A 57,671-nucleotide genomic window follows, 5' to 3' on the forward strand; every position below is an offset into this window, starting at 1 on the left:
CGCGTTCGCCATCCCCACCGCCTGGCTGAGCGTGGCCGAGGTCCAGCGGCAGCTGAAGGACCTGCCGTCGAGCAACTGGGTCCGCAAGCACCTGCTGGGCTCGCTCGGCGGCGTCAAGCCGGGCCCGCAGACCGTCGAGTCGCGGACCCACGTACTGGCCTGGGTGCGCGAGGACGTCGCCCGCCAGCTCGGGCTGATCACCGACGACAACTTCCCCGAGTCCCTCGCCACGGCGTGGACCAAGGTCAAGGACGCCGCCAATGCGTGGGCCGACGAGGACGCGAAGTACTGGGAGCTGCGCCGGGACCTCCCCGATCTGCGGGAGGCCGCCACCGCCGCCATGGTGGCCCGTTCGGTGGCCCGGCGGCAGCGCCGGGCGGCCGAGGACGCCGCGGGAGCGGAGCTCGCGGCCGCGCGGCGGGACTTCGCGGCGGCGACGGCGGCGGCCGACGCGGCGCTCGAGCAGGCCCCCGGAGACTTCCCGGCGCCGGTGGCCGACGCGCTGCGGTCCGCCACGGAACTGGCCGCACAGGCGCTGCTGACGTATCAGACCGCCCTGCTGCACACCTTGACGGACACCGACACGCCCGCGCGGCGCGCCGCCGCCGAAGCCCGGCTCGCGAGCGCGGGGAAGGCGCTGGCCGAGGCGGACGCCTTGGTCGCCGGCATCCGCCGCCGGGAACGCGACCGGATGGCGGCGGCGGCGCGGCAGGACTTCGACCGCCGTACGGCCGCGGCGGAGGAGAGCCTGGCCGGCGCGCGGGACGCGGCCCACGCGGCGGCCCAGGCGTTCCGGGCGGCCGAGCGCGCCGTGGAGGCGCGCGTCGCGGAGGCGCGGAGCCAGGAGCGCAAGGCCGAGGACGCGGCGGACGCCCTCCACCACCTGCGCGCCCAGACCGATCGGCTCACCCGCTGGCACCAGCTGCCCGAGGACCCGCCCAGCGGCGAGGAGGGCGCGATCCCGACCCGCGCCGGACTGCCCGAGCCGCAGGTGACGGACTGGACGCCGGGGAAGACCGGGCGGACGGAGAACCCGCTCAGGCACTCCGCCCGGCCGAAGGCGGCGAAGGCGCCCGGGCTGGGTTCCCTCGCCGAGGAGCCGACGACGGATCCGGCCGGGAGGCCGCGGACCCCCCGCAGCCCGAGGGCGCCGCGGACGCCGGTGCTGGAGTCCATCGCCGAGGAGACGCCCGAGGGACTGTCCGAGGGCGAGACCCCGGAGCCGGACACCTCCGGCACGGAGAGCACCGGGGGCGACACCGGCACGGACACCGACGGCACGGGCACGGAGCGCCGGGGGGACACCCGGGACGAGACGTTCCGGGAGGAGCCCGCGACGTCCGGCACACCGCCCCGGTACACCGAGGTGACCGCGCTCGGCGACGGCGCGCCCGCGCTGAAGTCCCCCGAGGGGACCGCCCACCGGCTGCTGGACGTCCCCGCGGACAACTCGTTCTACCGCGCGTTCCAGCGCGCGCTGCCCGCGGCCCGCACCGGGTCCGACGGCACCGCACTGGACGCCGCCGGCCTGCGCGACGCCTTCGCGGACGCGGTGGAGGGGCTGCCGGAGGACTCGCCGCTGCTGACGTACTTCTCCCCGGACGAGACGGACACCTTCACCTCCGCCGAACTGGACGCCGCCGCCCTGGACCTGGGCACCGACACCCCACAGCGCCGCGAGTTCGACGCCCTCGGCGTCATCCCGCACTCGGCGGGCGACCGGCCCGCCCCCGACCGCCGCTACCGGCCGCTGACCCCCGCGCAGCGCCGCGCGCTCGCCGCTGCCCAGCTCCGGCGTGCCGCCGACGCCACGCACGACACCGGCTGGAACCACGGTGTCGCCGACGTGCTCCCCGTACTCGCGGCCCGGATGTACGGGGTGGGCGTGCGCGTCGTCCGCGACGACGGCACGTACCAGGACTACTCGCCCAACCCCGACCGCCCGCTGCGCGCCGACGCCGAGCGCGTCGTGCTGTACCTGGCGGACCGGCACTTCCGGGCCGTGGAGGCGGCCGCCGTGGCCGAGGGCCCGCCCCCGCCGCCGAAGCCCGAGCCCCCGGTGGACGACTCCCTGCTGACCGCCCACGCCACCCGCCCGTGGACCTGGGAGGGCCTGGCGGACGCGATCTACGCGGACCAGCCGAAGTACGACGCGGCCACCGACGTCCGTACGCTGACCGACCCCGACGGCTACGCGTACGACCTGGTCCAGCCGCAGGTCGGCGACGGAAACCAGTTCTATACCGCCGTCGCCGTCGCCTTGGGCGCGGAGCCCGGGGGCGGCCGCGGGTACGAGGTGGTCGACGAGCTGACCGCGCTCATGGACACCGTGCCGCTGCCGCGGAACGTCCGGCTCGACCCCCGGGCCACGTTCACCGAGGACGAGCTGTACGGGGCCGGGTTCCGCCCGCTCACCCCCGAGCTGCGCCGGGAGTTCGAGCGCGGTGGCGGCCGGCTGTCCGAGTCCCTCCCGCCGCTGCCCGACTGGGTGCGGCAGGGCCTGGTCCGCGCGCATCTGCGGACCTCCCGCCGCTGGAACCGGGAGACGGCCCTGCTCGCGGCCCGGCTGGTGGCCGAGCACCTGGACCTGCACGTGACCTACGTGCACGAGAACGGCACGATCGACACCTTCGGCACCGCGTCCGCCGACGAGGACAACACCATCGTCCTGTACGAGCGCGGCGGCAGCTTCCTCGCGGCGACGCCCCGCGGCCCCCGCAACCCGCGTCGCCCCTGGAACTTCCGCACGACCCGGCCGACCCGCACGACCCGGCCGACCCGCACGACCCGGCCGACCCCGCCGGCCCCGCCGGCCCCGGTCCCGCCGGTGGCCGGTCTGCCCCCGGCCGGGCCGCCCGGCGGCAAGGGCGCGCCGAAGCCCCCGCCCGCCGGCCGGGAACGGCCGCGGCCCGTCAACGACGGCCTGCCGTTCGGCCTGGACACCCCGTCGGCCGGCACCGGCAGCCGGAGCGACGTCCGGGAGCGGTCGCTGGTCCGCCCCGGCGACCTGCGGGATGCCCTGGACCGGCTGGACACGCTGCGGGCGGGCGTCCCCGAACTCGCCGACGGTCCGCTGGACATGGACGCGCTCGCCCGCCATGTGCTGCTGCTGGACGACGACACGCCCGTGACCGGAGCGCACCGGGACGAGCTGTTGCGCATCGCCCTGGCCCCGGAGACGGCCGCCGCGCCCAGCCTCGCGGTGCTGGCCGGGTTCGGCCTGGCGGAGCGCGGGGCGACCGCCGTCCGGGACTTCGGTTACGACGTGGACGCCTTCGCCGCCCGCGTCCTGCACCTGGCCGCTCCCGACCCGGCCCGGCGCCGGGAACTGGTGCGGCTGCTGGAGCGCGCGGCGCGCGTCGACATCGACCTGGGCCAGAGCGCCGAGCTGGGCGCGTTCCGCCTGGCGACCGGGGGCGTGCTGGCCCCGGAGCGGGTCATCCGGCGTCCCGACGGCTCGGCGGTGGGCCGCGACGGGGACCAGCGCCTCGACGCCCTCGGCGTCGACCTGAGCGAGGTCACCCTGGTCGGGGTCGGGCCCGACGGGAGCCTCACCTTCGACACCACCGGAGCGGCGCTCTGGGACCGGCCGGAGGGCCCGCAGCCCTGGGTGGTCCGGGCCCACGGCCCGCTGGGCGAGGGGCTGCTGTCCGGCCGCGTCCCGGCGGAGGACTTCGCACGCCTGCTCTCCATCGACGTCGAGCGTCCCGCGGGCAGCGAGGTCGTCATCCTGCTCCCGCGCACCGCCCCCGCCACGGCGGGCCCGGCCGTGGAGCGGCTGCTGGACGCGGTCACGCGGAGCACGGGCACGAAGGTGTACACCGCGTACGGCACGGTGGACTTCTTCACCGACGCCGACGACCGGACCACGATCGCCCTGGGCCCCGGCCCGGACGGCCGGCCGCGTACCGCCGCCGACTTCGTCTCGGCCGGCCGGAGCGACGGTGGCGGGACCACGCGCCCTGCGACCGGCGGCAGGTGGCCCAGGTCGCGGGCCGGGGCCAAGCGGCGGCCCCGGTCGTTCGACGTGGTGCCGCCCGCCAAGCGGCAGCACACGGGGGACCCGTCCACGATGCCCGCGGCTCCGGCTCCGGCGCCGTTGCCGGGCGGGACGGCCCCCGGGACACCGTCCGAGGGCCGGACGGCCGAGCCACCGCCCCGGACGCCGATCACGATGTCCCCGGTGGGCGGAACCACGGGCTGGGCCCGGGGGCGGCGGCTGCCGGTGGCCATGGACGGCTCCTGCCTGCTGCACGCGTTCCTGGCGAGCGATCCGCTGCTCGTCCGCGGCAGCCTGCCCGGTCTGACCGCGGCCGCCCGGTCCGCCGCCGACCGGGACGCCTACGCCTGGCTGTCGGACCCCGCGCGGGTCCGCGCCGACCTGGCGCGCGGCGGCGTGCCCGGCCGCTCGGACCGCCATGTCCTCGCCGCCATGCGGCGGTTCGTCGCGGATTACCTGACCGTCTACCACAGGCGACTGCCCGTCGAGATCGTCCTGCAGTACCGCCACTCGGTGACCGGCGGATGGGCCGCGTCCGTGGACCGGATGGACGAGGCCGAGCTGGTGACCCGGCTGACCGAGCTGGGCGTCCCCGTACCGGACCAGCGCCAGTTCCCCATCGCCGCGCAGCTGCTCGGTGAGCTGCGCGACCTGGTCGTCCGGCACACCCCCCTGAGTGGCCGGGAACTGGCCGGGCTGCGAGACGCGGTCCTGGACTGGGACAACCGCTGGAACTCCGACATCGGCGACGCCTTCCCCCACCTGCTGGCCCACGCCTTCGACACCCGCATCGACATCGCCTGGTTCAACCGGCGGGCTGACGGACGGACGACCCTGCGCGGCATGCGGCGCGGGATCGGGCCCGCGAGCGCCGCCTGGGAGATCGAGCTCTTCTACAGCAACGAGGTCGGCGCGACCGGACGCCCCGTGGGGGGCACCGAGCACTACGAGGGCAGCGACGCCGCCCCCCGGTTCGTTCCCCCCGCGATCCCCGTCGGTCCGTCCACGGACCCCGGCTCCTCCACGGACCCCGGCCCCTCCACCGGCCGTCCGGCCACCGGCCCCGGCGCCACCTACAGCGGGCGCCCCTCCGCACCCGGCGGCACGCGCAGGCCCGGCCGGGACCGGACGGACCGGAACCGGCCCGAGACCCACGGACCCAGGTCACGTCGGAGCTCCCGGGGGCGGTCCGGCCGTCCCCAACCGCCCATGCCCACCGTCCAGTTCACGCCCGAAGAACTGGCCGCCCGGACCAAGCTCAACAGCCTGCGGTCGGCCGACCCCGAGCTGCGGCACGGCCCGCTGGACATGAACCGGCTCGCCCACCGCGTCCTGCTGCTTCCCCCCGAGGCACGGGTGACCGGCCACCGGCGCGCCGAGCTGATCCGGCTGGCGTCGTCGCCCGAGGCGAGGGACGTCCGGAGCCTGGAGGGCCTGAGCGCTCTGTATCTGGTGGAGCGGGGCGTGCTCGACAACCCCTTCCGCGTCACCGACATCTACGGCCGTCCGCGGGGGATCAACTGGACCGACACCCGGGTCCCGGCCGACCTCGACTTGAGCCTCAGCGCTGTGGAGTTCCGCCGGCCGGAAGGTACCACCGTCGGCGAGGTCGGCCCGGCGCTATGGGCCACCGCGCCGGGCCGACCCGGCGCCTATCTCCTGGTGGCCTCCGGCGGACACCAGGTCCGGGTGCGGGGGCGCGCGGGGTTCACGCGGGAGGTACCGGACGAGGTGCTGGGCGAGCTGATGGCCCTCGACCCGGTCCTGACCGACCTCCCGTGGGACGTCGGTGTGGCGATGATGCCCCCCGGCTTCGGCCGCAACCCGGCCCGGCCAAGGGCGCTCGCCACCCGGCTCGACCGCAATGTGGTGTCCACCAGCGGCCACCCGGACGTGGTGGAACTGCCGGACCGCCCGGGGCACCGGGTGTTCGGTCTGGTGGACGACGCGGAACGGCCGCGAAGGGACTTCTTCATGTCCGTTCCCGGACCGGTGCCCTCGGATGTCGGGGCGGAGGATTGGGAGCGGGAGGCGGAGACCTTCCCCATCCCCGACGCCGACGGCTGGGTGACGGGCTTCGTCTCGCTCGACCTCGGGGCCCGCGACGGTCACAGCCATCAGCTGGTGTCGGAAGCCGCGAAGCTACCGACGGTGACCTGGTTCACGACCTACAACCATCAGCTCCGCACGTTCGGAGAGCAGAAGCAGCATGTGCCGTGGCCGGTCGGCTGGACGGTCTTCGACGCCCAGCATGGCCTCCCGGGCTGGGTCTTGTGGGTCACGAGGTCCGGGCTCCAGCGCAAGAGCGGCCGTGACCACGCCCGCGCCCTGGCCCGCTGGCTCACCCTGGCCCAGGCGCCATCGGACCGCGCCCGGGCGCTGCTGATCTGCTTCGCCGCGGCGCGGCCGGGTGTCGGCGGCGTATTGGACGGAAACGTGGTCGGCCCGCTGCCATTCGTCCCCGACCCGCTCTCGGTGGTCGCCGTCGGACAGGAAGTGGCCACCGATTCCGAGGCGACGACGTACGGCGCCCTCAACCGCATCACCACGCACACGATGCCGGACGGCACCGTGGTCGTCCTCGTGATGAGCGATGTTCGAGGCCAGGGAGCCGTCCTGGTCAAGTTCCGCCCCGAGCCGAAGGGCACCGCGCTCGACGAACATGCCCGGATGGCCGGGCATCACGACGGCCCCGGCCTCGCGTCCGATCCGGTGCGCCACGAGACACGGCGATTGCTGCGCGCGCTGAAGGAGGCTTTCCACGACCCCGACGTGCAGGACTGGCCGAACTACCCGGCCCTGCTCAGGGGCATCGGCGCGCTGGACCGCATGCGCATGCGCGACGCGGCTTTCGACCGGGACGGCGGCCGCGAGTTCACCCTGGACCTGCTCCACCGGGTGGTGGGCGGGCTCCTGCCGAGTCGGCCGGACATCCGGCCCGGTAGCGCCGAGCACATCACGGAGGTGCTGGCGTGGGCAGATGCCGCGTGGCAGGCCAGGCGCGGGCGCCCCCTCAGCAGTTTCGTCGCGCTGCCGCTGGTGTACACCGCCCTGAGCCGGCTGCCCGCGCTCGGCACCCAGAGCGCCGAGGCCATGGCCCGGGAGGTCCTGGGAACCGACGCCGGGGAGCCGGTGGGCGAGGCGGAGATGTCCAGGCTGTTGTGGGCCGAGGTCAAGCTGCTGGAACTGCTGGAAGGCGTCCACGACCCCGGGCGGTTCGCCGCCGACATGCTGCACCTCGGCCACCCCGACCCGGCGCGGTTCGACGAGGCGGTGGCGCTCGTACGGAAGGCACTGGCCGTGGGTCGCGTCTCCTTCCCCGAGCTGGCCGCCTACCATCTGGAGAGCCAGGGCGCCCTGTCGGACCGTACGCTCGGCAAGAACACCGCGGGCGCGATCATCGGCCGGGACCTGCGGCACGGTTCGGCCGGGATGGACGGCGACTTCGACTCCACCGTCATCACCCTGATGGACTACGCGCCCGACGGATCGCTCATCGAGATCGGCACGGTCCCGGCCCCGTGGTACGCACCGGACCTCCCCTTCCCGTTCCTGTACGTCTTCGACGGCAGCTTCCTGGGCGCGCCGGTGCTGCTGCCGGAGTTCGGCGAACTGGTCTACCGTGACGGCGATCTGCATGGCGCGCCCAGAGACGCCGAAATCATCATGGTGGCGGACGGCGCCAGGCCCCCCGCCGGGGTGCCCCTCGCCGAGACGCTGCCCGGAGTGGGCGCCTGGAACTCGGGCCGCGAGGTGTGGACCACATACGGCCGGACCGGGTTCCACCGCCGCCCGGGCTCCCGGACGTTCACCGTCTACATGGCCCCGGACGCGTCGGGGCGCCGTCCCGCGTTGTCCGACTGGGGCCGCATCGGGCCGCACGACATCACGCCGCCCGCCTCGGGGCCCGGCACGGCGCTGCCCGTGGGTGGCCTCGGGGCCACCTACGGGGGCGGCCGGGCGCCGGACGCCACGGAACCCGCCGACACCCCGGCCGCGCTGCCCCGGGGCGACGGCCGGACCGACGACGGCAGCCAGGTCGCCGAGATCGTCGCGCTCGCCTGGGACGAGCACACCCAGGCGCTGGAACTCCTCTCAGAGGCCACCCAGGCCGCCGCGGCCACCGGCCCGGACGCCGCCGAACGCGCCGCCGCTGCGGAGCGGCTGGAGGATGCCCTGGTCCGGCTGGAGGACGCCGGCACGCGGCTCTACGACCTCGGCGTCCCGCCGGACGAGCTGGCCGCCGCCACCGCGCCCGGGAACACCGCCGCACTCCCGTCCCCGGCCCTGGGCGAGGACGTGCGGGGGTGGCTCGCCGGCCAGGTGGCGGAGGACGATCTGCGCCGGGGCGCGCCGCGGCTGGACCCGGCCGAGTTCGTCACCGCGACCGAACTGCGCGCCGCCGGTGGCGAACTGACCGCGACCCAGCAGTTCGAGGCCAAGGTGAACGCCGACCGGCTCCAGGCGGGCGGCGTGTCCCCGCTGGACCAGGTGCGGCTGCTGCTGCACCGGCCCGGCCCGGGGCCGGACGGGCTCGATACGGTCGCGGCCGAGGTGTCGCGGCGGCTGTGGCGGTCGGCGTACGAGGCGTTCGCGGCGGCCACCGCGGCGCGCGAGAGCACGGCCGCGCAGGACGCCGCGCAACCGCGGGACGCCACGGCCCCGGCGGACACCACGGCCCCGCAGGACGGCGCCGAGCCCCGGGACGACGGCGCGGCGCTCGACCCCGCCCGGGCCTGGGAGCTGGCCGCCTTCCTGGTGCTGCCCGCTCCGCCGCACGCGGCGCAGGCCGACGCCCGCTACGCCGGGGACGCGTTCCACACCGCGGTACGGGACGTCGCCGAGCACCTGCTCGACCACGGGCCGGACGCCCGGTCGGCCGTCGAACTGGCCGACACGCTGCGGCGGGAGCTGGGCCTGCGGCCCCGCTGGAGCGCGGCCGCCCCGCCCGCCCGCCCCCGACCGGTCACGGCGGCGGCCACCCAGCCGTCGAACGCGGACTTCTTGTCGCTGGGCTCGTCGGACGAAGAGCCGCCCGATGTGAACATGCGGGACTTCATCGAGCTGTCGGACTCGTCGTCCGATGAGAGCGTGTTCTCGGAGTTCTCCGATGCCGACTCCGAGACGTCCGTGTACAGCGACTCCTCGGACGAGGACGCCCCCGGCTCCGGCACCTCCGCGCCGACCCCGAAGCCCGTCTCCCGTACCGAGCTGCCGTCGCGGGCCGAAGTGCCCTTCACCCCGGGATCCCACACGCTGTCCGATGCCGACGTGGGGCGTATCCGCGACCTGGCCCGCAGCCTGGCCCTGGCCGGGCTGCGCAACCAGCGGGCCGGGGTGGACCTGCCGCCCGTCGCCATCACCGGCCACGGCAACGACGTACGGTCCAACGCGGAGCTTTCGGGCCGGCAGGAGGAGGCCCGGGTGCGCGGTTCGCGGCGCGCCCAGGCCGTGTCCGCCGTGCTGATGTACGAGCTGGGCCGCGCGCTGAGCGCGCTCCAGAGGAACCGGCCGGCCGGTCAGCCGCGCCTGACGCCCAGCCACTTCACGGTGGAGAGCCGCGGTCTCCCGCTCGTCCCCGCCGACAAGAGGATCGCGCAGCGCCCCCGGCCGACGCTGATCGAGATCCCGCTCGCCCCGCGTGCGAAGGCGGCGGAGACCCTGGACCGGCTGCGCCGCCAGGAGAAGCGGCTGCGGTACGGGGCGATGGATGTGGACGGTCTGGCCCGGAGGGTTCTCCATCTGCCCGAGGGCGCGACCGTGGACCAGGGCGTCCGGAACGAGTTGTTCGACTTGGTGGCGGAGGCGGACCGGGCGGGCCGGGCGACGAGCCTGGCGGCGCTGGGCGCGTTCCACGCCCAGCGGCAGGGCGTGCTGGACGCCCGGTACCGGTTCACGAACGCTCCGGGCGGCTCCGGGGGCCTGAACTGGACGGGCTCGGGCGCCGGTGAGGTGGACGCCGCCACGGTCGAGCTGGCCGAGAAGGACAAGCAGGGCTGGAACACGAGCCTGGGGGTGGACTACTCCCAGTCGTGGGAATGGGACGAGCCCGCCTTTGTCGTGGCCGCCAAGGGGGATCGGCACAAGGTCGTGGTGCCGTGGCCGGACGGCACCACCCGGGAGCTGGGCATCGAGGAGTTCGCCGAGCTGATGGCGCACGACCCGGTGCTGTCGGGGCTGCCGAGGGACGTGCCGATCGTGCTGGCTGTCCCGCGCGCGGGTTACGGCCTCCTCTACCTGCCGCGGCTTCTGGCGCACCTCACCGGTCGCACGGTGCACGTGCACAGTGGTGACGTGGAGGTCGTGGTCCGGTCTGGGAGGCCGGCGAGGATCCGGGTGGTCCACCACGAGGGGCGGCCCCAGGGCGACTGGGTGCCCAATCCCCCCGGCCGGCACCCCGGTTCCGTCGACGATGTGCCCGACTGGTACCACCAGGTGGAGAACTCGGCCATCGTCAGCAAGGCGACCAAGAAGGCGATCGGACACGCCGCGTTCCATCCCGCCGACATGGTCCTCAACGACCGTGAGGAACACCTTCGCCGTATCGACCAGCTGAAGCGGTTCGCCCACTTCAACCCCGCCACGGTCGCCCGTTCCGGGCTCTTCATCCCGTCGGATCCGGACGAGGCGGCCCCGGCGGTCTACCAGAGCGCCCATGGGCATCCGGGCGGCATCAGTGTGACGATGGAGAATGGCAGTCCGCGGGATCTGGACGGTCCCGAGACGCAAGCGTGGGCCCGCGCGCAGCGCGTACTGCTGTCCGCCCACCCCAAGGGGTACTGGGGCGACCTGGAGATCTGCTGGGCGGGCTCGTACCGGGACGGCCGGTTGCCCCACTCCGGCCACGTCGGTCCGGGCTTCCCGGGGTCGTTCGTCGCCGACCCGCTGGAGGACGTGCCGGTCGGGCAGCTCTACGCCAACGGCCAGCGGCGCAAGATACGCAGCACCGTCCGGCCCGCCGCGATCGTAGAAGAGAACGGCGTCTACTTCCGCCTGCTGTACACCGACCCCCAGGGGCGGTGGTCCGTGCGTGCGAAGTTCTTCCCCGAGCCCCGGGCCGCCGAGCTGAACCGCCGCGCCCGGGCGATCGGCCTGAGCGGACCGAACGGCAGGGTCTCCGGACGGCAGCGGTTCCGGACGCTGCGGTTGGTGCGGGCGCTGAAGCTGGCGCTGGGCAACGAGGTGGACGACGCCGTACGCATCGAGCGGAACCCCGGCTACACCGAGCTGCTGCGCGGGGCCGCCGCCCTGGAGCGGATGTGGCAGGCCGACGGGCGCTCCCGTGCCGCGGGCCCGTTCACGATGGACCTCTTCCACCGGATCGTCGCGGCGAAGCTTCCCGCGGGCCGCACGGAGGCGCGCCGGGCGGACTACCGCGCGGTGCTCCTGGAGGCGGCGAACGCGGCCCACGACATGCGGCTGAGCGACTTCGTGACGCTGCCGTCGGCCGTCGACGCGGCAAGCCGCTGGAAGGACGGCTACGCCCGCCCCGCGGACTGGGACGCCGCCGTGGCGTCGACGCTGGGGCTCTCGGACTCCGCGGGATACCAAAACCGTTCGCGGGTGTTCTGGGCCCGGGTCAAGACCCATGAGCTGCTGGACCGGCCCGGTCTGGACATCGACGGGCTCGCCCGGAAGGTCATGCACCTGGCGCCGGGCGCCCCGGTGGACGACGCGGTGCGGGAGCGGCTGTGGACGCTGGCAGGCCAGGCGTTCGCGCGTGGCCGCGACGCCACGAACCCCGACGCGCTGGCCGCGTTCCACCTGGAGCAGTCCGTACAGTCCGACCCGTTGACGCATCCGCTTCAGCCCAAGGTGCACCTCGGAGAGGACTGGTCCACGGGGGCGAAGATCAAGACGCTGGACACCTCGCAGATCCAGACGCCCGACGGCATCCTCACGGCGCCGTGGATGGGCAAGGACTGGTACGGCGACGCCCGGGGGGTGCCCTTCGTGGTGCGGGCGTCCTACGACCCGGCCGACCCGGACGCCCTGTATCTGCGCCTCAGCGACAATGGACCGGCCTTCCGGGTGCCGTTCGGGGAGCTCGTGGAGCTGCTGGCCAATCACCCGCAGCTCACGTCCCGCAAGATCAGCAGCGTCCTGGTACTGGACATCCCCGGCTACGACGGCTCCGCCCTGGCAGGCATGCTGAGCAGGCGGCTGGGCCGCGCCGTGACGTTCACCAGCGCGACCACGGGGATCGGCGGGCCGAGCGGGGAGCCGCACGCGGTGCTGGCCCTGTACCCCTCGGCAGCGGTGCCGCAGCCGACAGCGGACGACTGGCGCCTCCAGCTCCCGGTCGACCCGGTACTGCCCACGAACGCCCCGCCCGCGGTCCGGCCCGTGGCGTCGGCCGTGTCCGCCCCGGTCACTTCGTCGAGCAGCGCGCCCACTGACGTGCACATGGACGACGTCGAGTCTTCGGAGTCGGACTCGGACGAGGAGATGCTGGACGCTCCGGGCGAGTCGGAGTCCGAGTCCGGGGCGTCCTCGGAGTCGGCCGAGAGCGTGTTCTCGGAGTTCTCCGGCTCCTCGGACCCCGAGACGTCGGAGTACAGCGAGTCCTCGGACGACGACTCCGATTCCGATTCCGATTCCGGTTCCAGCTTCGTCGGCCCCATGCCCGCCCTGAAGCCCGTCTCCCGGAGCGCGCTGCCGCCGCAGGTCGATGTGCGCTTCGCGAAGGGGGCGCTCGGGCTGTCCGAGATCGAGGCGGGGAAGGTGCGCGACCTGGCCCGCCGTCTGGCCCTGGCCGGGCTGCGGAGCCGGCGGGCCGGGGTGGACCTGCCGCCCATCGACATCACCGGTTACGGCAACGACCTGCGGTCCAATGCCGACCTTTCGGACCGGCAGAGGGACGCCGGGGATCGCGGTGCGCGGCGGGCCCGGGCCGTGGGTGCGGCGCTGATGTACGAGCTGGGCCGCGCGCTGAGCGCGCTCCAGCGGAACCGGCCGGCCGGTCAGCCGCGCCTGGAGGCGGGGCACTTCACCGTGCGGACCCGCGGCGTTCCCGAGGTCCCGGCCAACAGGCTGATCTCGCAGTGGCCGAAGCCGACGTCGATCGAGATCTCCAAGGCGCCTCGTGCGGAGGCGCTGGAGATCCTGGACGTACTGCGCCGCCAGAAGAAGCGGTTGCGTCACGGGCCGATGGATGTGGACGGTCTGGCCCGGAGCGTTCTCCATCTGCCCGAGGGCGCGACCGTGGACCAGGGCGTCCGGGACGAGTTGTTCGACCTGGTGATGCAGGCGGACGGGGAAGGCCGGGCGACGAGTCTCGCGGCGTTGGGCGCGTTCCACGCCCAGCGGCAGGGCCTGCTGGAGGATCGTTACCGGTTCACCGACACGCTGGGCAAGGGTGATCCCGCGGGGGTGAACTGGACGGGCTTGGGCGCCGGTGAGGTGGACACCGCCACGGTCGATCTGGCGGAGAAGGACGCGCAGGGCAAGATCACCGGCCTGGGGCTGGACGATCAGCCGTGGGAGCGGGACGAGTCCGCGTATGTGGTGGCCGCCAAGGGGGATCGGCACAAGGTCGTGGTGCCATGGCCGGACGGTGCCACGCGGGAGCTGGGCATCGAGGAGTTCGCCGAGCTGATGGCGCACGACCCGGTGCTGTCGCGGCTGCCGAAGGACGTGCCGATCGTGCTCGCCGTCCCGTACGCGGGCTACGGCCTCCTCTACCTGGCGCGGCAGCTCGCGTTCCGTACCGGCCATCTGGTGTACGCGCACAGTGGCGACGTGGAGCTCACCGTCCGGCCGGGGAAGCCGACGAAAATCCGGGTCGTCCACCACAAGGGGCGCCCCCAGGGCGACTGGGTGCCCAACCCTCCGGACCTGGACCCCGGTTCCCCCGACGACGTGCCCGACTGGCACCACGAGGTGGAGACGTCGGCCATCGTCAGCAAGCGGACGAAGAAGCGGACCGGTCGGGCCGCCTTCGATCCCGACGACCTGGCCGGCAGCCGTGAGCGACAGCTCCGCCACATCGACCAGATGACGGAGTTCGCCCACTACAACCCCGCCACGGCCACCGAATCCGCGCGCTTCACCCCGGCGGACCCGGACGAGGCGGCCCCGGCGGTCTACCAGAGTGCCCACGGGTATGCGGGAGGCATCGAGCTGCCGATGCGAAACCGCAAACCGCGCATACTGGACGGTGACGAGACGCAGCGGTATGCCCGCGCGCGGCGCAACAGCCTTTCCGTCTACCCCAAGGAATACTGGGCCGACCTGGAAATCTGCTGGGCGGGATCGCCGCGGGACCGCAGGGCGCGCTACATTCACAGCGGTCAGGCTTTCCCCGGGCCGTTCGTCGCCGACCCGCTGGAGGACGTGCCCGTCGGACAGCGCTACGCGAACGGCCTGCGGCGCAAGGTGCGCTGCACCATCCGGACGACGGCGACGAACGACGACGGCAAGCCGGACCGGGTCTACTACCGCCTGATATACACCGACCCCGAGGGGCGGCGGTCCGCGCGTGCGAAGTTCTTCCCCGAGCCCAGGGCCGCCGAGCTGAACCGCCGGGCGCGGGCGATCGGTTTCAGCGGCCCGGACGACAGGGTGTCCGCGGCGCAGCGGCACCGGACGCTGCGGCTGGTGCGGGCGCTGAAGCTGGCGCTGGGCAACGAGGTGGACGACGCCGTACGTGTCGAGGACAACCCCGAGTACGCCAGGCTGCTGCGCGGGGCCGCCGCGCTGGACCGGATGTGGCACGCCGACGCGCGGTTCGGCACGGCGGGTCCGTTCACGATGGACCTCTTCCACCGGATCGTCGCGGCGAAGCTCCCCCAGGGCCGGCCGGAGGCGCGCCGGGCGGACTACCGGGCGGTGCTCCTGGAAGCGGCGGACACGGCTGCGGGCACGCCCCTGAGCGACTTCGTGACGCTGTCGTCCGCTGTGGACATGACGAGTCTCCGGAAGAACGGCCTCACGAGGGATCAGTGGGACCATGTCGTCGCGTCGACGATGGGGACCACCGTCTCCGGCATCAGGGGCACCCACCGTTCGCGGACGTTCTGGGCCTGGGTCAGGGCGCACGAACTGCTGGACCGGCCCGGTACGGACCTCGACGCGCTCGCCCGGAAGGCCCTCCACCTGGAGACGGCCGACCCGGTGGGCAGCGCCGTCCGGGCGGAACTGCGGCGGCTTGTCACCACGGCCTTCGCGTGGGGCCATGACGCCGCCGATCCCGACGCGCTGGCGGCGTTCCACCTGGAGACGGCCGGAGCCTTCACACGGGCCGACCGGATGACGGATCCGCTCCTGGACGGGGCACAGGCCGGGATCGACTGGTCCACCGGTGGTGCGAAGATCAACAGCCTGGACACCTCCAGGATCCTGACGTCCGACGGCCTCGTCGACGCCCCGTGGATCGATGAGGACGACAAGGACACCGATGTTGAGGACCGGTCGGTGCCCTTCGTGGTGCGGGCGTCCTACGACCCGTCGGACCCGGACGCCCTGCGCCTGCGCTTCGGCAGCCAGACACGGGTCTTCCGGGTGCCGTTCGCGGAGTTCGTGGCGCTGATGGCCTATCACCCCTTGCTGGTGGACCGGGATCCTGATGACGTCCTGGTGCTGGACGTCCCCGGCCTGGGCGGCCCCCGCCTGCCGGGCGCGTTGACCAAGCGGCTGGGCCGCTCCGTGACGACCACCTACGCCACGACGGGGATCGCCCACCCCAGCGGGGTGCAGTACCCGGTGCTGTCCCTGTCCCCCTCGCCGCAGGTGGCGAAGCCGACGGCGGACAACTGGCGCTTCAGGAACCCGGTCGATCCCAAGAGCCTCACGGACGCCCCGCCCCCGGTCCGGCCCGTGCCCAGCTCCGCGTCCGCCCTGAAGATCCCCGGGACGCTCCCGCAGACGCCTCCTCCCTACGAGGCGCCGCCCGTGGCCGACGGTCCGGACGAGCCGTCGTCCACGGGCGGCACGGGGGCCGACGACTCCGTCGAGCTGGATCCGCTGTCGCCCGTGACCGTCATCCCGGCGGGGATTCCAGCGGTCGCCCCGGCCGTCCTCACGGCCGCTGACCCGGACGCGGACACCGACGCGGACGCTGACCTGGGCCTGGAGCCGGACACCGCCCCCGAGCCGGACGCTTCGGATTCCGGCCCGGCGTCCGACGGCTCGGAGCCGGACACCGCCCCCGAGCCGTCCGGGGAACCGGCCGGCGGCGCCCCCGCTACCCCCGGGCTCTCCGCCCTCGTCACCGGCTTCGGCAGCGGCCACCGCGGCCTCCTGGGGTCGGTGTACGTCATGCCGTTCCCGGAGGAGACCGTCCACTGGCTGCACGGGCAGCTGAGCCGGACCGTCCGGGCCGAGGCCGCGGCCGGGCTCCGGCCGGGCGAGCTGGAGGCGCAGGACCCGGAGGGCATCGCCGCGCTGGAGGAGGACATCGCCGCCCAGTACAGCGCCGATGAGCTGCTGGACGCCCTGCCGTATCTGCTCGGTCCCAAGGGCATGTCCCGCACGGTGGCCTACCGGGGCCGGCGGTACCAGGTGTCGCCGAGGCTGGAGCTCTTCGGCCACCAGCCCGCCCCCGTGATGGCCGAGGACACGCCCGAGGGCCGCCGGGTGTACATCGAGGAGCGCAACCGGACCGCGGTCGACACCAGCGACACCAGCAGCACCGGGAACGTCCGGAGCCTGCCGCTGTCCTACGGCCGCACCTGGCTGGTCCACGACCCCAGGACCCCGGCGGTGGCCTCGCAGACGTTCACCCCGAAGCTGACGCTGACCCACAACCAGCAGACCGCCACCATGACGGTCCCCGAGAGCTACACCTCGATGTCCGCGCTGGCGTTCACCTCGGAGCCCTCACACGCCTACGACTACGGGATGAGCTGGCAGTTCACGGCCGTCACCGCCCCGGGCGCCACGGCGCCCACCCCGCACGCCGAGGACGACTGGAGCGACGCCGAGACCTCGCCCGCCCGGCTCACCGCGTGGTTCCCGCACTACCTCACCCAGGGCATGCCTCCGCGCCCGTTCGGCCCGGCGTCCTTGGACGACCTCCCCGCGGACCCGCGGACCGTCACCGACGAGCTGCCGCTGCACCGGATGGACACCATCCACGACCCGTCCGAACTGCTCGACGCGTTCCTCGCCGCCCCGCAGCTGCGCCCGCATCTGCGCCGGATGTCGGACGAGTCGGCCGCCGCGCTGCGGTCGTTCCTGGACGAGAACAGCCATCGCTCGGGCCTGACCCTGATGCTGGCCGGGGCGTATCCCTCGCCGATCCTCCTGGATCACAGCGGTGAGCCGCTGGGCTATCTGGAGGTCTCCGCACGGATCAACTCCTTCAGCCCCGACGCGCTGGCCAGGAGCAGCGACAAGGTGTTCCTGGAGAACGACCTGATGCACCTGGTCGGCGCCAGGACCGCGCTGACGGTCGCCAACGCCGAGAAGGCCGAGTTCACCCTCACCACCACCTTCCAGGGCGCTGCCGCCCCGGACGGCAACTTCGTCTTCGGCGGCGGCTACAAGCACCAGCGGTCTCGCACCTTCAACTCCGGCGGTACGGCGTACGACTGGTTCAGCGTGGTCAGCAACAACCCGCACCTGCTGACGGGCGCGGATATCACGTATTACGCCACGCTTGTGCTCCCCAAGGGCGGCCGGACCGAGCCCTTCGAACTGCCCAGCCCCCAGGGGCAGTCCATGCGGGTGCCGACGATGGCCGATGTGGCCGGCGTCCCCGTGGAGCCAGGCCAGGAGCGCTACCTCACGCCCGAGCTGGCGTCCCTGCGCGCCCTCCCGGTCGACGCCACCCCGCTGAAGGTCACCGGCACCGGGCCGCTCTTCGACAAGCTGGAGACGCTGCTGCGCACGATGGGCTTCCTGGCCCCCTCCACGCCGCGGCGCCTGGACTGGCTGCACGACAGCGCGATCCCCCTGGCGTGGCTCGCCAACGCCCGCAAGCTCCGCATCGCGCGCTCCCAGATCGGCCGGCGCGGCGGGCTCGGCGCGACCATGGACGGTGGCCACCCGCTCTACGTCGAGCTGCCCCTGGAGCACGGCGTCTGGCGGCTCGGCATCGACCTGTCCGTGGAGCCGGCGGACGGCACGTCCCCGCACCACCGCAAGAACCTGCCGGGCTGGAAGATGCTGAACGCCAAGGGCATGGGGGTCGCGGGCAGCGAGTCCAGCAGCTCCAGCCAGTCGCTGTTCGGCGACGTCTCCGCCGAGATCAGCGGCCCGGCCCCGCACGACTGGACGGTGGCGGGCGGCATCCCGTCCAGCGCCTCCGCCACCCGTCAGATCACCGGCGACACCTTCGGTTCGGCGTCCGGCTACGGCCTCGACATGCTCACCATCACCCAGTCCGGGCTCGGGGTCTTCGACATCCCCGGCACCTTCACCATGAAGGTGTTCTCGGAGAACGGCGACATCCCGCTGGCCACCTTCGACACGGAGGACGGCGTCATCTCCGTCGCCGTGCCGCTGAGCAGCACCCTCGACGCCCCGGCCGCCCCGCTGGGGCCGGTCACCATCCGCCGGGCGACGACCGAGGACTTCCGCAAGGCGCGGATGACACCGGACGCGGGCGGCGACCGCCCGGAGGACGTGGTGCTGCTTCCCGGCCAGGCCCATGTCGGCCTCGCGATGGGCAGCGGCGCGCTGGTCTCGACGTTCCGGCAGCTGCTCAAGGGCATCGACCCCGACGCCACCGAGGCCGCCGAGCCCGGCGCGCTCGCCCGGATCCTGCGGTGGGCCGCCGCGCAGGGCTCCGACCTCGTCGACAGGCTGCCCTCGGCCATCACCGCCCTCGCCGAACCCGCCCGCTGGCTGGGGTACATGACCCTCGGCACGCCCATGACGGACGCCGAGAGCCCGGCCCAGGAACTGCTGCGGGCCGCCATGTCGCCGACCAGCCTGGTCCCCCGCTCGCCGCAGATCTTCCGCGGCGTCTACGTCGTCGACGCCGACACCGCCGGCTCGCTGGTGGGCACCGATATCCAGGGCGAGACCCGCGGCTTCCTGCACAACGCGGTCTACGAGGGGACGGGCCACCCCGGCGACGACCCCGACGCCGCCACCTACGCGGAGAACGACCTCACCAGCACCGACTCCTCCTGGCGCGGCACCACCTCCGGTCACTCCGAGCAGATCGCCACCAGCGTCACCGGCTCGCACACCGGTGAGCGCCCCGGCGGCGTCTCGGGCGGCGGCGGCCGGAACAGCGCCGTGTCGCGGAGCGTGACGGACACCGATACCGCGTTCACCGACCGGATGACCTCCGAGGCGCACGCCAAGGACCGCTTCCACGGCTTCCGGGCGGACGCCACGTACCTCGTCCTGCTGCGCAAGGGCCACCGCAACGCGGTCGCCAACGCCGTCGGCGTCGGCCCGCACAGCTCGGCTGCGTACGCCGTGACCGTCCCCGGCGGTGTCGTGTTCTGGGTCACCGAAACCCTGGTCCGGCAGGATCCGCAGCTCGCCCGCCTGGCCGGTCTGGAACCGGCGCGGCTGCCCATGGACAGGCTGCTGCCGTGGTACCTCGTCCGCTCCGGCGGCCGCTCGCTGGGCTTCGCCACCGTGCCCGAGGCGCTGCCGGACGGCTCGCTGGACGCCTTCATCGAGGCCATCCGCGCCGCCGTCGAACGCGAGGCCCCCGACTCCCTCACCCCGGGGCTCGGCCGCCACGTCCGCGGGCTCGACGCCCGCATCGCGGAGGCCGGCGCCGTGACCGGCATGCGGTCGCTGGCGTCCTCCGGCGCCCGCAACTGGCGGCGCTTCCACTTCCCCTACCGCGGGCGCACCGGCCTGCACCTGGTGGAGGTCGCGCTCAACGCCCGCCCGGCCCCCGGCACCGACCTGGCGACGCTGCGCGGGGCGCTGCTCGCCTACTCGGGCATGCAGAACATCAACTCCGCGGCGGCCGGCGCCATCACCCGCACCGCGTCCCGCGCCACCGGGTTCACCCTCACCATCAGCGGCACGGGCGGCTTCACGCTCGCCCCGGGCACCGGCCGGACCGGAAGCGCCGGGGGCACGGGCTCCTTCACCTCCGCCGGCACCCGCGGCACCTCCCACGCCGTCACCAGGAACCACCAGGAGTGGCCGAGCACCTTCCGGCCCACCGCGCAGTTCGACCTGCCGTACGAGTACCGGGTGGAGGTCACCTCGACCCGGCTGAACGACTCGGCTCTGGGCTTCCTGGCCAACCGGATCGCCTCGCTGGGCCAGTTGGCGGAGCGGCTGCTGGACGGCACGGTGTCGGCGGCCGACACCGCCGGACTGACCCGCTGGATGGACCGGGCCCTCGGCCGCGACGGGGCCGCCCGTACGGCCCCTCCGGCGCCCGCCCCGGCCCCCGGCACGCCCGCCACCGTGACCCTGCGCTTCCCCGGCAGCGAGGCCCCGCTCCGGCGCGAGGACGGCACCCCGGAGCTGCCCGCCCCGCCGCCGGTCCTGATCACGCCGGACGTCCACCGGGCCGACCCCCGGCCCGCCACGGCCCCGACGGGCGATCCGGAACGGGACCGGCTGTTCGGCACCGACCGGTGGACGCCGAACCAGCCGATCACCGTCTACGACTTCGACGCGATGGACGAACTCGCCGACGCACTGCGCGCGGTCGACCCGGAGCTGCGCGGCGACGGCCTGCCCAAGACCTCCACCTCCGCCGAGAACACCATGCGCCGCATCGGCGACCTCATCCGCCGGGGCAGGATCACGCTGACGCCCGCCCAGGCGTCCCGATACACCGGAAGGCAGCCCACCGGCGGCTCCGCGCGGATCGAACTCGCCCTGTACCGGCCGCAGATGGAGACCTCCGGCCGGGAGGTGATGTCCCAGGCGCAGCGCACCACCGTCGCCACCCATGCGACCACCGCCGGCCGGACGCTCAGCCCGTCGGTGACCGCGCCGGTCAAGGGCGGGCTGACCGGCGACAACACCGACACCCTCGCCGGGACCATCCCGGTCGCGGGCGAGAACACCACCATCGGCCAGGCCACCGGAGGCACCGGCCTCCGCCGCGAAACCCTCAAGTACGGCACGCCGGTGTCGGAGAACACCGAGGGCGAGCCCGACGACAGCGGTGTGCTCGGCTACACCCTCACCGCCCACACCGTCCTGGAAGTCAGCGGCCCGGAGGGCACCCGCTGGGTCACCGGCAACGTGGTGCTGCGCCCCACCCTGGAGGACGTCCTCGGCCTCGGCATGACCCCGCCCCGCCCGGCCCCGTCGGTCTACGACGCCCCGGCCGTCCTCGCCGAGCGGGGCGTCGACGACTGGCGCACGCTGCGCCCCGAGGCACTCGGCTACCAGCTGGCCGAGGGCTTCGCCGGTCAGGACGCGCGGCCGCAGGTGTGGCTGGACGCGGGCGAGGTCACGGCCGGCACCCAGCGCTCCCTGAACGCCGTGCGCCAGGCACTGCTGGACGGCACCGCGCCCGACGAGGCGCTGAACACCCGGGGTACCGCCCTCCCCGCCGACATCCGGCTCGCCGTGGAAGCTGCGGCCCGCGCGGCCGACGCCGCGCAGCGGCACGTCGAACTCGCCCTGCGCGCTGTCGGCGGCCCGGTCCACCTGTCCTTCGCCCCCGGCCCGCTGCACGGCTGGGCCTCCGAGATGCCGGTGCCGCCGGTCGAGGTGATCGGGCCGGTGCCATCGGTCGAGGTGACGCCCCCGCAGGAGGATCCGGCGCCGGACCGTACGGCCGCCGCCAGGCTGACCACCCCGGTCGTGCCCCGCCCGGTGCTGACCCGCCGCCAGCTGGAAGGGGTGGCGAACCGTCTGGCGGACAACCTTCCGGCCGGGGAGACGCCGGTCCAGCGGTGTCTGCGGCTGGTGGCGGCTCTGCGGGACGCGGTGCACCCGGGCGGGGTGCGCATCGCGGGCACGGTGGACGACTCGGTGACCCTCGCGGGCCCGGACGCCCCGGCGGCGGGTCTGGTGGCCGGACCGGGCTGGCGTGGCGTGCGGTCGTGGGACGAGGTGGCGCGCGCGGTGGCGAACGCGGGACGGGGCGCGCTGGCGATCGTGCTGGCGCGGCGCCAGGGCGGCGAGCTGGGGCATGTGTGGGCCGCGTACAACCTGGGCGGGCGCGGCGGCGTGGTGGCGGTGGACCCGTCGGCCCGGGAGGGCCACCGGGTGTCGGCGACGCCGCCGGACATGGCGGCTGTCGAGGCGCAGGTTGTGGTGATCGACCGGGCGGGGCGGGTTTTGGAGGACGCGCTGCCCGGGTTCACGGAGTCGTCCTCCCTGGGCCACGCGCTGGTCGACCGTCCTGTCGAGCACGAGTACGGCGCCGTGGGCCTGGAGGTCGAGGACCGCCACATCGTCTTGATCGAGGGAGAGCAAGGGCCCAGGACCCTGGCCACCGGCCCCGGAGTCCGGTTCGTCATTGACCCCGACAAATTCTGGCGCGACCTCGACACCGGGCAATTCCACATGGAGCGGCCCCAGGTGCCACCGGGGACGCCGCCACCCGCCCTGGAGACCTACTTCTTCGGGCGCATCGTCGCCGATCCGACGGCCGGACCCACCGTAATGCCGGGGCTGTCGCCGGAGGAGGCGCTGGCGCGGCTCGAGTCCGCCCGGCGGAGCCTGGGAACACCGGAGTCCAACGCCCTCATACGGCTCACGGACCTGCTGGCGGGCCTCGTGGGCTGGGAGGTCGCCGAGTCCGGCTGGCCGATGAGGCTCGCCCCCGGCCTTCCTGACCATCCCGGGCGTCTCGTGCTGCGGGAAATGCCAGGTTCGCAACTCCTGGCCTCCGGCCCCGGCATCAACCTCGTCACCGACTACATGACGTTCTGGCGCGACCCCGCCACCGGGCGTCTCACGGAGTCGAAGCCCGAGGTGGCTCCGGGAGCGCCTGGGCCTGTCCCGGAGCAGTACCAGATCGTGGAGTTCGTCCTCGATCCGATGGCCGCGCTGGTGGGGGAAGAGGGCAGGCACTCGCCGGAGGAGGCGATGGCCGCGTTCGACCTGGTGCGGGACAGGCTGGACAGCACGGACGGGAGTGAGGCCGCCGTACCGCTTGCGGACCTGCTGGCGGGCCTCGCGGGCTGGGAGGTCACCGGGGTCGGCCGGCGGACCCGCGTCAGCCCTCACCTGTCGGATCACAATCACCGCTCGTACACGCAGCCCACCGTGGGTTTCCCGACGATCGGTCTCAGGGGGCTCCAGGACCTCGCGATACTGCGGCTGTCGATGGGTCCGGCCCACCCGGTGATCAATGGGGGAAGAGACTTCGGGCGGATGATCGCCGCGAGTTATCTGCGGTACGTCATGGACGGCGGTGTCCCGGCCGACTACCTCCCGCTCCTTCCGTTCCTCTCGGTCATCCCGGAGGTCGACGAGATCTGGGGGCACGGGGGAGAGGCGTTCGCCCATGTCGCCGCGAGGCCGGCGTCCCGGATGTGGCCACCGGGGTCGAAGCCGCTGATCAAGAACCTGCTGGCGGTGGCGGGCCGGCATCCGTTCGACCGCGTGCTGCGGGCCCTGCGGCCTGGTACGCGGGAATTCCTCGACGGACACCACGACCAGATCACCCAGGCCTTCAACCAGGCACTGACATCGCTCCTGGGCTTCTACCAGAAGGCCTTCGGACACCCGGTCGAGGACGGGGTCTTCGATGTCCCGGAGGACGACGCCCCCGCCCCCCGCGAGCACTTGACCGCCGCCTTGACCGGGCGCACCTCCGAGGGGAAGACCGTCGGCCAGCACCAGAGCGTCGGCATGAAGGACTACCGGGTCCTGGACACCGGCGAAGGCCGGCTCCCGGTCGCGCTGACCCTGAAGGAGCTGCGGCACTACGGGTTCGGCCACCAACACATGACCAAGGAGGAGACACGGCGCGCCGTCACCGAAGTGGTGGAGCTGAGCCGGGAGGCATATGAGCGGGCGCTGAGGCACGTGGCTCCGCTTTCGCCCGAGGTGCTGCGCCTCGCCGTGACGACCATCCGGGACAACCCCGCGGTGCAGGCGTTCCTTCCCTTCCTGCGAATGGCCCAGGCGGGTGTGCCGCAGGCAGGCGGCCCGGCGCGGAAGCTGCTGACGGCGTCCGAGGCCCAGGCGCCCGCTCAGGCGCTGGGCTTCTACGCCCTGGGGACCCCGATGGCGGCCGACGTACACCGCTCGCTGGGGGACGTGGTCCGCGCGGCGGCCGGACTCCTCGGCCAGGTGCCCCCGGGGCAACAGGCGCAGGTCCGGCAGATCGTCGAGGGGGCGTGGCGGGCGCTGGACGTCGTCGCCGATCCCTCCCGGACGCCCCCGGTGATGCCCATGGTTCCGGAGGTCACCGCGGTGGACGGCACTCGGGTACCACTGGATGAGGTGGAGCGGGTGAAGCACCGGGATCCGCGGGGGAAGCCGGTGGCCTTCTCCTCGCGTCCTGCCCGGGACCGGGACGGACGGGAGAACTTCTACGGGCTGCTGCCCCAGGTGCGTCAGTTCACGTATCAGCTCTCGTCCCAGGCGTATCAGGGCCCGAGCGGAATGGTGATTCCGGAGAGTGCCTCGACGGTGCTGCCCTTCGACCGGGCGTATCTCGTGGACATCGGCGGCGATGGCGCGTTGGCCGAGCTTGGGATGGAGGACGGTTCGGGCAGGGCGTTCGAGTACGGCCGGGTCGTGGACTTCCTCTACGCCGCCGATCCCGATCTGGTCGCCCTGGAGGCGGAGACGGCGGTCGTGGTGACGGGTGCGGATGTGGCGGGTCCGTCGTCGTACGATCCGTTGGAGCGGCCGATCGCGGGCCAGGTGCTGGCCAACTGGGCCGGCTGGGTGTGGACCACGGGCAGCGGCCGTCGGCCGGACATCGTTCCCGGCGACGGGCGTTCCGGGCCGCGGTTCCGGCTGGCCGAGGATGACTGGTGGGCCGGGTTCCGCCCGGAGCCGTCGTCGGCGGAACGGGCCCGGCTGGCGGAGCGGGTGACGGGTGACCGGGGGCGTGCCGGGGATGTGCTGCGGTGGGTGCGGGCGATCCGGCTGGTTTACGGGCCGATGCTGGAGGACGACACTCTGGCGTTCGAGGCGCTGCTGCGCGGTTTCCGGGCGCTGGATGAGGTGCGGGCGGCGCGTGGTGACCGTTCGCCGCTGACGTGGCGGGGTCTGCGGCACGAGGTCGCGGCGTACTTCGCCGCGACCGGTCAGCCCGCGCCGCCGCTCGCGCAGGCGCTGCCGTTGGTCCTGCTCTCGGCCGCGGGTTCGGCCGGGGTGGATCTGACGCTGTCCGGGCTCGATCTGACACAGCGGTATGTCAGTCTGCGTGCCTGGGAACCGGCCGTTCCCACGCACGTGCCGATCGTGCCCGCCCAGGGCTGGCCGCTGTCCGGCCAGGGCCCCGGCGGTCTGGCGGTGCAGGGGTGGGCCAGTTCCGCACCGGCCTCCTTCGCCCCGGCCGCCGCGCCCGCCACTCCGGCGCCGCAGGGCATCGTGACTGCTGCGCCCACGGCTCCGTACGACGCGGAGGCGCATTTCGACAAGATCCTGCGGGATGTCTTCGGGCAGCAGCCGGTGCCGGGGGCGCGGGAGGCGTTGCGGCGGTTGAACGGGCTGCGGGCGAAGGTTCCCGCGTTGTGCGGTGGGCCGCTGGATCTGGACGCGCTCGCGCGGCATGTGCTCATGCTGGATGCGAACGCGCCGGTGACCTGGGTCGAGCGCGGTGATCTGTGGCGGGTGGTGATGGACCCGGCCATGGAGGAGGACCCGAGCCTGGCGCGGCTCTCCGCTTTCTACCTGAAGCTGAAGGGCGCGCTTGGCCAGGGGTTCCGTTTCACCACGTTCAATGGTGTGCGGGGTCTGAACTGGACCGGCGCACCCCTGGACCCCCAGCTCGACCTGACCCGAGTCACCGAGTTCGTCCGGGGGCCGAACGGCCGGCTCCAGCCGGTGAGGCAGCCGGGTCCCGCTCCGTGGGGCACGCCCTATGCGGTGTTGGCCAACGGGACGGCGTTGGTCGTCCAGGTGCGCGGCGCGGGGGGCTTCCATCGCAACGCCCCGAAGGAGGTCGTGGCTGAACTGCTCGGCCTCGACGAGGAGTTGAGCGCGCTGCCGAGCGACGTTCCCGTGCTGATGGGCATTCCCCTGGGGACCATCGGCAGCTTCGCACTGACGCAGGACTGCGCCGACCTGCTGGGCCGGAACGTGTGGTCCTCGAGCGGTTTCGTCACGGTGGGGAGTGCGTTCGGCCACGACATCTCCGAGGACCGGGCGTTCGCGGGTGGCTGGCTGCTCAGCGAACCGGACCCGACGCCGAGGCTCGAGGGCGAGGAGTGGGAGCACCGGATGCTCTCCATACCCTTCATCGGCCCCGACCACCGGTCGACCGGGCACACGTCCATACCCCTCACCGAGCGCGCTGCCGACCTGCGGAAGAGGACCCAGCTGCTGCTGGATCTGCCGACGGCGACGCACTTCGTCCATCACGACCCGGCGACCGGGGCTGTCAGCTCGCCGCAACTGCTTCCGTGGGTGGCGGCGAACGAGCCCACCCCGTATTTCGAGGCCAAGCACGGCTGGCCGGGCGAGTCCGATTGGGCCCTGCTCGACCCGAAGACCGGCCGAATGGGGAGCCTGACCACGAGCGGGCCGCGGACGTCGGGTGCGCTGAAGCGGCGGCGGAGCTTGAACCGGCGGTCCGACAAGTCCCCCGTCGTGCGGATCGTGTGCTTCAGCACGATGCCCAAGGGCATGGGATTCACCGGTCCCGCCGGCCCTCTGCCGTACATCCCGGATCTGCTGGCGGTTGTCTCCGAGGCCCAGCAGGTCGCCACCGACGAGGGGCGGCCGGCCTATGGCTTCGGCCGTCTCGCGCTCAATGACGTTGCGACGGGCACGGGAAAGTACGTCGGTTCGGAAGCCGATGTCCGGGGCCGCCCGTTCGCCCCGGAAGTGCGGATGCCGGAGCCGAAGGGGGCCGCGCTGGAGGCCCGGGCCCGGGACGGCGGGCTGTACACGGGTCCGGATCCGATGCAGGAGGAGGACCGGGTCCGCACGGAGCGCCTGGTGCGGCTGCTGCGTTTCTCCTTCGGTCAACGGATCGATGGGGCGCCGGAGTATCCGGTGCTGTGGCGGGGCATCTGCGCGCTGGATACGATGCTGCGCAAGGATCCCAAGCTGGACCGCGTCCCGCTGTTCACCGTGGAGCTGTTCAAGCACCTGGTGGTGGGGTTCGAGGGGCAGCAGCCGGCTGGTTCGCAGCTCACCGGGAAGGCCCTCGTGGCGGCCATGCTGAAGCGGGCGGGCGAGCTGTGGGCCCAGGAGCCGGACCTCGCACTCACCGACTTCGTCCCGCTGCCGTTCGTCACCGGTGTCGCGGCCAGCATGGGACAGTCCGGCTTCGACGCCCTGACCGCTCATACCCTGCGGGTGCACCCGAGCCGGGTGGGTGACGCGGAGCGGTCGCGGATGCTGTGGGCCGAGGTCAAGGTCCGCGTGGCGCTGCGACAGATCGGGCAGACTGGCGGTGAGCAGGAGCTGGACAGGTTGGCCGCCGTTCTCCTCCACCTGCCGGCTCCCGATCCCGCGCGTCGTACGGAACTGGTCCAGCTGCTCAGGGAGGCGGCGGCCCACGGACGTGACCTCGGCCAGGCCAGGGACAGGGAGGTGGCCGCGTTCCACCTGGAGTCCCGCGGAGCACTGGCCGCCGGCACGCTCATGACCACCACCGGCAAGATGACGCTCGGCCGTGACCACACCGGCAACACGACCGGTCCCGTCGACTTCGACCCGGCCAAGGTCACCTTGCTGCGCCGCGAACCCGACGGGACCCTCGTGGCGGACTCCACGGTCCAGGCACCCTGGTACAACCCGCAGGCGCCGGACGTGCCTTGGCTGTTCCGGGCGGGTCAGCAGGGTGGCAATGCTGTCCTCGGCGCTGTCGGCGCTCCGGTGCGGCACCCCGAGGTCGGCGAGCTGAATTACCGCGATCCGGGCCTGGGCCATGCCCTCCTGAAAAAACCGGTCGTGCTGCTCGTGGAGGGGGCCAGGCCCGCCCCCGGTCAGCCGGTGGTGGCGAGCCTGCCGGGCCAGAACGCCCTGCTGTTGGGCCGGATCACGTGGGCCGCGTACGGCAGGCCGACCCTCTACACCGACCCGGTGACGGGGAAGACGACGGTGGCCCTGGAGCCGGACGCCGCCGGCCGGCCGCGCCTGGTGACCGACTTCGGGGCCGTGCGCCCGATCGACGTCCGCGGGGCGTTCGGGGCCCCTCATCCCAGCGCGCCGACGTCCGCACCCACCGCACCCACCGCGCCCCAGTCTTCCGTCGTATCGTTCGCGGCCACCCGGGACCGGTCCGTGCTCGAAGCGCCCGGCGGCCGGCCGTTGTCCCGTCCGGTGCTGACCCGCCGCCAGCTGGAAGGGGCGGCGGACCGCGTGGCGGAGACCATTCCGGCGGGGGGGATGTCGGTCCGGCGGTGTCTGCGCCTGGTGGCTGGTCTGCGGAGGGTGTTGTATCCGGGTGGGGTGCGGCTGGCGGGTTCGGTGGATGATTCGGTGACGATCCCGGGTCCGGACTCGGCGGCGTCGGGTCTGGTGGCCGGGCCGGGCTGGCGTGGCGTGCGGTCGTGGGACGTGGTGCAGCGTGCGGTGGCGGATGCCGGGCCGGGCGCGGTGGCGTTCGTGCTGGCGCGGCGTCAGGGTGGTGCGCTGGGGCATGTGTGGGCCGCGTACAACCTGGGTGGGGACAGCGGCGTGGTGGCGGTGGACCCGTCGGCCCGTGCGGGGCGTCGGGTGTCGGCGACGCCGCCGGACATGGCGGCCGTCGATGCCCAGGTTGTGGTGATCGACCGGGCGGGGCGGGTGCTGGAGGACGCGCTGCCCGGGTTCACCGAGTCGTCCTCCACGGGCCACGCGCTGGTCGACAAGCCCGTCGAGCACGAGTACGGCGCCGTGGGCCTGGAGATCGAGGACCGCCACATCCTCCAGGACAGGACGGACGTACCCAGGACCCTGGCCACCGGCCCCGGCGTCCGGTTCGTCGCCGACCCGGAGAGATTCTGGCGCGACCCCGATACCGGGCAATTCCACATGGAGCCGCCCCAGGTGCCGCGGGGGGTTCATCCACCCGCCCTGGAGACCTACTTCTTCGGGCGCATCGTCGCCGATCCGACGGCCGGACCCACCGTAATGCCGGGGCTGTCGCCGGAGGAGGCGCTGGCGCGGCTCGAGTCCGCCCGGCGGAGCCTGGGAACACCGGAGTCCGACGACCCCATACGGCTCACGGACCTACTGGCAGGCTTCGTGGGCTGGGAGCTCACCGAGTCCGGCCGGTGGATGACGCTCGCCCCCGGCCTTCCGGGCCATCCCGGACGTCTCGTCCTGGGCGAAATCCCCGGGGCGCAGGTCCTGGCCTTCGGCCCCGGGATCCGCATCGTCAAGGACACCGGGGCGTTCTGGCACGACCCCGCCACCGAGAACATCCTGGAGAAGAAGCCCGAGGTGGCACCGGGAGCGCCGCAGCCTTTCCTGCAGTACCACCCCATCGCGGAGTTCGTTCTCCTCCCGATGGCCGCGCTCGAGGAAGAGGACAGGCCCTCGCCGGAGGAGACGATGGCCGCCCTCGACCTGGTGCGGGACAGGCTGGACAGCACGGACCGGCGAGGCGACCTCGGGCTCGCGGAGCTCCTGTCGGGCCTCGAAGGGTGGATGCTCACCGATGTCGGCCTGCGGACCTACCTCTTTCCCCACCTGCCGGATCACGACCATCGCGCGTACACACAGCTCACGCCGGGCATACCCACCCTCGGTCTCAGGGCGCTCCAGGACCTCGCGATGCAGCGGCTGTCGCAGGAAGAGTTCTCCTCGCTTCTCACGGCGGGAAGACAGTTCGGGGCGTTGATCGCCGCACGGTATGCAAGTGCTGTGATGGGCGGCGCCGTCCCGGTGGACTACCTCGCGATCCTTCCGTTCCTCTCGGCCATCCCGGAGGTCGACGAGATCGTGGGATACGGGGGCGAGTCGTTCAGTCATGTCGCCGCGCGGCCGGTCGCCAATATGTTCCCCTCCCAGTGGAGCGTGCTGATCAAGAGCACGCTGGCGGTGGCGGGCCGGAATCCGTTTGACCGTGTCCTGCGGGCCCTGCGGCCCAGCACGAGGATTTTCCTCGACCAGGACCACGACAACATCACCCATGCCTTCGGCCAGGTACTGCTATCAGTGCTGCGCGTCTACCAGGCGGCGCTCGGAGGGGAGATCGACGAAAGGGTCTTCGACACTCCGGGTGACGACACCCCCGCTCCCCGCGACCATCTGACCGCCACGCTGACCGGGCGCACCTCCCGAGGGGAGACCGTCGGCCAGTACCAGAGCGTCGGCATGGACGACTACCCGGCCCTGGACACCGACGACGGCCGACTGGGGGTCGCGCTGACCCTGAGGGAACTGCGGCTCTACGGGTTCGGCCACCAACACATGACCAAGGAGGAGACACGGCGCGCCGTCACCGAAGTGGTGGAGCTGGGCCACAAGGCATATGAGCGGGCGCTGAAGCACTCGGCTCCGCTCTCGCGCGAGGTGCTGCGCCTCGCCGTCACGAGCATCCGGGACAGCCCCGTGGTCAGGGCCTTCCAGCCCTTCCTGCGACTGGCGAGGGCGGGTGTGCCGCAGGCAGGTGGCCCGGCCCGGATTCTGCTGCCCGGGTTCGAGGCCCAGGCGCCCGCCGAGGCGCTGGGCTCCTACGCCCTGGGGACTCCGCTGGCGGCCGACGTACACCGCTCGCTGCGGGACGTGGTCCGCGCGGCGGCCGATCTCCTCGGCCAGGTGCCCCCGGAGCAGCAGGCACGGGTCCGGCAGATCGTCGAGGACGCGCGGCGGGCGCTGGACGTCGTCGCCGATCCCTCCCAGCTGCCCCCGGTGGTGTCCATGACCCCGGAGATCACCTCGGTGGACGGCACCCGGGTACCACTGGACCAGATGGAGCGGGTGAAGCATCGGGATCCGCGGGGAAAGCCGGTGGCCTTCTCCTCCCGCCCGGCCCACGGGCGGGACGGCCGGGAGAACACCTACGGGCTGCTGCCCCAGGTGCGTCAGTTCACCATCCAGTCCCCCTCCCAGGCGTACCAGGGCCCGAGCGGGACGGTGGTTCCGGAGAGCGGCCCGTACCCGCTGCCCTTCGGCAAGGCGTATCTCGTGGACATCGGGGGCGACGGCGCGCTGGCAGAGCTCGGGATGCGGGACGGTTCGGGCAGGGCGTTCGAGTACGGCCGGGTCGTGGACTTCCTCTACGCCGCCGATCCCGATCTGGTCGCCCTGGAGGCGGAGACGGCGGTCGTGGTGACGGGCGCGGATGTGGCGGGTCCGCCGGCGCACGATCCGCTGGAGCGCACGATCGGGGCCCAGCTGCTGGCCAACTGGGCCGGCTGGGTGTGGACCACGGGCAGCGGGCGTCGGCCGGACATCGTTCCCGGCGACGGGCAGTCCGGGCCGCGGTTCCGGCTGGCCGAGGGTGATTGGTGGGTGGGGTTCCGTCCGGAGCCGTCGTTGGCGGAGCGGGCCGTGCTGGCGGAGCGGGTGACGGGTGATCGCAAGCGTGCCGGGGATGTGCTGCGGTGGGTGCGGGCGATCCGGCTGGTCTACGGTCCGATGCTGGAGGACGACACCGCGGCGTTCGAGGCGCTGCTGCGCGGTTTCCGGGCGCTGGACGGGATGCGGGCGGCGCGTGGTGACCGTTCGCCGCTGACGTGGCGGGGTCTGCGGCACGAGGTCGCGGCGTACTTCGCCGCGACCGGGCAGCCCGCGCCGCCGCTCGCGCAGGCGCTGCCGTTGGTCCTGCTCTCGGCCGCGGGTTCGGCAGGGGTGGATCTGACGCTGTCCGGGCTCGACCTGACCCAGCGGTATGTCAGCCTGCGCGCCTGGGAGCAGGCCGCTCCCACACACGCACCGCTCGCCCCCGCGCAGGGCTGGCCGTTGTCCGGCCAGGGCCCCGGTGGTTCGACGGTGCAGGGCTGGATGAGCCCCGCACCCGCTTCGTTCGCCGACGCCGCCCCGGGGTCGCCGGATGCCATGTCCGTGTCTCCTGCCCCGTACGACGCGGAGGCGCATTTCGACGAGATCCTGCGGGATGTCTTCGGGCAGCAGCCGGTGCCGGGGGCGCGGGAGGCGTTGCGGCGGCTGAACGCGCTGCGGGCGAGTTTTCCCGCGCTGCGCGGGGGGCCGCTGGACCTGGACGCGCTCACGCGGCATGTACTCATGCTGGCCGAGGACGCGCCCGTGACCTGGGAGGAGCGCGGTGACCTGCTGCGGGTGGTGATGGACCCGGCCATGGAGAAGGCCCCGAGCCTGGCGCGGCTCTCCGCCTTCTACCTGAAGCTGAAGGGCGCGCTCGGCAACGAGTTCCGTTTCACCACGTTCAATGGTGTGCGGGGGCTGAACTGGACCGGCGCACCCCTGGACGCCCAGCTCGACCTGACCCGCGTCACCGAGTTCGTCCGGCAGCCGAACGGCCGGCTCCAGCCGGTGAGGCAGCCGGGTCCCGCTCCGTGGGGCACGCCTTTCGCGGTGCTGGCCGATGGGGCGGCGTTGACCGTCGCGGTGCGCGGCGCGGGGGGCTTCCGTCGCCACGCCCCGAAGGAGGTCGTGGCCGAACTGCTCGGCCTCGACGAGGAACTGAGTACGCTGTCGAGCGACGTTTCCGTGCTGATGGGCATATCTCTGGGGACGGTCGGCAGCTTGGCGCTGACGCAGGACTGCGCCGACCTGCTGGGCCGGAACGTGTGGTCCTCGAGCGGTTTCGTCACGGTGGGGAGTGCGTTCGGCAACGATATCTCTGAGGGCCGGGCGTTCGCGGGTGGCTGGCTGCTCAGCGAACCGGACCCGACGCCAAGGCGTGACCACGAGGGCGAGGAGTGGGAGCGTCGGGTGCTCTCCCTACCCTTCATCGGCCCCGACCACCGGTCGACCGGGCACATGTCCCTCTCCCTCACCGGGCCCGCCGCCAGCCTGCGGACGAGGAGTCAGCTGCTGCTGGATCTGCCGACGGCGACGCACTTCGTCTATTCCGACCCGGCGACCGGGGCGGTCAGCCTGCCGCAACTGCTCCCCTGGGTGGCGGCGAACGAGCCCACCCCGTATTTCGAGGCCAAGCACGGCTGGCCGGGCGAGTCCGATTGGGCCCTGCTCGACCCGAAGACCGGCCGAATGGGGAGCCTGACCACGAGCGGGCCGCGGACGTCGGGTGCGCTGAAGCGGCGGCGGAGCTTGAACCGGCGGTCCGACAAGTCCCCCAACGTGCGGTTCGTGTGCTTCAGCACGATGCCCAAGGGCATAGGATTCGTCGGTCCCTCCGGCCCTCTGCCGTACATCCCGGATCCGCTGGCGGTCGTCTCCGAGGCCCAGCGGATCGCCACCGACGAGGGGCGGCCCACCTATGGATTCCGCCTCGTGGTGCTCAGCAGGGTTGCGACGGGCGCGGGAGCGTTCCCCGGTTCGGAAGCCGATGCCCGGGGCCGCGTGTTCGCCCCGGAAGTGCGGATGCCGGCGCCGACAGGGACCGTGCTGGAGACTCGGGCCCGGGACGCGGGGATGCATCAGGGGCCGGCTCCGGTGCCGGAGGCGACCTTGGAGCGGACGCTGCGGCTGGTGTGGCTGCTGCGCATGTGGTTCGGTCAACGGATCGACGGGGCGCCGGAGTATCCGATGCTGTGGCGGGGTGTCGGCGCGCTGGACATGATGCTGCGCAACGATCCCAAGCTGGACCGTGTCCCGCTGTTCACCGTGGAGCTGTTCGGTCACCTGGTGGCGGGGTTCCGGGGGCAGCAGCCGCCCGGTTCGCAGCTCGCCGAGCAGACCCTCGTGGCGACCATGCTGAAGCGGGCGGGCGAGCTGTGGGCCCAGGACCCGGACCTCGCGCTGACCGACTTCGTCCCGCTGCCGTTGGTCACCGGCGTCGCGGCCACCATGGCGGACCCCGGCTTCGACGCCCTGACCGCCCACACTCTTCAGCTGCACCCGAGCCAGGTGGGTGACGCGGAGCGGTCGCGGATGCTCTGGGCCGAGGTCAAGGTCCAGGATGGCCTGGCCAGGGTCGGGGGTGAGCAGCAGCTGGACGCGCTGGCCGTGGTTGTCCTCCACCTGCCGGCTCCTGATCCCGCGCGGCGTACGGAACTGATCCAGCTGCTCAGGAAGGCGGTGATCCATGGCCGCGACTTCGACGTACCCAGGGAACTGGCCGAGTTCCACCTGGAGTCCCGCGGAGCACTGGCCGCCGGTACGCTCATGACCACCACCGGCAAGATGACGCTCGGCCGTGACCACACCGGCAACACGACCGGTCCCCTCGACTTCGACCCGGCCAAGGTCACCTTGCTGCGCCGCGAACCCGACGGGACCCTCGTGGCGGACTCCACGGTCCAGGCACCCTGGTACGACCCGCGGGCGCGGGACGTACTGCCTTGGCTGTTCCGGGCGGATCAGCAGGGCGGCGATGCTGTCCTCGGCGCTGTCGGCGCTCCGGTGCGGCACCCCGAGGTCGGCGAGCTGAATTACCGCGATCCGGGCCTGGGCCATGCCCCCCTGAAAAAACCGGTCGTGCTGCTCGTGGAGGGGGCCAGGCCCGCCCCCGGTCAGCCGGTGGTGGCGAGCCTGCCGGGCCAGAACGCCCTGCTGTCGGGCCGGACCACCTACGCCGCGTACGGCAGGCCGACCCTCTACACCGACCCGGACACCGGGAAGACGACGGTGGCCCTGGAACCGGACGCCTCCGGCCGACCGCGCCCGATCACCGACATCGGTGCCGTCCGCCCGGCCGACGTCCGCGGGGCGTTCGGGAAGCCCCAGCCCAACGTGCCGCCGCCCGCACCCACTGCCCCGGCGCCCACGCCCGCGTCGGCGCCTCCCGTGTCCTTTGGGGCCGGGGGCTCCCCGGCCGGTCCCTCCCCCTTTACGGACACCGGCCCGTCCGCTCCCGCTCCCGCTCCCGCCACGGAGCTCTACGTCGACGGGGCGTCCGACGGCGAGCCGTGGTCGGTGTGGACCGCCGCCGCGGATACCGCGACCGAGCGGGACGTCGAGCGGGTACAGCCGGGAGAGATCACCGCGGGCACGTCCACTCCGGGCGGTGCGGGCCGCGCGCCGCTCGGCCACCGGCGGGACCTGCGGAACGCGTACACGTCCTACGACCCGCACGGGGACTTCGACCGGACGTTCCGCGACGGGCTGGAGGAGTTCCCGGCCGTCACCCAGGGACCGCGCGGCACCGTGTGGGGCCAGGGGCAGACCGACCCGGACCTGCACTTCTTCGTGGCCGATATGCCAGGGCTCGGTCTGCGGGGGGTGTACAACCCCGACGGCCCGAGCGCCGGACGGGTCTCGGACGACCGGGGACGGCTGTACGACGAGGGGCCCGCCTGGGACTGGTACCTGCCCGGACGCGGGCTCGTCGCCTCGTCCCGGATGCGCCAGATCACGTCACCGGACGGCAGTCCCGTCCCGGTCGGGTGGTCCGCGACGGGGCCGGTGAGCTCCACCCCGCCCGTCGACCCGGACACCACCGCGGCCGTTCCCGGGTTGTTCGGGAGCCACACGCTGCCGGACGCGATGTGGCGCGCGGGCAACGGCCCGCTCTACAAGTTCGACTGGCGTTCTCCCGCAGAGATCTTCCGGACGGGGATCACGCCGAAGGGCACCGACCCGGTGCACCTGATCGACCACGTCTACAGCAGCCCCGCGGGCACCGCCTATGTGAGCACCACCACCAATCCGCGCTACGTGCGGGACTCGGCCGACGCCGATCCGCTCAGCGCGGCCCAGCTGACCCGCCGTTACGTCTGGCGCTACGACATCGAGGTCCCCGGCGGCATCGATGTCAACGCCACGCTGGGCCTCGCCTCGCCCTTCCCCGACCAGCAAAAGATCGCCTTCCCGGGCGGGGTGCACACGCGCTTCATCCGCGGCGTGCAGCCGATGCGCGACGGACGGCCCGTGGGGGACTACCTCCCCAACCCCGACTTCGCCCCGCGTACCTCCCCGAACGAAGAGGTGACGCCCGCGCCACCGCCCCCGGGAGAACAGCCGGGCGAAACGGGCCCCCAGCCCTCCTCAGGGGTGCCGGCCGCCACCTCCGGACCCGCCACCGGCCCCGGTCCCGCCGCTGCCTTCTGGGCGTCGTCCGCCGCGCTGTCTCTCGACGACGTGAAGCTGGGAGTCGGCCGCCGGTTCAGCGCGCTCATGCGGGAGATCGGCCACCCCGTGGTCCTCGCCGGCGGGGCGCGGGGCAAGGTGCAATTCGACAATCCGCGCCCCTTCGAGATCCTGGAGTTACATCTCCCCGCGAACGCCGGGCAGCTCGCCGACGTCATCAACCGGGCCCTCGCGCAGTGGTTCCCCGGACCGTTGCAGGAGACCCTGAGCGCGAGCGCGGACGGACGTACGCTGTCCGGGGTGGTCCAGGGCGTGGAGATCAGCGTCGGCACCGCGCCCCCCGTCTCCACCGCCACCATCGAGATCGACGGCTTCACGCTTCCGGCCCGCACCGAGTCGCTGGCGGACACCGCGTGCTCGCTGGCGCTGCGCACCGACGAGGAACGGCGCGGAGAGGACCTGTTCGACCTGCTCTGGGGGCTGTCGGAGATGCCGGACACCCTTGAACTGCCGGTCGATGAGCTGGAGTTGCTGCGCGGTGCGGCGTACCGGCAGGCGGCTTCGCCCGGGGCCGTGGGAGGGCTTGCCGCACGGCTCCACCAGGTGGTGGGCGAGGTGAAGCGGGACCCCGACCTCCTGGAGGCGCACGAGGACACGTGGGGGGACGAATTCGACGCCGGGCGGCTCGACATCGTCTGGCTGGGCCAGGCCCTCACCAAGCTGGACGACGCGTTGCGCGCGGCGGAACCGCTCTCCTCCGATCCCCTCCGGGAACTGGCGTCCCGGCTGCCCGAGATGGCCCCCGCCGACCGGGCGCGGGAGCTGGCCGGGCTGTCGCCCGCCGAACGCGAGCGGCTGGCGTCCAACCGCGCCCTGGCCGACGTGTTGCACAAGAAGGTGCGGGACGGGGCGCTGCCCGCCACGGAGTTCGCCGAGACGGCGGCGCGGCTGATGCTGCAGATGCCGGCCGGGGTGGACCAGCCGGTGTCGTCCCGGACCGAGGCGCTGGCGTGGACGGCGCGGATGCTGCGCGACCCCGACGTGGCGGCGACGCTCCTCAAGGCCGGATCGCGGTTGGTGGTCGTGCCCAAGAGCGAGGCGATGACCTCCCTGGACGCGTTCCGCCAGTGGAAGGGGAAGCGGACCGGGCTGGGCAATCGGCTGTGGGACCAGGTCCGGGGCTCGGGGGGCCGGACGGTGCTGGCGGTGACGGAGGAGAACCTCCTCGGTGAGTTCACCAGCGTGCCGAGCGACACCCCGGCCTATGCCGACGGGTACTCCACGACCACGCACGAGTTCGCGCACACGATCCACCGGCACGGACTGAGCGAGGCGGACCGGGAGCTGATCACGCGGGCGTATGACACGAACCGGGCAGCAGGGAGTTTCGGCATATGGCCCGACGGCCCGTTGCACGGCTACGACGCCGAAGGCAACCGTACGGCGCCCAACTACTCCTCCCTCAACGAGGAGGAGTTCTTCGCCCAGCTCACCAACGCCTACTTGGGGACGAACAGGGGGAGGGACCCGTACACCCAGCACCCGCGGTACAACGGCGCGGACTGGGTCCGCAGGAACGAGCCGACGCTGTTCCCGCTCATGGAGCGGCTGTACGGGCCCGCTCCGGAAGCCACGGACGCGGCGACGGACACGGCGACGGACGCGGCCAATCCGGTCGAGGCCACCCAGGCGGAGAACGAGACCTACGCGGGATTCCGGGCGCTGTGGGACCAGGCCGAGGCGGAGGACGAGATGTACGCGGGATTCCGGGCGCTGTGGGACCAGGCCGAGGGCATCCACGTGCCGCAGCCCCACGCCGTCGTCCCGCTGCCTCCGTCCCCCGTACCGCCGGTCGACCCGGCGCTGGACGCCCCCGCGCCGCCGCCGGGGGCGCCGCCGGCGCACCAGGGTCCGGACGAGGAGGCCCCGGACCCCCAGAGCACGCCGCCGCTGCCCGGTGGGGTGCCGGCGATCGTGGTGACGCCCCCCGAGGGGGAGGAGCCCACCGCGGACCGCGACCCCGACGCGGAGCCCACCGGAGCGGCGGCCCCGGCACCGGCTGCCGGGACGCGTGATCGCGCTCCGTGGTACCTCGCCCACGGGGCGCTGGGCCAGACCATCGTCCCCAAGTCGGTGCAGACCATCGACTTCCGGCGGGAGCAGGCCGACTTCTGGGCGGAGCAGATCAGTGCACGCCTGGACCTCCAGGGGCCCGGTCCGCACACCACGCTGCGTTCGGGCATCAGGTCCGCGATCAGCGACCTGCTGCTCACCTCCGAGCCGAAGGACTGGGAGGACATCCTCGCGGCCGGCCGCACACTGGCCGTGGGCGGCCGGCTGGTGTGGCTGCGCCCGGTGCTCCGGGATCTGAAGCCGCTGCCGCGGACCAAGGGGGAGGTCAACGAATACCCCGTCGGATTCGGTTCCACCGCGACCGGCGGCCGGAGCGGACACGAGGTCGCCCAGGGGGTGGAGTCGACCCTGCTCAGCGTCGTCAACCTGGGGACGAACACCGTCGCGTCCGCGGCCGCCGTGCCCGCGCCCCAGCTCCACGTGGGGTCTTCCACGTCCAAGGACGGCGGCTGGTCGCGGACCGTCATGTCCGGCCGCAAGCCCTTCATCAACGAGCTGGCCCCCTTCGGCGCCGGTCTGCGGATGAAGGTGTTCGTCGACGGCGAGGACGCCACGCCGACCGTCTTCCACCAGGTCACGGTGGCCGACCGGATCCACGTCGGCATTCCCACCCCCTACGTCGGCGAGGACGGACCCCGCCCCGACTACGGCGCCCCCGAAGCCGAGCGTCCCCGTCACCGGCGCGCCGCACGACCCTCCCAGGCCCGGGAGCTGCTGCAGGCGGTCGACCTCACGCCCGTCATCGCCGGACTGCACCGGAACCTGCGCGCCGCCGGGCTGCCCGCCACGGCCGTCAGGAGGATCCTCCGGCAGGCCAAGATGGACCGGGCCCAGGGCTTCCTGACCGAGCCGACGGCCCGCAGCCGCTATCTGTGGTGGGCCGGCGGGGACTCCTCCAACAGCATCGAGGTCTCCGGGCCCTTGTTCGGCACGTTCCGGGGACACCTGCGGATCCGCCGGGAGATCGACAGTCTCCAGTACCTCGGGGACACCAAGGTCCCCACCCGCGACGACATCGGTACGGGCGACGGCATCAGCGCCGGCAGCGAGGGGGGTTCGGACGCGGCGTTCGGCTTCGGGTACAACACCGCCGGAGTCGGCGCGGGCAGTGACTCCTCAGGCATCGCGGACGACGGAACCTCCCCCCGTTCCGAGGACGGGCGGTCCGCCGAACTGTCGGGCCTCATCCCGGCCTTCGGCGTGAAGATCGGGGTGAACCGCGGAGCCGGCCACTCCCTGAACTCCTCGCGTACCAGCCACACGGTGCTCAACGACTTCGCCGAGCAGTCCCGCTACCGAGCCGGGCTGCGCCTCGAAGTGACCATGGAATCCAGCACGCACAAGGTCGCCCCGGTGCAGGTCACCACCGAGGGCGAACTCAGCGTCCCGCGGCGCGAAGCCCAGCACTTCGTACGGCGCACCATCGGCTCGGGCTGGACCGCCGACCTGCGGCCCGCGGCCGGCGCCCCGCGGCACCGCGCGTACGCGCTCCCCCCGTCGAGGAGGGTGCTGAAGCTGCCGGAGACCACGCCGCGCTTCCGGTTCCCGATGGCGGTGGAGCGGGCCGCGGGGCTGCTCACCCCCCATCCGAGGGAGCCGCTCGCCCTGGCCTCCCGCCGCGGCCTCGGCTTCGGCGTGCCGATCGCCCTGCCGGGTGCGGAGACCCTCCAGCCGGACCTGAGGGACGCCATCGAGCGGCTGCACGTCCTGGACGTCGGTGCCAAGGCGGCGAAGAAGAGCGACTGGGCCCAGGCCGACCGGGACCTGGCGGCGTTCTACGGCCGACCGGCCCTCGAAGGGGACCCGGCTGCGGCGCTCCTCGGCATCCACCGCACTATCCAGGTCGGCGGACGCCGCTACAAGGTCTCCGCGAAGGCGCGGTGGGGCGACCGGATCGACGGCCCCAGCCCGCTGGCCGACCCGGTCACCGAGGGCGGCCCGGAGGGTGACTTCCCCATGAAGGTCAACACCCGGGCCGCTATCGGGACCGCGACAGCCGGTGACCGTGGCACGGGCTGGAAGGCGAGCCTCACCTTCGGCGGCGGCGCCCGGCTGGCCATCCCCGAGTACGAGGTATCGCTCGGCAGGTTCCACTTCACCACCCCGCCCATCCGCATGCAGTTCGGTGCCGTGCGAGGGGTCTTCAGCAGGTCCAGGAAGAAGAGTGACAAGTACGGCGGCACCGCCGGCGGTTACCGCAGGACCGAGACCGCTCAGCGGATCGACGAGCACCGCTACCAGATGTCCCTGTACTGGACGGTCACACCCGAGGCGAAGAAGAGCCGGCTGAGGCCGGGCTGGCTGACCAGGCGCCGGTTCATGAACGGGCGCAACCCCTTCGTCGCCCGTGTGGTCGTCCCGCAGGAGCACACCCGCGCCACCCCGGTCACGCCGGAGCAGGCGCGGGCGGCCGGCCACACCGTCGTGGGAACGGCGCCGACCCGCATCGGCCGGCGACTGGACTTCTCCGGCGGAGCCCAGGGGATCTACCCCGTCTTCCACCTCATGCCCGAGCTGGCCGAGCTCGGCGCCCGGATGTACGCCGAGCGGCTGTACGCCGGGGAACGGAACCGGGCCACGCGGCAGAGCCTGATCGACGCCTGGCTCGGCAACCCCGCCGAGTGGCCGCAGGAGATCCGCGACCTGGCCCATCCCACGGTCCTCGCCTCCCACTTCGGCGAGGAGGTCCGCGAGGGCGGATACGAGAGGGAACTGGCGAAGGACGGCACGTACAAGCAGGCGCTGCGGCTGCGGATCCTCGTGGACAACGTGAACGACCTCGGGGCCGGCCCGGACACGGAGGTCGAGCACTACCTCAAGGGCAACGCCGTGTACGAATCCGAGGAGGAGGGTGAATGGGGCGTGGGCGTGACCGGCACCCTCGGCCCCCAGCTGCGGTTCGGCTCCGACGCGAGCAGCGGTGACCACCCCTCCGGCCCCGGCGGCAGGCTGGCCGTCCTCGGCAGCGCCTCGGCCACCAGGACCCGGGGCAAGGGGACGGCCGGGAGCGCCGGCCGGATCGACATCACCCGGGCCACCTACGGCGGGTCCGTGCACACGCTGCGCACCGACCCGGTCTTCGCACTGACCTACGTCCGCTGGCACGGCGACGAGCTCACCGAGACGACCCGGTATCTGCGCGCCACCGAGGCCCTCGATCTGCTCGTCCCCGAGCGGCGGATGTCCGACATCCTTCCTCACCCGACCGGCACGGCCGCCGAGACGGCCACTGAGACGACCCGGACCTATCTCGACACCGGCCTGCTCTCCGGGACAACGCACCCCGAACTCCTGCGCGTCGACCTCCTGAAGCCCATCAACGACCGGCTGCGCGCCAAGGGGATCATCCGCACCGAGAGCGACGGGACCACGGCACCCCGCCCCAACCTCCTCCAGCGGTCCCTGAAGGCGGCCTACGACTCGGAGGCCCTGCAGAGCGAGTGGTACGCGTTGACCAACGAGGGCGTGCTGCGATGGTTCCCCGTGCCCGGCCCGTGGGGCACCACCCGCTACCTGTGGGTGAACGTCACGGCCACCAAGCTCGACCGCCCCCACGAGCAGCGTCCCCGCGACGAGATCAAGCTCACGCTGCGGGGCGAGGCGGTCGAGGAGGAGTCCGAGAGCACCGATTCCGGCTGGGAATTCGACGCCGGTGTCGAGGTCCGCGCCCGCGCCGGGAACGAGAAGGGGCACGGTGGCATCGAGGCCGAAGCCGAGTACTCCGCCTCCCGGGGCACGAAGGACGAGAACGCCGAGAAGAATGTCGGAATCTACCGGGCCAACCCCCAGGACCCCTCCGAGGAGTTCGAACACGGCATCACCTTCCGGATCGAGACGGGGACGACCACCGAACTGCCGGAAGTGCTCACCACCCCCGCCCGCGGTGCGCTGTCCCTGGCCCGCCTGTTCTCCCGGCCCGGGGACGGCCCCGAGGGGACCCCCACCGTCTTCACCTGGCACGACCCCGGCGACGGCCCGGACCAGCTCGTGGCCGGCGACGTGCGGCTGCTCGTCCCCCGTCACCTCACCGCCCTGACCGACCGTCCGCAGCAGTGGCCCCTCGACCTCACCGCACCACGCGAGACCCGGGTCACCTGGCACTCGGACCCCTCACCGGCCCCGCCCGCGCTGCCCGACGCGTTCGTCGACAACCTCCACCCGTGGACGGTGCCCGCCGCCGCGCCGATCGGGCGCTGGGCCAAGCTGACGGCCGTACGCCACCGCACCGCCCCCGCCCCCGAGGTGGGCGAGCCGCCGCAGATCTCCGGCCTGCACCGCACCACCACCGCGGGCGTGCGCTACCACCACCGCACCAGCGGCAACGTGATGCGCCCCCGCGTCCAGGAGCTGCTGAGGCACGCCTACGGGGTCCCGCTCGGCGACCGGTCCGCCGTCGTGGGCCTGGAACTGGACGGCGCCGAGATCCTCGGCCCCCCGGAGGGCGTACTGCTCAAGCAACGCCGGTACCACCAGGCCGACGAGGAACCCAGCCACGAGACGCATCGGGACAGCGGCTGGCGGATCGCGGCCGGTCCCGAGGCCGGCGGTCCGGTGGACGATCAGAAATTGCTGGAACGCCTGCCGTTCGACGTCATGAACTGGGAGGACAGCGAGAGCCGAAGCGCCGCGCTGGGCGATACCGACGAACGCAACGCGGAAGGCAAGCGGCCCTATCGGGCCTACCGCTTCGATGTGACCGCGGTCGTCGACGGGCCGCACGGCACCGTACGGATCAAGGTGCCGGGCGGTCTCTACGGCGGGCTGCCGGTGGACAAGGACACCGGCAAGCTGGCCGACGGCCTGGAAGACGACCCCACGCTGGGCCCCCTCCTCCGCCCGTCCCCTCCGCTCCCTCCCGGTCCCGCGGCCCCTCCGTCCCCGTCCGGTCCTCCGCCCCCGTCCGACCCTCCGGCACCACCGCCCCCTCCCGGTCCCCCGGCTCCTCCGGCCGCTACCGCGACCCCGCCCGCCGATCCGCCCACGGCGCCGCGCCCCCTGATGCGGGACGCCTCCGAAGCGGTACGCGGGCGCACCCTGACCGGTGAGCGGGTCGACCGGGTGCGGGTCGACCGGATGGTGTCGTACCGGGTCAGGGCGGGACAGCCGGATGAGCGGGTGTCGGACGATCCCGCGCCGTGGGGCGGTGACGCGTACGTGGTGCGGGCTGTGCTGACCGCGGACGGTGTGCGGACGCATGACGGGCGGGAGCTGAGCTACGAGCAGTTCGCGGAGGAGCTGGCCAGCGACCCCGAGTTGGCGAAGCTGTCGAAGGACGCACCGGTGGTGCTGGCGATTCCCTACGCGGCGCGCCGCCGGTACATGGCGTTGCAGCGCGCGGTGGCCACCCGGCTGGGGCGGCGGGTGTGGGCGCCCAGCGGCGACGGGCGCCTGCGGTACGACGACCGGCTGGACGCGCACGTTCTCGCCCTGACCGATCCCGGCCCCGACCGGCCGCTGGGCGCCTGGGCGCCGTTCGATCCGCCGAGGGTGAAGGTCCCGTACACCGACCGCGAGTGGACGGCGCTGGACGGTACGAGGTTCCGCGACAGCGACGTGGACACCATGCCGATGGTGGACGAGAACCACGAGCGCTTCGGTCTGGAGTCGCACCGGGACGACGAGCCCAGGCGGCGCACCTTCGAGCAGCGGTACCGGTTGTTCCGCTCCGCGCGCCGGCTCAAGCACCTCGTGCCGCTGGCCGATGGCTACGCCGAGTCCGGATCGGAGGAGCTGCCCCCGAACGCGGCGGTCCACACGATCGTCGCCCACGGCAAACCGGGCCGGGTGGGGCTCAGCGTGCGCGGCCGCACGGTCTGGTTGAGCACGCGCGACGCGGGTCGTTACTTCGGCGGGCTGCAAGAGGTGCGCGAACTGCCCCCGGGCCACGAGCTGGACGTCGTGGTGTGCTGGGGCGAGTCCGAAGGGGACCCCTCACGCCCCCACCCCTCGACCGCGCCGGCCCCCTTCGTCGAGGATCCGCTGGAGGACGTGTCGCTCGGGCAGCACGTCGCCAACGAGAGCCGGTGCAACGCGAGCACCTACACCCGGCAGACCGGTGCGGACGCCGACGGCAGGGTGGTGTTCGACAGCCCCGGTGGCGAGGTCTCCAGGAGGGTGACCCACCGGCCGGAACCGCTGGATCACGAACTGGACTCTCTGGCGCGGGACGCGGAGTTGCACACCGGTCCGGGCGCGGCGTCCCCGGAGGTCCGTGCCACCACGCTGCGGCTGGTGCGGGCGCTGCGGAAGGTGCTCGGCAACGGCATCGAGGACGACCGGGCGGAGTACCTCAAGGCGTTGCGGGGGATCGGCGCGCTGGAGCGGATGCGCGCGCACGACCCCGAGCTGAGCGGGCTGACGCCCTTCCGCCTGGACCTGTGGACGTTCCTCGCCCGCCGGGCCGGTGGGTTCGCCCCGAGCCGGGCCGACTATCTGGCCGTGCTCGACGACGCCCGCGCCCAGCCGGACGCCCGGCTCACCCCGGACCCCGACCCCGCCCTGGTGTACTCCCTCGACCAGATGGCGAAGGGCGGTGACGCCCACGTGCGCGCGGTGCTGAAGCTGGACGACTCCGCGCAGGTGGGTCCCCGGCAGGTCGCGCGGGCCCTGTGGGCGGGCGTCGCCGCGTCCCAGCGCATCGCCCTGCCGCCGCGGGAGACGGCGGCGCTGGGCCGCAAGGTGCTGCACCTGGCGCCCGGCACCCCGTGGGAGGCGCCGAACGTCCAGGAGCTGTGGCGGGTGACGGCCAGGGCCGCCGCCCGGGGCGCGAAGGTGTCGGACGCCGATGTGCTGGCCGCGTACCACCTGGAGGAGAACGGCGCGTTCGACGACTCCATCCTGCTGGTGAACACGGCGCCCGACGCGGGCGGCGAGACCCTGCGGGGCGTCAACTGGAGTGGTAGGCCGGCACCGAACGGCATCGCATGGGAGAGCGTGGACGAGGTCGCCACCGAGGCCGGCGGAACGACCAGGCCGTACCAGCCCATGTGGCGGGCGCAGCAGACGGACATGCCCATCCTGCTGCTCACCGATACGGAACAGGCCGGGGGCGTGGTGCTGCACCTGCCCGGACTCGGCCCCGTACCGGTGTCCGAGGGGGAGCTCCTCGCCCTGACGGACCTCATGACGAGGTTCCACGCGATCCCCTTGAAGACCCCGGCCGTGTTCCTCACCACCGGTCCCGGAGGCGGGCGGCAGCGCCCGGTGTCACAGGCGTACTCCCACCGCACCGGGCGGTTCGCCTACAGCTATACGGCGCCCCTCGACGTGGTCGGGACCGATGCGTCGGACCCGCTGCGCATCGCGGCGCACCGGAGGGACGGCGACGGGAAACGGGGCAAGTGGGTCCAGACCCGCTGGGAGAGGCCGAGCGACGTGGCCGGGCGGCCGGACGCGCCGGCGGCCGTCCGGGCGTCCTCCGTGCCGTCCGGTCCTCCCGCGGTCGAGGACCCGGGCGACGTCGCGGCGCGGCCGGAGCCACCGCGCCACTCGCCGTCCAGGCGGGCGAAGTTCGGCATCGAGCTGGAACTCGTCGCCACGGTGCCCTTCTACGCCCGGGGGGTGGTGCTCGCCCGCGGCAACGGCTGGCGACTGGAGACCGACACCCCCGACGATCCGCCGTACACCCGCTCCGACCTGGAATTCGTGCTGGACCCGGTGTCCGACTTCGAGCAGGTCGAGAACGCCCTCCGCGAGATCATCGCGCTCGTCGCGCGGATGCGGGCCCTGGCACGGGCCGCCCCGGACAACCGGTTCACACTGTCCGGCTTGCTCGGAGGAGCTTCGGCCCGGGCCGGTGTCAGTCTGGAGCGGGACGCGACCGTCACGGCCAACGACGTCAGGTTCCGGGCGACGCTCCAGACCACCTACGGTGTCGGCCTCGATGATCTCGCCGCCGCCGTCACCGATCTGCTCCCGGCCTGGGAGGTGGAGGGGGTGCGGCAGAAGGTGTCCCAGATCGAGGAGTTCTTCGCCGGGGCACACGGCCGGCGCCCGGAGCCCCGCGCCGTTGAGTTCATGCGATTGATCGTCCTGTACATGGAGCGGGCGGAGAGGGACAACGGCCCGTTGAAGCGACGGCAGGTGCGGCGTCATGTGGTCGCAGCCTTCCGTCTGATGGCCCGCAGCGACTTCTGCTCCGTGCGCGACAAGCTGCTCACTGACGAGGAACGCGAGGACGTCGACCTCCTTCTGCTCCGCCGGCCGGGGCAGGAGATCCCGGACCTCATGCGAGCGCTGGGGTACGCCCCGGGGGAGCGGGTGTTCCGGGAGCCCTACGAGGACAAGGACAACGACCTCAACGAGGGGCCCACCAAGGAAGACTGGCTGCGCTCGATCGTGTACGGCAGGGGCGAGGGCGCGTTCAAGAAGGACCTCCTCTCACCGCCGCCGGGTTTCCCCCTGCACACCGGGGATCTGGATGTGGACTTCGGTATGGGCGCTTTCGGCGTCGACGAGGAGAACCAGTTCATCTTCTTCGAAGCGCGTGCGGCGCCGTACCGTCCCCGGTCCGCGCCGCTCCACGGTCTGACCATTCTCCTCGCGGCGATGGAGTTCACGACGGCGATGGACTACAACCCGACCCTGTCGCAGGGCTCCACCTCCGTCACACCATGGCCCAAGGCGGTCAGGGAAGCCGTCAAACTCGAAAATTGTTGGACGTCGCTGAGCTCGTTGGTCCCGGTCGTCAAACGGGCCGCCACAGCGCCCACGCCTTCCGCCAGGCGGATGCTGGCGCGCAGTCTCGGCAGCCTGCAAACGGAGATCGACGACCTCCTCGCGACCGACGGCTTCGACCTGCCGGAGGCATTGGCCCGACTGCGCACCGTGTCCGAGAGCCTGTTGGGGTTGCGGCGGGCCTGGTTGGGGACGGAGGACGTGTCGGCGGCCTTCCCGGAGCTGGAAGCGGCGATGGCGGAGTTCGAGGAGGCACTGTGGGAGGCCGGAGCCGACTGGGCGAGAGGTGACCGGACGGAGCAGTGAAGTCAAGCCTTCCGAGCCCGGGACACCGGCGGCCCACGGGTTTCCAGGCGACAGGTACGTGCGAAGGGCCGCCGCTCCCCGTCCGGACAGCCGACAGCCGACAACTGATCCAGATTTCCACACCACGCACACCGATGGAGTTTCCTCCCATGACGAGTTCTTCCGGTACTCCGGACGACGAGCACGAAACCACTCCGGAGCCACCGGCCACGGGCGAATCCGGTGGCGGGAGTTCGCGTGCCTCAGGGAAGCAGGGCGGCCCGAACGCGGTGCTCAAGGGCGAACCCGGCTTCCGCGAGCCGCCCGAGGACTACGTCAAGGCCGCCGAGGTGGCCCCCGACCACTGGCTGTCCATCATCGACCGGCACTGGGACGGTGAGGAGGGCGAGCCCCCGCCGTCCTGGGCGATCCTCGGGCGCTGGCGCAGTGATGAGCGGGGCGAGATCGTCGAGTGGGAGGAGAACACCGCGTACCGGCCCTCACCCGACGCGCACGGCTGGGCCCGCCCGGTCAGCCCCGCGGACGCCGCCGTGCAGCTCGTCGCCACCGGCTACGGCTCACAGGAGCTGTTCGCCCTGGTGCTCGCGGACGCCGAAGTGGCTGTGTGCGTCGACGAGGGGGGCGAACTGGCGGTCACCGAGGCTTCCGACGGGACCCCCGCGGTGCCCGTCTTCTCCCTCTCGCCGGAGTTGGAGGACGACAAGCTGCCCGCGCACGAGGTGATGTCCGTACCCGATCTGCTGGACCGGCTGGCCGAGGGGAAGGAGATCCTGTTCCTCAGCTCCTCGGCCCCGGTGGGGCAGCTCGTCACGGCGAGCGCCCTGCGGGAGAGCAAGGCCGACCTGGATCGGTACGAGGCGGAGGCCGCGGACGGGGGACCGGCGGCGACGGGGTGGTGACGGGGCGGGGGAACGCGTCAGCGCCCGTGCTCCGTCTCCCGGGCCGCGCGATCGGGGCCGTCCGGCGGCGGCCGTAATCTCAAGAACACCTCAGGTGGTGGACGAAGTGCCGCCCGCTCATGTGATGATGCGAGTACCCGATTTCCTCGACCGCTTGTCCGAGGATCGGAAACTGGTGTTCCTCAGCTCCTCCGCCCCGGTGGCCCAACTCGTCCCGGTGAGCGAGTTGCGGGTGAGCCTGGCGGGGGAGGGGCGCGAGACGCCCCGGGGGACGGAGCGGGAGCACACCGGGCGACCCCGCACGGGCGCGTCCATATCACCGACCATGCCGAGCATTTCCAGCAGTGAGCCAGTCGGCCCAGTAAGCGAGGACAGCATGAGCGACAACGGCGCTTCCGCCGCGGTCACCCCATCCGAATCGGCCGAGCCGTCAACCGGTTTCGCGGGCTTCGAGCCGACCGCCGAGAGCCCGGCGCCCGGGGCGTCCGACGACGCCGAAGTGCCGGAACCGCCGGAGGAGTTCGTCAAGGCCGCCAAGCTGGCGCCGAACCACTGGCTCTACCTGACCGACCCCGCGTGGCGGGGCGAAGGCCCGCCGCCGGACTGGGCCGTGGTGGGCCAGTGGCGCTCCGACGACGACGGCGAGATCGTGGAGTGGCAGGACAACGAGAACTACCAGCCCTCCCCGGAAGCGCTCGGCTGGCCCGAGCCCGAGGACGACGTGGACGCCGCCATCCAGCTCGCCACCACCGGCTACGGCCCGGCGGAGGACGTCACCGCCGCGCTGGCCAAGGCGGAGGTCGCGGTGCTGGTCACGGCGAACGGCGAACCGGTGAGCGCGTCGGCGCCCGACGGCACCGCGGTGGTCCCCATCTTCACCTCGCCCCGCTATCTGCACGCGGCCGGGCGCCTGGGGTTCGAACGGGTGCGGGTGCCCGCGTTCCTGGACCGGCTTCCCGAGGGCCACAACCTGTGCATCAACAGCTCCGCCCCGGTCAGCATGGTGATGACCACGGACGGCCTGGCGGACATCATGGCCGCGGCGGCCGAGGCGCCCGACGGGGAGGCCGGGGGCGAGGAGCCCGGGGTCGAGTGGCCGTCGGTGGTGCCCCGCGAGGGCACCGCACCGGGGGCTGGTGAACCGGCCACGGCGGAGGCCGGCCCGGCGGAGGCCGGGACGACGGCAGGCGAGGCGGCGACGGACACCGCGGCGGCGAACGGTACGGCGGCGCCCCGCAAGACGGCGGCCCGCCGCAAGCGCGTCACCGACGTGGACCTTCCTGACGCCGGCGAGGGCGAGAGCGGGTGACCGAGACGGACGACGCCGCCGTCGTATGGCGGCGGTGTCGTCCGCCGACGGGACGGTGACGCCGACCGCGTCGAAGAACAAGCCTCGGGGCAGCGCGGCGGCGGTCGGCACCGGCGCCGGCACCGGCCGTGCCGTGGCCGACCACGAGTGGAAAGCCTAGTTCTGCGGCCCATGGCTGGACAGAAACACCTGTTTGCCATATTCACTGCGTACACCCCAAGCCCCCTGGCATGGCGGGCCACTTCAGCCCATCGGCCACCAGGTGACAACGGCTTGAGCGACACACCCAGGTGCGAAGGAGAGGCGACGTGACCCGTTCCGGTGGCCGGTCGCGGTGGTTCGGCGGCCGCGGCAAGGCACAGCGCGCCGCCGCCCCCGCCCCAGCCCCGACCGGTGGCTTCGGCGGCGAGCCCACCGAAGCCGAGCCGGACGAGCTGCTGCTCGCCGAGGAGTACGGCGCGCTCATCCTGCTCCGCTCGGCCCGGGACACCACGATCGGTCAGACGACCGTGGACGAACTCGTCGACACGATGGGGGCCGAGGCGGGCATCGCCACCGTCGTGACCGGCGCGGCGGGCGGGGACGGCGCGTCGGCGGACAAGCTCTGGGAGCGCCTGGGCGAGGTGTTCGACTCGTTGCGCGAGGCGGGCACCGGCACCGTACGGCTCGTCATGTCCGGCGCGGGGGAGGACCGGCCGGACCGGCCGTCCGTGGCCCGCAGGGTCGCCGACGGGTGGGAGCTGGAGGTGATCGCCCCGGACGGCGAGGTCCAGATCGTCCCCGGCGGTTCGCTGTTCGTCCGGCCCGACCCGCCGCGGCGCAGGGGCTGGTGGAGCTTCTCGCCGGGCGTCCAGCCGGTGGCCCTGGGCACGCGTCAGCCCGCCCCCGCGTGGCAGCCCGGCGTCGAGCAGGTGCCCCCGCGGACCGACAGCGGATGTGTCGTCGAGCAGATCCCGGCGGGGCTGCTGGCCCGTTCACCCCATCCCACCGCGCCACAGCGCGGCGACCTGTGCTACTCGGTGCCGGCCGACCCCCGGGGGCCCACCGTTCTGGTCGGCGTCCCCGAGGGCGGGGACGTCTCGGCGTCCGACATCGGCGAGGTGCTGTCGTCCCTGCCCGTGTCCCTGTGGTCCCGGGTCCGCCTCGCCCCCGGGAGCCCCCGGGACATCCTGCGCACGGGGCAGCTGGCCGCCGAGATGCTCGACACCGAGATCGTGGTCTACACGGGTCTGCCGCTCCTGGCGCCCAGTGGCCCCGCGGACCGTGGCACCGCACGGGCGATGCTCGTCGGTGCCGACGGCAACCCGCGGTGGCGGCCCTTCGTGGACGCCGTGGTGTGCGCCCCGACCCCCGAGGGCGAAGCCACCCCGGCCCCGCGCCTGCTCCGCTGGAGCCCGCCGCTGCCGGGCCCCGGCAACGTCGAGCACGGCATCGTACGACTCTCCGACCGCTGGCAGGTCATGGCGACCCGGGCGGGCCTGTGGATCACCGAACGCGACGGCCAGGCGCCCACCACCTCGACCCGTGCGGTCGACGCCGAGGGCCCGGCCATCGAGGTCGGCCGCCCCGGCGAGGAGCTGGATCCGTCGCTGTGGCCCGAACTCACCCGGCTCTTCGAGCGGCTGGGGGCCGATGTACGCAGCCGGGCGCGGCTGTACGTACACGGTACGGCCGCGGACGGCGGCCGCGAACTGCGCGCGATCGCGGCACGGCACGGCGTGCGCACCCTCCGCTTCACTCCCCGCCCGGGCCCCGCCCCAGCCTCCCGCCCGGCGCCCAACACCACCCCGCCCCCGGTCGCCCGCCCCACAACGGGCACCCACCCCACCCCGGCCGCCGGCGCGCCCTCACCTCCCGGCCCCGGCCCGGCCGCCGCGGCCGCGGGCCGGGCCACCGCCACGGGCTCGGTACCCGGTACGCGCCCGAGCCCCGGCGCACCCCTACAGCCCGGCAGCCGCCCGGCGCCCGACACCGGCCCGCGACGTGGACCGCACTCGGGCCCCGGCCCCCGCCCGGCCGGCGGTACGCCTCCTCCTCCGTTCCCACGCGCGGCTGGTGACGGCTCGCCGGCCCCCGGGTCCCGCCCGCCCGGCGACCGCCCGGTGCCGGGCGAGCCGCTGCCGCCTGGTGCGGGCCTGAGTCCGGGGCCTGGTCCGCGCCCCGTGACCGGCCCGCCCCCGGCGCCCGGCGGCATGCCCCCGGACCCCGACCGGTGGGACACCCGCCCGGGGCCGGGCACGCCCTCGTCCCCTCGCGTGAATCCGGTGTCCGGCGCCACACCCCCGGCGCCCGGTGCGGGGGCAGAGCCGGACCCGGCGGGCCCGCGGCCTGCCGCCGGCGCGCCCTCAGCCCCCGGAACGCCGACGCCGCCTCGCGCGGACCTGGATCCGGGGCCCGGCCCGGACGCGCCCGCTCCGGCCTCCGCGCCCGGCACGACTCCGCCGCAGGGCGACGTACCGTCGGCCCCCAGTGGGTCACCGGCCTCCGGTACGCGCCCGACGGATGGTGAGCGGCCCACAACCGGTCCGGCTCCGGCATCAGGCACGTCCTCGGGGCCCCGTCCGGAACCGGAGTCCGGCCCCTCCAGGGCCGATGGACGGCCCGCGCCCGGTCGGTCTCCGTCCCTCGGTGCGAACCCGGGAGCGAGCCGGCAGTTCGGGCCCGACTCCTGGGCCGCGGCCGGTGCGTTCCCGGTACCTGACACATCGTCGGCGTCCGAGGCCGCCCCGTCGCCCGACGGGAACGCGGGCTCCGGCGCGGACACCGCCTCAGGTACGCCCGCGGCGCCCGTTACGCCGCCGGTCCCCGGCGACCCTCCGGGACCCGACCGCAGCTCGGTGACCGACCCGTCCCCGGTGTCCGGTGCGGACACCGAGGCCCATACGTCCCCGGCCGCCGGGGAACGGCACGTGACGCCCGGTACGCCGCCCAGCGGTGGAGCCCTGCGGTCCGCCGCGCCCACGACGCCCCCCATGCCGCCGGACCTCGCCGCGGAGGCCGGGTACGTGCCGCCGCCCCCTCCGGCACGGCCGCCGATGATGAGCGTGTCCTCGGGCTCGGGGGACCCGGACGAGAAGGGGCCCGAGCCCGAGGTGACCGTCGAGTCGGCCGGGTCCGAGCAGCCCGCCGAGCCCGTTCCGGACCCGGCACCGGACGCCGGAGGCGCAACGCGCGAGCCGCGGGCCGACCGCGCCGCGCCGGACGCGCCGACCGAGCCTGAGCCCGAGCTCGCCGAGTCCGCCCCGGAGCCGGAGCCGGAGCCGGAGCCGGAGCCGGAGCCGGAGCCGGAACCGGTGCCCACGCCACCGGTGCAGCGGGTGGCGGCTCCGTTGCCGCCGGTGCCGTTTCAGCCCGGCCATGTCAGTACCGAGGCCGAACGCAGCGCCTTCCGGGCGCTCGCGGAGACGCTGTGGGACCGGCACGGGACCGCGGTGGGCCGTATGCTCACCCGGATACCCGCGCTGCGTGGGCAGGAGCAGGAGGCGGCGCGCGCGGACCTGATCGCGCTGCATCTGTATCTGCACACCTCCGAAGGCGCGCTCCGCCACGACGAGTTGGCCCGCGCGCTCCGCCACGGCGACAAGCCGCTGCTGCCGTACGCCGCCTGCCTCGCCTCGGGGCTGCGCCGACTGCCCTCGTACCGCGGAGTGGCGTTTCGCGGCGCCGGGGCGGAGGGCATCGACGACGGGTTGGCGCCCGGGGACCTGCTGCGGGATCCGGCACCGGTGTGTGTGCTGCCGCTCGCGGCCGGGGCGCCACGCCCCCGCGGTGCGCAGTACGCCATCTCGTCGGTCACCGGGCGCCGGGTGCGTCAGCTGACCGACCGACGCGGAGCGGGTGCTGCCCGGGACGAGGTGGTGTTCCCGCCGGGCACGCTGCTGAGGGTGCTGGATGTACGTGAGGAGGGCGACGCGCCGCTGATCCTGCTGCGCGAGGTCCCTCTCACCACGCCGAACGCACAGCCCGAGCCCGGCGCCGGGGAGCTTGACGCCGCGGATCGCGCGGCGCTCGACCGGATCGACGAGGTGCTGCGCGGCCACTCGGTGGCGCCGGGTCCGTCTCGCTGGCCCGAGTTGTGCGACGGCCCACTCGGACAGGCCGCGAACCGGCCGGTGTCCGACTGAACCAGGCACTACTGAAACGGAGACTTGAGGCTCCGGCCCCACGGTGCGGCGTACCGTCACCATGCCTGGAACGATCGCCGAACCGGATTCCGCGCTGCGTCCCAAGCCGGGTCGCAAGGAGGCGGAGGAATCCGGGGCGGAGGAATCCGAGGCGACGTCCGCGCCCGTCAGCGGGCCGACGGTGAAGACGACGCCGAGCACCGCAGCCACGCCGGACGAGTCCGCGGCCGCGTCCACCGACGAGGCGTCCGCCGACACGTCGTCCTCGGACACGTCGTCCTCGGCTCGCAAGAGCGACGACCAGCGCGAGGCCAACGTCGGCTCCCTGATTGCCACCGAGGGTGGAAACCCTCCGTCGGCGTCCAAGGGTGACGGCGCGTCGGACGACGGGGACGAGCCGCCGTCCGGCCGCCCGACCAAGGCCCTGCTGGCCGCGGCGGGCATCGGTGGCGCGCTGCTGATCGCCATACCGTTCCTGGCCGCCGGTACCAACGACAAGGACGACAGCGAACCCACGGCGATGGCCCGCCAGACGTCGGCCCACGAGGGCATCTGGTCCGTGCTGCGGCGCACCACCACAGCCAACCGGGTTTTCGCCGATCCCGACGACCTGATCACGGCCGTCCGGCGCGGCCTACGCCAGCTCCAGTACCGCTACGACGTCCTCGACGGCTGTTTCGCTGGCACCGGCCTGCGTAAAACCTCATGACGACATCACGCATTCAAGGTCAGTAGTTTCCAAAAACCCACAAGAAGCGGGCATCGATTGACAGGGAATCGGAGATCGATTCGACCGTGGTTCATTGATAGTGTGAACAACACTTGATGGGTGCCCTAACGGCAGGCCTCGCCGGTTCGTGGCGCTCAGTGCGACTCTTATGGCATCGGTCAGATGTACACATGATGCCGTCTTTGAAACTCCGGAATAGGGGAGGGTGATTTGTCTAGCAAACAGGGCCGCAAAGCTTTCAAGGCAACCGACCAAGAAGAGGAGGCGGTGCCTGACTCGGAGAAGCCGAGCACTTCCGCCGCGGAAGTGTCGTCGAAGGCTGCGGATGCAGTCGACACCATTGACGACGTTCTTGAAGAGTTCGATGAACTGACACTTGACGAACTCGGATTCGGAAAAGAGGAAGTGGTGGACCCTGCCACGATAGACGAGGCCATCACGAGGAAACTCGACGAGTACGTACAGAAGGGCGGCCAGTAGTCGATGGCCCGCCCGGCGCCGAAATCCGCACTGGTGCTCAACGGTGAAGGACTTGGCGAACATGTCGACCTTGCAAGTGAGCTGCTCGCTGTGGGCGTTGAGGTCGTTTTCCGTAGTATCGAGGAACTCGCTATCGATATCGGGCCCGGGGGAGTCCGCATTCGCGAGACGGTGAGCGGCCGGGATCTGGCCGACTTCGGTCTAGTGCAAGTCTTGGCCTACCAACGGCCCACCGCGACTCTGTTGAACGCGGTCGCGGACTACCTCGCGACCAAAGGTGTCCGCGCCGTCAACGTCGCAGGCATCGGCGCGCCAACCAAACTGTTCAAGTACGTTCGGCTGGCCAACCGGGGGCTGTCTATACCATCCACGGTCTATCTACCGCCGCGATTGCTCCCAGGTGCCTTTCATGATCTGGCCACGCAGCTTGACCTGCCGTTCGTGTTGAAAACGGTCACGGGCGGTAGTGGTGGCGGGACGCGCCTCGTCGGTAGCGAAGGAGTATTCACCGAAGCACTCCGAGCTGCCGACCACGCCCGAGGGTTTCTCGCCCAGGAACTCGTGCCACCCGATGGTTCGTATTTCCTGCTCGTGTTGGGAGGTCAAGTCTCGTTTACTCTGCAGCATCGCAGCGTCGGTGGCAGTGATCTGCTGGCGAAATCGGGCTGGGGCGACGCTACTTTCGTCGACCTGCAAAGGCTGGATCCCGCGGCGCGGGAGACCGCTGTGCAAGCCGCAACGTCATTGGGGTATGACATCGCCGGTGTCCGGCTCGTCCGGCATTGGACGACCGGGCAATGGTGTGTCCTGGACGTAAGCCCAAACCCACCAATTGGCAGCGGCGGGTACACAGCCGAAACGGTCAGCGCATACTCGGCATACTTGAAAAGACGACTCACCGATCCCAATCAAGCGGACGCCAAGGGCTTGTTGGATCCCGATGCTACCGGGCTGCGGCTGGACTGACGCTCGCCGCATCCCCGCATTACTCGTCGCGGCGGCAGGGCCGCCGCGAGGCATGCACGGCGGTCAGCGTGATTGCCTAAGCGGACTCGGGCGATCTGGCGGCGCAACACCACTTTCTCGTGCCGCAACGCCAAGACCTCCGCGTCCTTGGCCACGCGGCTGCGCAGCACGGCAGCGGGCACCTTGATCAGGTTCCGGACCTGTGCGGTGCAGGGCGGTTGCAAGTTCCGGGATCGCGTAGATCGTCCGCTTCCAGCGGGAGTTGACGCAGCAACAGCACGGGCACGAGACCGGTGATCATCAGGGTGTCTACGCCAGCTGATCACATCGAGGTCCCGTGCCTGCCGCTCCATCCTCCCTGGTCCCTGCCGTTCTGGCGAAAGTGGCCCCCCCCTTCACCAGCACGACACCGGCCGCCTGCGCGCCCACCTCCAGCGCGTACCCGACCCGCGTTCGCGCCGCGGGCGGTGGTATCCCCTGGTCGGCCTGCTGCTGATCTGCGCCTGCCCGGTCGTCTCCGGCGCCCGGACCATCACCGAGGTCACCGAGTGGGGACAGCGCGCCACCACCACGGTGCTGGAACACCTCGGCATCCGCCGCCACCTGCCCGGACGCCGGCGCGCCCCGTCCCATGCCACTTTCACCCGGCTCCTGGCCGCTCTCGACGGCGATGCCCTGGACGCCGCGATCGGCGCCTAACTGGCCGGACACAACCACACCGACACCGACGCCGGCTTGGTGCCGCGGCCGGCGATCGCGGTGGACGGCAAGGCATTGTCAGGCTCCGCGCACCGCCAGCAGCGCCACCAGCACCTGCTGTCCGCCGTCACCCACGCCCCCACCGTCACCCTGGCCCAGCGCGAGGTGGGGGCCAAGACCAACGAGACGGCCGCCTTCCGCCCGCTGCTGGAACCACTCGATCTGACCGGCACCGTGGTCACCTTCGACGCCCTGCACAGCGTCAAGGACCAGGTGCGCTGGCTGGTCCAGGAGAAGAAAGCCCACTACATCGCGGTGATCAAGGGAAACCAGCCGACCGCGCAGGCCCAGCTCAAGGCCCTGCCGTGGGAGCAGGTGCCCGTGGCGCACACCGTCTCCGGCACCGGGCACGGCCGGCGGGAGTCCCGTTCGGACAAGACCATGGCCATCGCGGCGAACCTGGGCGGGATCGCCTTCACCGAAGCGCGGCTGGCCTTGCGCATCCACCGGCGCCGCCAGGAGAGCGGCAAGCGGCAGACCCGGGAGACGGTCTACGCCGTCACCAGCCTCGATACCCACCAGGCCAGCCCTGCCGACCTGGGCAAATACGTGCGCGGGCACTGGGGAATCGAAAACTCCAGCCACCATGTCAGAGATGTGGTGTTCGCCGAGGACACCTCCACCGTCCACACCGGAAGCGCGCCGCGGGCGATGGCCGCTCTCCGGAATCTGGCCATCGGCAGACTGCGGCTGCTGGGAGCGGACAACATCGCCAAGACCACCCGGGCGATCCGGGACGCACCCGAACACGCCCTCTGGACCTGGGGCATCAGCGACAGCCCGCTCCTACCGGGAACGTGAAGCCGCCCTGGCCGTCGTGGCGGGCGCCGCAGCACTCCGGTGGATGATCAATTGTGCACTGAACCTTTTTCAACCTGGCATCGAGCCCGGCGGTGCGGCGGACGAGAAGCCCCGGACGCCGCCGGCCTCGCCACGTTGAAAAAGGTTCACTGAGCTTCGTCAGCGATGCCGCTCCAGTGTGAGGACGGCTTTGGCGATTGACATCATGCGGTTTGGACTGCACCGGGCTCTGCGGAAGATCCGCCAGGACTTCCAGGGCTTCGGCGTAGTCGCATGACGCCCCGGTTTGTGATGTTCTGTCAGTTTGAGGGTGTCCGGGAACGTGACAGCACGGCTTCCAAGATCATGGAGTTCTCTACGCCCCGTGATCCGAGTGGAAGACCGTGTCTGCCGACGCATCATCGCTGATCCCGCCTGCCCTTGACCAGCTCCGCGAGCATCCCAAGGTCGT

General features: G+C 72.9%; 10 protein-coding genes and 1 pseudogene (1 of these 11 running past the window's edge). 10 read left to right on the forward strand and 1 reads right to left on the reverse strand.

Features of this window, described 5'->3' with window-relative positions; all coding sequences use genetic code 11:
- The 10 genes from ACWC5C_RS20895 to ACWC5C_RS20940 all read left to right on the forward strand — a co-directional run.
- Positions 1 to 47,152, forward strand: partial view of a lonely Cys domain-containing protein gene (locus tag ACWC5C_RS20895; RefSeq protein ID WP_450877280.1) — the 3' portion only. Its footprint begins 29,084 nt before the window's first position; only the last 47,152 of its 76,236 coding nucleotides appear in the window; the start codon falls outside the window, past its left edge; its stop codon occupies positions 47,150 to 47,152.
- A gap of 149 nt (positions 47,153 to 47,301) precedes the next feature.
- Positions 47,302 to 48,051, forward strand: coding sequence for a type VII secretion system-associated protein (locus ACWC5C_RS20900; RefSeq protein WP_450877282.1), 750 nt, complete (start codon positions 47,302 to 47,304; stop codon positions 48,049 to 48,051).
- Positions 48,052 to 48,427: 376 nt separating this feature from the next.
- Positions 48,428 to 49,360, forward strand: coding sequence for a type VII secretion system-associated protein (locus ACWC5C_RS20905; RefSeq protein WP_450877284.1), 933 nt, complete (start codon positions 48,428 to 48,430; stop codon positions 49,358 to 49,360).
- A 34-nt stretch (positions 49,361 to 49,394) separates the two neighbouring features.
- Positions 49,395 to 49,520 (forward strand): hypothetical protein, encoded by a 126-nt coding sequence (locus ACWC5C_RS20910; RefSeq protein ID WP_450877286.1) that lies wholly within the window; start codon positions 49,395 to 49,397, stop codon positions 49,518 to 49,520.
- 148 nt (positions 49,521 to 49,668) lie between these two features.
- A complete protein-coding gene (locus ACWC5C_RS20915; RefSeq protein WP_450877288.1) occupies positions 49,669 to 53,484 on the forward strand; it encodes a hypothetical protein in 3,816 nt (1,271 codons plus the stop codon).
- 61 nt (positions 53,485 to 53,545) lie between these two features.
- Positions 53,546 to 54,193: a hypothetical protein gene (locus tag ACWC5C_RS20920; RefSeq protein WP_450877289.1), complete on the forward strand. Its 648-nt coding sequence runs from the start codon at positions 53,546 to 53,548 to the stop codon at positions 54,191 to 54,193.
- A gap of 231 nt (positions 54,194 to 54,424) precedes the next feature.
- A complete protein-coding gene (locus ACWC5C_RS20925) occupies positions 54,425 to 54,694 on the forward strand; it encodes a hypothetical protein (RefSeq protein WP_450877291.1) in 270 nt (89 codons plus the stop codon).
- Between the two features lie 3 nt (positions 54,695 to 54,697).
- A complete protein-coding gene (locus tag ACWC5C_RS20930; RefSeq protein WP_450877293.1) occupies positions 54,698 to 55,660 on the forward strand; it encodes an ATP-grasp domain-containing protein in 963 nt (320 codons plus the stop codon).
- 417 nt (positions 55,661 to 56,077) lie between these two features.
- A complete protein-coding gene (locus ACWC5C_RS20935; protein ID WP_450877374.1) occupies positions 56,078 to 56,359 on the forward strand; it encodes a transposase family protein in 282 nt (93 codons plus the stop codon).
- Positions 56,360 to 56,398: 39 nt separating this feature from the next.
- Positions 56,399 to 57,220 (forward strand): ISAs1 family transposase, encoded by an 822-nt coding sequence (locus ACWC5C_RS20940; RefSeq protein WP_450877295.1) that lies wholly within the window; start codon positions 56,399 to 56,401, stop codon positions 57,218 to 57,220.
- Positions 57,221 to 57,379: 159 nt separating this feature from the next.
- Here ACWC5C_RS20940 and ACWC5C_RS20945 read toward each other — a convergent pair.
- A pseudogene (locus tag ACWC5C_RS20945) lies at positions 57,380 to 57,472 on the reverse strand (IS5/IS1182 family transposase); the annotation flags it as partial.
- Positions 57,473 to 57,671: the final 199 nt, after the last annotated feature.

Source organism: Streptomyces sp. NPDC001700 (assembly GCF_053596435.1).

What these genes read in the sequence shown, in the direction of transcription:
- ACWC5C_RS20900 (WP_450877282.1), top strand. Translation starts at nt 47,302, where the DNA reads ATGACGAGTTCTTCCGGTACTCCGGACGACGAGCACGAAACCACTCCG.
- ACWC5C_RS20905 (WP_450877284.1), top strand. Translation starts at nt 48,428, where the DNA reads ATGAGCGACAACGGCGCTTCCGCCGCGGTCACCCCATCCGAATCGGCC.
- ACWC5C_RS20920 (WP_450877289.1), top strand. Translation starts at nt 53,546, where the DNA reads ATGCCTGGAACGATCGCCGAACCGGATTCCGCGCTGCGTCCCAAGCCG.
- ACWC5C_RS20930 (WP_450877293.1), top strand. Translation starts at nt 54,698, where the DNA reads ATGGCCCGCCCGGCGCCGAAATCCGCACTGGTGCTCAACGGTGAAGGA.